This window comes from Streptomyces sp. NWU339 (assembly GCF_003143855.1).
GTDB lineage: Bacteria > Actinomycetota > Actinomycetes > Streptomycetales > Streptomycetaceae > Streptomyces.
Genome location: NZ_QFRK01000006.1, coordinates 112,427 through 169,438, shown reverse-complemented (window position 1 = coordinate 169,438; position 57,012 = coordinate 112,427). Strand labels below are relative to the sequence as shown.

General features: G+C 71.0%; 50 protein-coding genes and 2 pseudogenes (2 of these 52 only partly in view). 23 read left to right on the top strand and 29 right to left on the bottom strand.

Going from position 1 to position 57,012, the window contains the following annotated elements; all coding sequences use genetic code 11:
- A protein-coding gene (gene nucS / locus DIZ27_RS10135) for an endonuclease NucS (protein WP_109378005.1) crosses the window boundary here: on the bottom strand, positions 1-76 show its start. The gene continues 596 nt to the left of window position 1, outside the view; only the first 76 of its 672 coding nucleotides appear in the window; the start codon lies at positions 74-76; its stop codon lies off the left edge, out of view.
- Positions 77-390: 314 nt separating this feature from the next.
- Here nucS and DIZ27_RS10130 point away from each other — a divergent pair, with 314 nt between their 5' ends.
- Positions 391-783, top strand: a complete 393-nt coding sequence (locus tag DIZ27_RS10130; RefSeq protein ID WP_042167610.1) for an SCO5389 family protein — start codon at positions 391-393, stop codon at positions 781-783.
- 82 nt (positions 784-865) lie between these two features.
- Here the strand turns inward: DIZ27_RS10130 and DIZ27_RS10125 are convergent, their stop codons facing one another.
- Positions 866-1,894, bottom strand: a complete 1,029-nt coding sequence (locus tag DIZ27_RS10125; protein ID WP_109378004.1) for an LLM class flavin-dependent oxidoreductase — start codon at positions 1,892-1,894, stop codon at positions 866-868.
- 241 nt (positions 1,895-2,135) lie between these two features.
- Between DIZ27_RS10125 and DIZ27_RS10120 the strand changes: the two genes are divergently transcribed.
- Positions 2,136-2,468: an ATP/GTP-binding protein gene (locus tag DIZ27_RS10120; protein WP_109378003.1), complete on the top strand. Its 333-nt coding sequence runs from the start codon at positions 2,136-2,138 to the stop codon at positions 2,466-2,468.
- 31 nt (positions 2,469-2,499) lie between these two features.
- Here the strand turns inward: DIZ27_RS10120 and DIZ27_RS10115 are convergent, their stop codons facing one another.
- The 7 genes from DIZ27_RS10115 to mce form a co-directional block, all read right to left on the bottom strand.
- Positions 2,500-3,357 (bottom strand): ABC transporter permease subunit, encoded by an 858-nt coding sequence (locus tag DIZ27_RS10115; protein ID WP_109378002.1) that lies wholly within the window; start codon positions 3,355-3,357, stop codon positions 2,500-2,502.
- Positions 3,354-4,637, bottom strand: a complete 1,284-nt coding sequence (locus tag DIZ27_RS10110) for an ABC transporter ATP-binding protein (RefSeq protein WP_109378102.1) — start codon at positions 4,635-4,637, stop codon at positions 3,354-3,356. The genes DIZ27_RS10115 and DIZ27_RS10110 overlap by 4 nt, the downstream gene beginning before the upstream one ends.
- A 181-nt stretch (positions 4,638-4,818) precedes the next feature.
- Entirely contained in the window at positions 4,819-5,595 is a 777-nt protein-coding gene (locus tag DIZ27_RS10105; protein ID WP_109378101.1) for an ABC transporter permease, read from the bottom strand.
- Positions 5,592-6,545, bottom strand: coding sequence for an ABC transporter ATP-binding protein (locus tag DIZ27_RS10100; protein WP_109378001.1), 954 nt, complete (start codon positions 6,543-6,545; stop codon positions 5,592-5,594). The genes DIZ27_RS10105 and DIZ27_RS10100 overlap by 4 nt, the downstream gene beginning before the upstream one ends.
- Positions 6,546-6,646: 101 nt before the next feature.
- Positions 6,647-7,582 (bottom strand): cellulose-binding protein, encoded by a 936-nt coding sequence (locus DIZ27_RS10095; protein WP_109378000.1) that lies wholly within the window; start codon positions 7,580-7,582, stop codon positions 6,647-6,649.
- A gap of 234 nt (positions 7,583-7,816) precedes the next feature.
- Positions 7,817-11,665, bottom strand: a complete 3,849-nt coding sequence (gene scy / locus DIZ27_RS10090) for a polarized growth protein Scy (RefSeq protein ID WP_109377999.1) — start codon at positions 11,663-11,665, stop codon at positions 7,817-7,819.
- Positions 11,666-11,938: 273 nt separating this feature from the next.
- Positions 11,939-12,379 carry a methylmalonyl-CoA epimerase gene (gene mce, locus DIZ27_RS10085; RefSeq protein ID WP_055593439.1) on the bottom strand — a complete coding sequence of 147 codons (441 nt, stop codon included), beginning with the start codon at positions 12,377-12,379 and terminating at the stop codon, positions 11,939-11,941.
- A gap of 147 nt (positions 12,380-12,526) precedes the next feature.
- On the opposite strand from mce, the gene DIZ27_RS10080 reads away from it, so the two are divergent.
- Together DIZ27_RS10080 and meaB are read left to right on the top strand one after the other, a co-directional pair.
- Positions 12,527-13,768, top strand: a complete 1,242-nt coding sequence (locus tag DIZ27_RS10080; protein WP_109377998.1) for an acetyl-CoA C-acetyltransferase — start codon at positions 12,527-12,529, stop codon at positions 13,766-13,768.
- A gap of 47 nt (positions 13,769-13,815) precedes the next feature.
- Complete coding sequence (meaB, locus tag DIZ27_RS10075; protein WP_109377997.1) at positions 13,816-14,772, top strand: methylmalonyl Co-A mutase-associated GTPase MeaB; 957 nt, start codon at positions 13,816-13,818, stop codon at positions 14,770-14,772.
- 57 nt (positions 14,773-14,829) lie between these two features.
- Here meaB and DIZ27_RS10070 read toward each other — a convergent pair whose 3' ends face one another.
- The gene (locus DIZ27_RS10070; RefSeq protein ID WP_109377996.1) at positions 14,830-15,573 is read right to left on the bottom strand and encodes a PepSY domain-containing protein; all 744 of its coding nucleotides are present in this window, start codon (positions 15,571-15,573) and stop codon (positions 14,830-14,832) included.
- Between the two features lie 116 nt (positions 15,574-15,689).
- On the opposite strand from DIZ27_RS10070, the gene DIZ27_RS10065 reads away from it, so the two are divergent.
- Entirely contained in the window at positions 15,690-16,358 is a 669-nt protein-coding gene (locus DIZ27_RS10065) for a response regulator transcription factor (protein WP_109377995.1), read from the top strand.
- Positions 16,355-17,887, top strand: a complete 1,533-nt coding sequence (locus DIZ27_RS10060) for a cell wall metabolism sensor histidine kinase WalK (RefSeq protein ID WP_109377994.1) — start codon at positions 16,355-16,357, stop codon at positions 17,885-17,887. Before DIZ27_RS10065 ends, DIZ27_RS10060 begins: the two co-directional genes overlap by 4 nt.
- Positions 17,888-17,900: 13 nt before the next feature.
- Here DIZ27_RS10060 and DIZ27_RS10055 read toward each other — a convergent pair whose 3' ends face one another.
- The 4 genes from DIZ27_RS10055 to DIZ27_RS10040 form a co-directional block, all read right to left on the bottom strand.
- Positions 17,901-18,377 carry a MarR family winged helix-turn-helix transcriptional regulator gene (locus DIZ27_RS10055; protein WP_109377993.1) on the bottom strand — a complete coding sequence of 159 codons (477 nt, stop codon included), beginning with the start codon at positions 18,375-18,377 and terminating at the stop codon, positions 17,901-17,903.
- 99 nt (positions 18,378-18,476) lie between these two features.
- Entirely contained in the window at positions 18,477-19,289 is an 813-nt protein-coding gene (locus DIZ27_RS10050; protein ID WP_109377992.1) for an AIM24 family protein, read from the bottom strand.
- Entirely contained in the window at positions 19,286-19,936 is a 651-nt protein-coding gene (locus DIZ27_RS10045; RefSeq protein WP_109377991.1) for an AIM24 family protein, read from the bottom strand. Before DIZ27_RS10045 ends, DIZ27_RS10050 begins: the two co-directional genes overlap by 4 nt.
- Position 19,937: 1 nt before the next feature.
- On the bottom strand, positions 19,938-20,570 hold the full coding sequence (locus DIZ27_RS10040; RefSeq protein ID WP_109377990.1) for an AIM24 family protein: 633 nt from the start codon (positions 20,568-20,570) through the stop codon (positions 19,938-19,940).
- Between the two features lie 178 nt (positions 20,571-20,748).
- Between DIZ27_RS10040 and DIZ27_RS10035 the strand changes: the two genes are divergently transcribed.
- The 4 genes from DIZ27_RS10035 to DIZ27_RS10020 all read left to right on the top strand — a co-directional run bounded on the left by DIZ27_RS10035 (position 20,749) and on the right by DIZ27_RS10020 (position 22,642).
- Entirely contained in the window at positions 20,749-21,093 is a 345-nt protein-coding gene (locus DIZ27_RS10035) for a DUF3817 domain-containing protein (RefSeq protein WP_109377989.1), read from the top strand.
- Complete coding sequence (locus DIZ27_RS10030) at positions 21,090-21,392, top strand: MTH1187 family thiamine-binding protein (protein ID WP_109377988.1); 303 nt, start codon at positions 21,090-21,092, stop codon at positions 21,390-21,392. The genes DIZ27_RS10035 and DIZ27_RS10030 overlap by 4 nt, the downstream gene beginning before the upstream one ends.
- Before the next feature lie 109 nt (positions 21,393-21,501).
- Positions 21,502-22,011, top strand: a complete 510-nt coding sequence (locus DIZ27_RS10025) for a MarR family winged helix-turn-helix transcriptional regulator (RefSeq protein ID WP_109377987.1) — start codon at positions 21,502-21,504, stop codon at positions 22,009-22,011.
- A gap of 154 nt (positions 22,012-22,165) precedes the next feature.
- Entirely contained in the window at positions 22,166-22,642 is a 477-nt protein-coding gene (locus DIZ27_RS10020; RefSeq protein WP_258308318.1) for a hypothetical protein, read from the top strand.
- 21 nt (positions 22,643-22,663) lie between these two features.
- Here the strand turns inward: DIZ27_RS10020 and DIZ27_RS10015 are convergent, their stop codons facing one another.
- Positions 22,664-23,005, bottom strand: a complete 342-nt coding sequence (locus DIZ27_RS10015) for a DUF3817 domain-containing protein (protein WP_109377986.1) — start codon at positions 23,003-23,005, stop codon at positions 22,664-22,666.
- Between the two features lie 94 nt (positions 23,006-23,099).
- Here DIZ27_RS10015 and DIZ27_RS10010 point away from each other — a divergent pair, with 94 nt between their 5' ends.
- The gene (locus DIZ27_RS10010) at positions 23,100-24,800 is read left to right on the top strand and encodes a methylmalonyl-CoA mutase (protein WP_109377985.1); all 1,701 of its coding nucleotides are present in this window, start codon (positions 23,100-23,102) and stop codon (positions 24,798-24,800) included.
- A gap of 36 nt (positions 24,801-24,836) precedes the next feature.
- Here DIZ27_RS10010 and DIZ27_RS10005 read toward each other — a convergent pair whose 3' ends face one another.
- Positions 24,837-25,472, bottom strand: a complete 636-nt coding sequence (locus tag DIZ27_RS10005; protein ID WP_109377984.1) for a TetR/AcrR family transcriptional regulator — start codon at positions 25,470-25,472, stop codon at positions 24,837-24,839.
- A gap of 257 nt (positions 25,473-25,729) precedes the next feature.
- Here DIZ27_RS10005 and DIZ27_RS10000 point away from each other — a divergent pair, with 257 nt between their 5' ends.
- The 4 genes from DIZ27_RS10000 to DIZ27_RS09980 all read left to right on the top strand — a co-directional run bounded on the left by DIZ27_RS10000 (position 25,730) and on the right by DIZ27_RS09980 (position 30,154).
- Positions 25,730-26,710 carry a tetratricopeptide repeat protein gene (locus DIZ27_RS10000; RefSeq protein ID WP_109377983.1) on the top strand — a complete coding sequence of 327 codons (981 nt, stop codon included), beginning with the start codon at positions 25,730-25,732 and terminating at the stop codon, positions 26,708-26,710.
- 645 nt (positions 26,711-27,355) lie between these two features.
- The gene (locus DIZ27_RS09990; protein ID WP_109377982.1) at positions 27,356-28,000 is read left to right on the top strand and encodes a DUF6230 family protein; all 645 of its coding nucleotides are present in this window, start codon (positions 27,356-27,358) and stop codon (positions 27,998-28,000) included.
- 191 nt (positions 28,001-28,191) lie between these two features.
- A complete protein-coding gene (locus tag DIZ27_RS09985; protein ID WP_109377981.1) occupies positions 28,192-28,776 on the top strand; it encodes a DUF6114 domain-containing protein in 585 nt (194 codons plus the stop codon).
- Between the two features lie 97 nt (positions 28,777-28,873).
- Positions 28,874-30,154 carry a hypothetical protein gene (locus DIZ27_RS09980; RefSeq protein WP_258308317.1) on the top strand — a complete coding sequence of 427 codons (1,281 nt, stop codon included), beginning with the start codon at positions 28,874-28,876 and terminating at the stop codon, positions 30,152-30,154.
- Between the two features lie 96 nt (positions 30,155-30,250).
- Here the strand turns inward: DIZ27_RS09980 and pyk are convergent, their stop codons facing one another.
- From pyk to pta, 3 genes are all read right to left on the bottom strand, one after another.
- Positions 30,251-31,678 (bottom strand): pyruvate kinase, encoded by a 1,428-nt coding sequence (pyk, locus tag DIZ27_RS09975; RefSeq protein WP_109377979.1) that lies wholly within the window; start codon positions 31,676-31,678, stop codon positions 30,251-30,253.
- A 73-nt stretch (positions 31,679-31,751) separates the two neighbouring features.
- Positions 31,752-33,035, bottom strand: coding sequence for an acetate kinase (locus tag DIZ27_RS09970; protein ID WP_109378099.1), 1,284 nt, complete (start codon positions 33,033-33,035; stop codon positions 31,752-31,754).
- 26 nt (positions 33,036-33,061) lie between these two features.
- Positions 33,062-35,170: a phosphate acetyltransferase gene (gene pta / locus DIZ27_RS09965; protein WP_109377978.1), complete on the bottom strand. Its 2,109-nt coding sequence runs from the start codon at positions 35,168-35,170 to the stop codon at positions 33,062-33,064.
- A gap of 254 nt (positions 35,171-35,424) precedes the next feature.
- Here pta and DIZ27_RS09960 point away from each other — a divergent pair, with 254 nt between their 5' ends.
- Positions 35,425-36,450: an ATP-dependent 6-phosphofructokinase gene (locus DIZ27_RS09960; RefSeq protein WP_109377977.1), complete on the top strand. Its 1,026-nt coding sequence runs from the start codon at positions 35,425-35,427 to the stop codon at positions 36,448-36,450.
- Between the two features lie 95 nt (positions 36,451-36,545).
- Here the strand turns inward: DIZ27_RS09960 and DIZ27_RS46935 are convergent.
- The 3 genes and pseudogenes from DIZ27_RS46935 to DIZ27_RS09945 all read right to left on the bottom strand — a co-directional run.
- Positions 36,546-36,655: pseudogene (locus tag DIZ27_RS46935) on the bottom strand (carbohydrate ABC transporter permease); the annotation flags it as partial.
- 97 nt (positions 36,656-36,752) lie between these two features.
- The gene (locus DIZ27_RS09950; RefSeq protein WP_109377976.1) at positions 36,753-37,436 is read right to left on the bottom strand and encodes a response regulator; all 684 of its coding nucleotides are present in this window, start codon (positions 37,434-37,436) and stop codon (positions 36,753-36,755) included.
- Positions 37,433-39,103 (bottom strand): sensor histidine kinase, encoded by a 1,671-nt coding sequence (locus DIZ27_RS09945; protein WP_109377975.1) that lies wholly within the window; start codon positions 39,101-39,103, stop codon positions 37,433-37,435. Before DIZ27_RS09945 ends, DIZ27_RS09950 begins: the two co-directional genes overlap by 4 nt.
- A gap of 156 nt (positions 39,104-39,259) precedes the next feature.
- Between DIZ27_RS09945 and DIZ27_RS09940 the strand changes: the two genes are divergently transcribed.
- The 4 genes from DIZ27_RS09940 to DIZ27_RS09925 all read left to right on the top strand — a co-directional run bounded on the left by DIZ27_RS09940 (position 39,260) and on the right by DIZ27_RS09925 (position 43,959).
- Positions 39,260-40,651, top strand: coding sequence for a cation:dicarboxylate symporter family transporter (locus DIZ27_RS09940; RefSeq protein ID WP_109378098.1), 1,392 nt, complete (start codon positions 39,260-39,262; stop codon positions 40,649-40,651).
- A gap of 134 nt (positions 40,652-40,785) precedes the next feature.
- Complete coding sequence (locus tag DIZ27_RS09935) at positions 40,786-41,214, top strand: MerR family transcriptional regulator (protein ID WP_109377974.1); 429 nt, start codon at positions 40,786-40,788, stop codon at positions 41,212-41,214.
- A 14-nt stretch (positions 41,215-41,228) separates the two neighbouring features.
- Complete coding sequence (locus tag DIZ27_RS09930; protein WP_109377973.1) at positions 41,229-41,543, top strand: co-chaperone YbbN; 315 nt, start codon at positions 41,229-41,231, stop codon at positions 41,541-41,543.
- A 133-nt stretch (positions 41,544-41,676) separates the two neighbouring features.
- Positions 41,677-43,959, top strand: a complete 2,283-nt coding sequence (locus tag DIZ27_RS09925) for an AAA family ATPase (protein WP_109377972.1) — start codon at positions 41,677-41,679, stop codon at positions 43,957-43,959.
- A gap of 15 nt (positions 43,960-43,974) precedes the next feature.
- On the opposite strand, the gene glgB is transcribed toward DIZ27_RS09925, so the two are convergent.
- From glgB to DIZ27_RS09900, 5 genes and pseudogenes are all read right to left on the bottom strand, one after another.
- On the bottom strand, positions 43,975-46,524 hold the full coding sequence (gene glgB, locus DIZ27_RS09920) for a 1,4-alpha-glucan branching enzyme (RefSeq protein WP_109377971.1): 2,550 nt from the start codon (positions 46,522-46,524) through the stop codon (positions 43,975-43,977).
- Between the two features lie 60 nt (positions 46,525-46,584).
- Positions 46,585-48,027, bottom strand: coding sequence for a maltokinase (locus DIZ27_RS09915; RefSeq protein WP_109377970.1), 1,443 nt, complete (start codon positions 48,025-48,027; stop codon positions 46,585-46,587).
- 93 nt (positions 48,028-48,120) lie between these two features.
- On the bottom strand, positions 48,121-49,839 hold the full coding sequence (treS, locus tag DIZ27_RS09910) for a maltose alpha-D-glucosyltransferase (RefSeq protein ID WP_109377969.1): 1,719 nt from the start codon (positions 49,837-49,839) through the stop codon (positions 48,121-48,123).
- Positions 49,836-51,895 (bottom strand): annotated as a pseudogene (locus tag DIZ27_RS09905) (alpha-1,4-glucan--maltose-1-phosphate maltosyltransferase). Before DIZ27_RS09905 ends, treS begins: the two are co-directional and overlap by 4 nt.
- Before the next feature lie 75 nt (positions 51,896-51,970).
- Positions 51,971-52,318, bottom strand: a complete 348-nt coding sequence (locus DIZ27_RS09900; RefSeq protein ID WP_109378097.1) for a DUF5133 domain-containing protein — start codon at positions 52,316-52,318, stop codon at positions 51,971-51,973.
- Positions 52,319-52,713: 395 nt separating this feature from the next.
- On the opposite strand from DIZ27_RS09900, the gene DIZ27_RS09895 reads away from it, so the two are divergent.
- Together DIZ27_RS09895 and glgX are read left to right on the top strand one after the other, a co-directional pair.
- Positions 52,714-53,226: a pep a2 gene (locus DIZ27_RS09895; RefSeq protein WP_109377968.1), complete on the top strand. Its 513-nt coding sequence runs from the start codon at positions 52,714-52,716 to the stop codon at positions 53,224-53,226.
- Complete coding sequence (gene glgX, locus DIZ27_RS09890) at positions 53,223-55,367, top strand: glycogen debranching protein GlgX (RefSeq protein ID WP_109377967.1); 2,145 nt, start codon at positions 53,223-53,225, stop codon at positions 55,365-55,367. The genes DIZ27_RS09895 and glgX overlap by 4 nt, the downstream gene beginning before the upstream one ends.
- A gap of 43 nt (positions 55,368-55,410) precedes the next feature.
- Here the strand turns inward: glgX and DIZ27_RS09885 are convergent, their stop codons facing one another.
- Complete coding sequence (locus DIZ27_RS09885) at positions 55,411-56,214, bottom strand: VOC family protein (protein WP_109377966.1); 804 nt, start codon at positions 56,212-56,214, stop codon at positions 55,411-55,413.
- A 248-nt stretch (positions 56,215-56,462) separates the two neighbouring features.
- Here DIZ27_RS09885 and DIZ27_RS09880 point away from each other — a divergent pair, with 248 nt between their 5' ends.
- A complete protein-coding gene (locus DIZ27_RS09880; protein WP_181383463.1) occupies positions 56,463-56,801 on the top strand; it encodes an ANTAR domain-containing protein in 339 nt (112 codons plus the stop codon).
- Here the strand turns inward: DIZ27_RS09880 and DIZ27_RS09875 are convergent.
- Positions 56,749-57,012, bottom strand: partial view of an RNA polymerase sigma factor SigF gene (locus DIZ27_RS09875; protein ID WP_109377964.1) — the final stretch only. The gene runs 531 nt beyond the window's last position; only the last 264 of its 795 coding nucleotides appear in the window; its start codon lies off the right edge, out of view; it ends in the stop codon at positions 56,749-56,751. The two genes, DIZ27_RS09880 and DIZ27_RS09875, sit on opposite strands and share 53 nt — an antisense overlap.

Genomic DNA, 57,012 nt, shown 5'->3' with positions numbered 1-57,012 from the left:
GACGGGGTGCCGAGGGCAGGTGCGCGGTGAGCCGCCCGGCGTAGTCCACGGAGCAGCGGGCAATGACGAGACGCATGGTCGGCAACGCTACTCGACAGGCCGCCGTCGATGCGATTCGCCCGGTCCCGCGAACGACTCGGAACCGAGTCACAGGAGCCACTCCAGACCCTCGCGACGTGTCCTGTATCTCCTGGAAAACGCGTGTTCGGCGATGGCCGATTCCCGGCCCACAGCAAGTCCCGCATCCGGGGATTCTCCTGGTGCGGCCCCGGCCAGTTGCTTACGGTATTGAACGGGAGGTCGCGGCGTGTGCACGCAGCGTGTCGGATTCTGCGAACTCCCGTATCTGTCAGGCAACCCCCGCCCGGCGGGGGTGCGAGAGGAGAACCCATGTCGCTCGACGTCTCACCGGCCCTACTCGAACAGGCCGAGCGAGGCGAGGTCGACGAAGCAGACTTCGTCGACTGCGTCCGGACCTCCCTGCCCTACGCGTGGGAGATGATCAGCTCCCTGGTGGCCCAGTTGAAGGTGGACGGCGGAGAGTTCGCCGACAACCAGACGCCTCCGCCGGACGAGCAGGCTCGCGGTCAGCTGCTGCGTGCGCTCGCGAGTGACGCGATACGCGGCGCGCTGCAGCGGCACTTCGGTGTCCGGCTGGCCTTCCAGAACTGCCACCGGGTGGCCGTGTTCCCGCTCGACTCCTCGGTCGACGAGAGGCTGGCCAAGTTCACCTCGGTCCGCGGGCAGCTGCTGAACCAGTCGCCGGAACTGCGCGACTGCTGACGCGACCCGTCGCTTGCCGCTCCGTACGCGGGAGGTGCGCTCTGTACCGGGGCGGCAAGTCTCACCGGAATCCCCCGCTCGTTCAGACGAGTTGGGGGATCACCTCGGCGCCGAGCCGCCGTACGTTCTCCTCGGTCGCCGCGAGGTCGCCGGACCCCTCGACGAGCAGGGCGAACCGGGAGATGCCGGTCCGCTCGCTGGTCGCGGCGAGCCGGTCCGCACACAACCGCGGGGGGCCCACCGGGTGCAGCCCGCAGAGGAGTTCGGTGTAGGCCAGCGGGTCGCGCATCCGCCGCTCCCGGTGGTCCACCGTGACATGGGCCTCGAGCCCCTGCCGCAGCCAGCCCGGCATCGCCTTGAGCAGCGTCTCCGCCGCGTCGGCGCGCCGGTCGGCGATCTGCACGACACCGGCCGACACATGGGCCACGCGGTGGATCTCCGCCGCCGGCCGCCCGCACGCGTGCGCGTGCCGCTGCCACAGGGTGACCATCTCGGCCTTCTCCTCGTCTCCCACGTGCATGCCGAGCAGCATCGGCAGCCCGCGCTCGGCCGCGAGCCGCACGCTCGCCGGGGAGGTGCAGGCGACCACGACCTCGGGGCCCTCCGTCTCGGTGAGGCACTCCGACGGGCGCGGGACGACGGGCACTTCACGGAACCGGAAGCGTTCCCCGGCGGCCGCGACGGAGGGTTCGCGCAGCCAGCGCATCAGGAGATCGAGTGATTCGGGGAACCCCTTCTCGTACGCCTCGAGGCCGGACCCGAAGACCTCCAGGTCGACCCACGGCCCGCCGCGCCCGACGCCCAGCGAGAACCGCCCGCCGCTGGTGACGTGCAGCAGCGCGGCCTGCTCGCCGAGCGCCACCGGATGGACGGTGGGCAGCACACTGACCGCCGTACCGACCCGGATGCGGCGGGTGCGGCCCAGCAGTAACGCCGCCAGGGTGACCGCCGACGGACAGGTGCCGTACGGCACGAAGTGGTGCTCGCCCAGCCAGACCGCGTCCAGCCCCGCCTCCTCGGCGACCTCGGCCGAACGGACCGCTCGGTGCAGTGCCTCCCCTTCGCCCTGCCCGGGGAACCGGGCGGCCAACACGAAACTTCCAACGCGCATTGCTTTCCTGCTTCCTTGGCTCCGACACGGAGCTCCCCCGCAGGGCATAACCGTCTGACACGTGCCGAGGACACGGCTCGGAGGGGAATTTACGGATTGTCTGCAGAATGGGCGGTTCTGGGGCGAGTGTTGCGCCCTTGTGGAGGGAAGCTTGTGATGTTTGGTTCCGTACGCGTACCCCGACCGGCGCCGCGTAGGCTGGAAGCGGTCCCGCATCCTGTATAGCCCCGTGAGGTGTTCTGTGTCCCCGCGTCGTAACCGACCCAAGGGAGCCGGTTCGTCCGGCCGGAGCGCCGCGGACGACCGTTCCGGACGGTACGGCGGCTGGCAGTCCACCGAGAGCTGGCAGGGCGAGGAGTGGAGCGTGCGGCACGTGGCGGGTTCCAGTGCCCAGGGCAAGGCGTACCGCTGCCCCGGTTGCGACCAGCTGATCCCGGACGGGGTGCCGCACGTGGTGGCCTGGCCGGAGCACGCGGGGGTCGACGACCGCCGGCACTGGCACAAGGCCTGCTGGAACGCGAAGGACCGCCGCACCATGCGGGTGCAGCGGTCCCGTAACGCGCCGAGGTTCTGAGCCCGGCGCTCTCCCGTTCCGGCCGGGGCTCCTACACGTCCCGCTTCCCCAGCAGGGCGAAGGCGCCGCCGAGCGCCGCGGCCGTGACCCCGAGCATGATCCACAGCGGGTCCCAGCCGGACGGACCGGACGTGCTCAGGGAGTTGGCGTAGAAGATGCTCATCTGGTTCGGGATGGAGTACTCGAACAGGGCCATGCGCACGTCCTCCAGCGAGGTGGAGAACATGAACATCGCGATCACCAGCGGGGCGAGCACGGCGCCGATCATGATGGTGATGGCGCCCGCCGAGTGCCGGATGATCGAGCCGACGGCCAGCGAGAGCGTGCCGAGCAGCGCGATGTAGAGCGAGATGCCGACGGTGGCCTTCAGCCACTCGCCGCCGGTGGGATCCCCCGCGTTGTTGCCTTCCATCATCACCGTGTGCAGGAACGCGACGGCCGTCGCGGACAGCAGCGTCACCACGAAGGCGACCAGGAAGAACACCAGGGCCTTCGCCGCGAGCACCCGCCCGCGCGAGGGGCAGGCCACCATGGTGGTGCGGATCATGCCGGTGCCGTACTCCGTGGCCGTGGTCAGCACGCCCAGCGTGATGACGCACATGCCGCCCAGGAGCAGTCCGAAGAAGCCCATGGACAGCGCGCTCTCGCCGTTCAGGTCCGTGTCGGTGCTCGCCACCACCGCACCGGTCAGCAGGCCGATGCCGACGACGAGCAGCACGAACACGCCCAGCGTCCACATCGTGGAGCGCACCGACCGGATCTTCGTCCACTCGGAGGCGATCGCGTGCCCCAGGTGCGTGCGCACCACCGGGATCGGCGAGTGGTAACCGGGATCCGTCGCCTGCCATACGGGCGCGGCCTGCGGGGTCGGGGGCTGGGGCGTGCTCATCGGGCGTCCTCGGGCTTGGTCACGTCGGAGCTGGACGGGCTGGGCGGGCTGGGCGGGGCGGCCGGTGGAGCGGCCGACGGGGCGGCCGGAGCCGTGCCCCGGGCCGGCTGAGCGGCGGCGGGCGGCTGCGGGACGGGCTGGGCGTACGGGTTGGCCATCGGGGCCCCCGGAGCGGCTCCAGGGGCGCCCGGAGCGCCGTACGGGCCCGTGGGAGCCTGCGGTGCGCCCGAGGCCGCCGCGAACTGCGGGCCGCCCTGCTGGGGCGGCGGCGGGGCGTACCAGCCGGGCTGGCCCTGGCCCGGTACCGGCACCGGAGGCTGCACGCCCGGCGGCAGCGGCTGCTGGAGCCCTGCCTTCTGGTCGTCGGTCGAGCGGTAGTCGACCGCTCCCTGCGTCATCCGCATGTACGCCTCCTCCAGCGAGGCCTGATGCGGTGACAGCTCCCACAGCCGTACGCCGGTGTCGTGCGCGATGTCACTGACGCGCGGCAGCGGCAGTCCCATCACCCGCAGCGCGCCGTCCTGCTCGGGCAGCACCTGGCCGCCGGCCTCGCTGAGCGCGGCGGACAGCTTCTCGCGCTGCTGCGGCTCGGTGTCGGGCGTGCGCACCCGCGCGAAGTCGGCGGAGTTGGCCGAGATGAAGTCCTTCACACTCATGTCGGACAGGAGCTGTCCCCGGCCGATCACGATGAGGTGGTCGGCGGTCAGCGCCATCTCGCTCATCAGGTGGGAGGAGACGAAGACCGTACGGCCCTCCGCGGCGAGCGACTTCATCAGGGTGCGCACCCAGAGGATCCCCTCGGGGTCGAGGCCGTTGACCGGCTCGTCGAACAGCAGCACCTGGGGGTCGCCGAGCAGCGCGGCGGCGATGCCGAGCCGCTGGCCCATGCCCAGGGAGAAGCCCTTGGAGCGCCGCCCGGCCACCTCGTGCAGCCCGACCACACCGAGCACCTCGTCCACCCGCCGGGCCGGGATGCCGGACAGCTGGGCCAGGCTCAGCAGGTGGTTGCGGGCGGACCGGCCGCCGTGCACGGCCTTGGCGTCCAGCAGCGCGCCGACCTGCCGGGCGGCGTTGGGCAGCCTGCGGTAGGGATAGCCGCCGATCGTGACGTGGCCCGCGGTGGGGTTGTCCAGACCGAGGATCATCCGCATCGTCGTGGACTTGCCCGAACCGTTGGGGCCGAGGAAGCCGGTGACGGCGCCGGGACGCACCTGGAAGGAAAGGTTGTACACAGCGGTCTTGTCGCCATACCGCTTGGTCAGGCCGACTGCCTCGATCATGCTCCGCCCCATCGAGAGGTTCAGGACAACGAGGGCACACGCCCCCCGTAAGAGTTAGGAGGATATCGAGACGCTGACGGTTCCACCCAAGGGGAGGTAAAGCCGGTGGAAACCCAGCCCCGCCCCGCCCCGCCTCCGGACCGGCCGGGGCACCTCCTCGCCCGGCCCGTGCCCTGCTGCCCTACGCGTCGCGTCCCCTCAGCACCAGATATCCGCCGACGAGTGCCGCGACCACCCACAGCGCCATGATGCCGAGGCCGCCCCAGGGCCCGTACGGGGTGTCGTCGCCGATCGGCGTGACCACCTGCATGATCCTGCTGCCCGCCTGGTCGGGCAGGAACCGGCCGACCTTCTTCGTCGCGTCGACGTTGGCCAGGATGTTGGAGATCAGGAAGAAGAACGGCATCAGGATGCCCAGCGACAGCATCGGGGAGCGCAGCATGGTGGCGACGCCCATCGAGAACACCGCGATCAGGGTCATGTAGAGACCGCCGCCGATGACGGCCCGCAGCACTCCCTCGTCCCCGATGGACGCCTTGTGCTCGCCGAGCATCGCCTGCCCGAGGAAGAAGGCGGCGAAGCTGGTGACCATGGAGACGACGAGCGCGAGCGCGGTGGCCACGCCGAGCTTGCCGGCCAGGAAGGCGCCGCGCTGCGGTACCGCGGCCAGCGAGGTGCGGATCATGCCGGTGCTGTACTCGTTCGACACCACCAGCACCCCGAACACGATCATCGCGAGCTGACCGAGACTCGTCCCGGCGAAGCTGATGAACGTCGGGTCGAAGGAGAGCCGGCTCTGCGGGCTCATGTTGTCGAACTCGTTCGCCGACAGCGCCGAGATCAGCATGCCGAGCGCGATGGTGACGACCACCGCCAGGGAGAGCGTCCACACCGTGGACGCCACCGACCGGATCTTGGTCCACTCGGACCGGACGACCTGTGCCGCCGACATGCTCAGCCCCTCTTCCAGCCGTCGCCCCACTGCTGCGGGGGCGCGGACGTGCCGGAGTGCGCGTGGTACTCCACCGACTCCGCGGTCAGCCGCATGAACGCCTCCTCCAGGGAGGCCTGCTGCGGGCTCAGTTCGTGCAGTACCAGTTGGTGGGCGGCCGCCAGCTCCCCGACCTGCTCGGCCTTGGCGCCGTCCACCTCCAGCACCCCGCCGCCGCTCTCGACGACCGTGACCCCGGCCTCGTGCAGCACGTCCAGCAGCCGTTCCCGCTGCGGGCAGCGGATCCGGACGTACGAACGGGAGTTGTGCTCGATGAAGTCGGCCATGGAGGTGTCGGCGAGCAGCCGGCCCTGCCCGATGACGATGAGGTGGTCGGCGGTCAGCGCCATCTCGCTCATCAGGTGGGAGGAGACGAAGACCGTACGGCCCTGCGCGGCGAGCGACTTCATCAGGGTGCGGATCCAGTGGATGCCCTCGGGGTCGAGGCCGTTGACCGGCTCGTCGAACATCAGGATGCGCGGATCGCCGAGCAGGGCGCCGGCGATGCCGAGCCGCTGGCCCATGCCGAGCGAGAACCCCTTGGTCTTCTTCCTCGCGACGGACGTCAGCCCCACCGTCTCCAGTACCTCGTGCACCCGCTGCCGGGGGATGCCGTTGCTCTGGGCGAGGCACAGCAGATGGTTGAAGGCGCTGCGGCCGCCGTGCAGGGCCTTGGCGTCGAGCAGCGCGCCGATGTACTTCAGAGGGTCCTTGAGCCGGTCGTAGTGCCGGCCGTCGATGCGGACGTCGCCGGCCGTGGGCCGGTCCAGGCCCAGCATCATCCGCATGGTGGTGGACTTGCCCGCGCCGTTGGGACCGAGGAACCCCGTGACGATGCCCGGTCTGACGGTGAACGTCAGGTTGTTGACCGCCACCTTCTCTCCGTACCGCTTGGTCAGCCCCTCAATCTCGATCATGCCGCCACGCTAGAACGGGACGAAGCCCTCTGCCAACTCCGTGGCAGAGGGCTTCACCTATGTTCGGCCGCTGTATCCCAGCCGGTTACCGGAACCGCCGGTTACCGGGTCTGCTGGGCCGGAACCCCGCGGGAGGCGGTCTCGTCCTCGGCCGGCGTGCCGGCCGCGGCCACCGCGGCGCCCGTGAGCGTCGCCAGCATCTCGCGGACGTTGGTCAGCTGGGCGTTGATGGAGTCGCGGCGGTTGGTCAGCGCGGCCAGCTCCCGCTCGGATTCCGAACGGATCCGGTCAGCCTTGGCGTTGGCGTCGGCCACGATGTCCTCGGCCTGGCGCTGGGCGGTCTCCACCGTCTGGCGGGCCCGGCGCTCGGCGTCGGTGCGCAGCTTCTCCGCCTCCAGGCGCAGCTGCTCCGCGCGGTGCTCGATCTCGGCGAGCCGCTTCTCGGCCTTGGCCTGACGCGACGCCAGGTCGCGCTCGGACTGCTCGCGGCGCTTGGCGAGGTTCGTCTCGAAGTCGGCGGCGGCCTGCGCGGCCTTCGCGCGGGTCTCCTCGAAGAGGGCGTCCGCCTCCTCACGCTTGGACTGCGCGTCCTTCTGCGCGTCCGACCGCAGCTGGGCGGCCTCGCCCTGGGCCTTCTCGACGATCCGGACGCCCTCGTCCTCGGCCTTCGCCTTGCGCTCGGCGGAGTACGACTCCGCGTCGTTGCGCACCTGCTGGGCGGCCGACTCGGCGAGCTCGCGGTGCTGCTCGGCCGCGCGCCGGGCCTCCTCGCGGAGGTCCTTCGCCTCCTCCTCGGCCAGGCGCAGGATCTTCTCCACGCGCGCGCCGAGACCCGCGTACGACGGCTCGGCGTCGGTGACCTGGGTCTGGGCGTTCTGCGTCTCGAGGTGGAGCTCCTCGATGCGCTTTTCCAGAGCGGTGATGCGGGCGAGAGCGCTGTCACGGTCGGAGACGAGCTTGGAGATGCGTTCGTCCACCTGAGCGCGGTCGTATCCACGCCGCACAAGCTCGAAGCCGTAGGGGGAAGTGTCGCTCATGGGGTTCCTGTCGAATGAGACCGGTGAGGTGATAGGGGGAATCCTAGGCGCCGAAGCGCTGTGTCATCGAGTGGATGCACGTTTGATACGGAGAATGACACCCCTTTTGAGTGGCCGGCACCCGGAGCGCTTGCCAAGTGCATGCTCAAACCCCCTTGTCGGCACGGGAGTTGGCATGCCGGCAGGGGGGTTCCCGCATCGTCGAAGAGCTTGACCGGTTCGTTATACGGCGCCCTAACTGTCCGAAGACTTGCTCCGTTGGCCCGGCGGACCGGCCGCCGCGGCGGCCTTCACCCCGTTGTCCTTGCCACCGCCCGGAACCTCGAACGACTCCAGCGCCTCCAGGACGTCCTGCACGCGGGAGATCTCGGCGTTGATGTCCTCGCGCCGCCGCACCAGGACCTCCAGCTCGCGCTTGCCCTCCTCGACCGTGGCCCGTGCCTCGCGGATCGCCTCGGCCTTGAGCTCCTCGGCCTCCTTGATGAGCGCGGCCTTCTTCTGCTCGGCCTCCTTCAGCAGCCCCTCGGCCTTCTTCACCGCGGCGATACGCACCTTGCCCGCCTCGGAGTTGGCCTCGGACACGAGCTCCTTGGCCTTCGCCTGGGCCTTGGCGAGCTGCTCCTCGGCCGCCTTGACGAGCGCGTCGCAGCGGTCACCGGTGGACTTCATCGTCTCGGCCGCCTCACGGCGGGCCCGCTCGTGCAGCTCCTCGATCTCGCCGGTGATGCGGTCCCGCAGCTCCTCGGCGCGCTCCCGGATCCGGGTCGCGTCCTGGCGGGCCCCGACCAGCAACTCGTCCGCGTCCGTACGGGACTTCTCCACCCGCGAGTTGCCCTCGACGGTCGCCTCGGAGACGATCCGGTCGGCCTCGGTGCGGGCCGCGCCCACCATCGAGTCGGCCTGGGCCTCCGCGTCCGCGGTGGTCTTCTGCGCCTGCTGCTGCGCCTCGGTGAGCAGCTTGTCCGCCTCGGCGGTGGTCTCCGTGATGAGCGTGTCCACCTGCTCGGCCGCCTCGGAACGCCGCTTGTTGGCGTCCTTGCGAGCCTCGTCCAGCGTGCGCTCGGCCTCCTCGCGCGCCGAGGTCACCAGACGCTCGGCCTCCTGCTCCGCGTCGGTCTTGAGCCGCTCCGTCTCGCCCCGGACCTGCTCCGCGTGCTGCTGCGCCGAGTTGACCGTCCGGGACGCCTCGGCCCGCAGCCGCTCCGCGTCGCCCGTCGCGTCCGAGATCAGCTTCCCGGCCTTGGCGACCGACTCCGCGCGCTGCCGGTCGGTCTCCGCGATCGTCTCCGCGGTGAGCCGCTCCGCCTCGCTCCGCGCCTCGGTGATGAGGGTGTCCGCCTGCGTCGCCGCCTCCGAACGGATCCGGTTGGCGTCCTGGCGGGCCTCGGCCCGGGTGCGCGCGGCGCTCTGCTCGGCCTCGGCGGCCGTGTCCGACGCCTCCGTACGCATCCGCTGGGCCTGCTCGGAGACCTCCGAACGGACCCGCTCCGCCTCGGTGATCGCCTCGGACACCGTGCGCTCGGCGAGCGACTTGGCGGCCTCCGTCTCCTCCTGCGCCTCGCGCCGCAGCCGGCTCGCGTCCTCGCTCGCCCGCTCCCGCTCCGCGTAGGCGTCGGCCCGGACCCGGTCCGCCTCCTCCTCGGCCTCGCGCCGGGTACGGTCCGCCGCGTGCTCGGCGGCGCTGCGCAGCCCGGTGATCTCCTCGTGCGCCTGTTCGTGCAGTTCCGCGACCGAGTCCCGGACCTGCTGCGCGTGCTGCTCGGCCGCCGACACCATCTCGGTGGCACGACGGTCGGCCTCCTCGACCAGCCGTACGGCTTCGGCCTGCGCCTCCTCCACGCGAGTGCGCGCCGCGGCCAGCAGTTCCTCGCTCTGCTCCCGGGCCCGCTCGCGCTCCTGGTCGGCCTCCTGCCTGGCCGCGCCCAGCAGTTCCTCGGCCTCGCGGCGGCGCCGGGCGGCCTCCTCCTGCGCGCCGGCCAGCGCCTGGGACGCCTCCGTGCCGAGCCGCTCGGCGGCGGCCAGCGCCTCGGCCCGCATCCGGTCGGCGCTGTCCTGCGCCTCCGACTTGAGCCGCTCCGCCTCCGCCGCGGCCTCCGAACGCAGCCGCACGGCGACCGACTCGCCCTCCGCGCGGGACGCCGACGCGTCCGCCGCGGCCTCGGTACGCAGCCGCTCGGCCTCCGCCTCCGCCTGCTCACGGAGCGTGCGACCCCGCTCCGCCGCCTCGGCGCGCAGCCGCTCGGCCTCGTCCGAGGCCTCCCGGCGGATGCGGCCCGCCTCCTCACGGGCCTCGCTCAGCGCCTGTTCGGCCGAGGCCAGCCGCTCCTCGGCCTCCGTGTGCAGCCGGGTCAGCTCCTCGGCGGCCTCCGCGCGGCGTGCCGTGACGGCCTGCTCGGCCTCCTCGTGCAGCTCGCGCGCGGCCCGCTCGGCGTCCTCCTTGAGCGCGTCGGCCTGCTCGGTGGCCTCCGCGCGGTGCTGCTCCGCCTCCTTGCGGGTGCGCTCCAGCGTCTCCTCGGCCTGCCGGCGCAGCGTCGTGGCGCGCTCGATGGCCTCGGTGCGGACCTTCTCGCTGTCCGTCTGCGCGGTGGAACGCAGCTCGTCCGCGTCCGCCTTCGCCTTGGCCAGCAGCTCCTCGGCGGACCGGGCCGCCTCCTCGATCTGCGCCACGGCCTCCTTGCGGGCCTCCGCGCGGATCTTCTCGCCCTCGGCGACCGCGTCGGCACGCAGGTGCTCGGCCTCGCCGCGCAGCCGACGGGCCTCCTCCTGCAGCTCGACCGTCTTGGCGCGGTACTCCTTGGTGTCGTCCTTCGCCGCGCCCTTGAGCTGGGTGGCGATGTCGTGCGCCTCGGCCCGCAGCCGGTCCGCCTCGGCCTCGGCCTCCCCACGGATCCGCTCGGCCTCCTCGGCCGCCGCCCTGGTGGTCCGCTTGGCGTCCTCCGACGCCTTGTTGAGCACGTCCTCGGCGGTCTTGGCCGCCTTGGACAGCTGGGTGGCGCTCTCCTCGGCGGTGATCGTGCGGGCCTTCTCGGAGGCCTCCGCGACGATCTTCTCGGCTTCCGCACGGGCGTCCGCGACGATCTGCTCGGCGTCCGCCTTGGTGGACTCGGCCTCCTTGGTGGCCTCGCCGACCAGCCGGGCGACCTGCTCCTTGGCCGTACGGGTACGGGTCTCGTTGGCGGCCTCGGCGGAGGCGAGCGCCTTCGACGCGGCCTCCTTCGCCTCGGCGAGCACCTTGTCCGCCTCGGCACGGGCCTCGCGCAGCGCCGCCTCGGCGTCCGCCATGCGCTGTTCGGCCGCCCTGGCGAGCTCCTGGGCCTCGCGGCGGGCGGACTCCGACTCGCTGGCCGTCGACGCCCGCAGCTGCTCGGCGTGGTCGGTGGCCTCCTGCGCCTGCGCGGAGGCGGCGTTCAGCAGCCGCTCGGCGTCCGCGCGGGCCCGGCGCAGGGTCTGGTCGGCCTCCGTGCGCGCCGCTTCGGCCTCGCCGCGCAGCCGCTGGCGGGCCTCGGCGGTCACCCGTTCGGCCTCCGCGCGGGCGGCGGCCAGGGCCTGTTCGGCCTCCGCGCGGGACTCGTCGAGCAGCCGGCGGGCCTGCTGCTCGGAGCGGGCCCGCACCTGCTCCGCCCACGCCACGTTCTCGTTGACGTGCGACTCGACGGTCTGTCGGCGCTCCGCCAGCTCCTGGTCGAGCTGCTGGCGCCGGGTCACGGCCTCCTGGTGCAGCTCCGACTGGAGCCGGGCCGCCTGCTCGGCGTGCTCCTGGAGGATCCGCTGGGTCTGCGCCCGCACCTGGCTCAGCTCACGCTCGGCGTCCGCGCGGAGCTGGTCGGCCTGCACCTGCGCGTTACGCAGCAACTGCTCGGCCTGATAGCCGATGTCGCCGCCCTCGTAGGCGGGCCGGGACATGATGGTGCGCCGCGCCTCGTGCAGCTTGGCGCGCAGCACCTCGACCTGGTAGCCGAGGTCATCGGCGTGCTGGATCGCCTTTTCCCGCTCGGTCTTCAGCCGCTTCATCTCGGCTTCGAACCGAGAGAGGTGGTCGACGTCAGCCGCCGGCTCTCGCTCCTGGCTCTCGTAGCCCCGCACTGCGCGGTCCCATCCGTCCCCTGGTCGCAACTCTGGCCGAGCCCCGCCCATCCGCCGAACGGGGCCCCCGGGGAATGGTGTCAGATCGGCGGAAGAGCATGCGCTGCTGCCCCCGCGCTCGCCCCCCGAAACCCGGACCCCGGTGAATCCTGCTGTCAAGAAGGACGACGTTCACCCGAATGGAGGCAGTCGTCACCTTTTTGACGGCAGGACCTGATCGCCCTGGATCGAGCGGCGACCGCACCCAACCCTACCGGCCCTTATGTACGTGGGTCAGTGCTCAGGTGACTCAACAGGCGCCGAAGTGACCAGTTCGGTCAGTACGCCGTGGCAGTCCTTGGGGTGCAGGAAGGTGATCCGTGACCCCATGGAGCCGCGCCGGGGCTCTTCGTACAACACGCGTACGCCCTTGTCCTTGATGGCGGCGGCCTCGGCGTCGACGTCCGCCGTGCCGAAGGCGATGTGGTGGACCCCCTCCCCGTTCTTCGCGAGCCACTTCGCGACGGTGGAGTCCTCCCGGGTCGGCTCGAGCAGTTGGAGGTAGGACGCGCCTCCGTCCGAGGTCTCGTTGATCTTGAGCATGGCCTCCCGCACGCCCTGCTCCTCGTTGACCTCGGAGTGGAACACCTCGAAGCCGTACGTGGCCCGGTAGAACTCCACGGTCGCGTCGAGGTCGTGGCAGGCGATCCCGATGTGGTCGATTCGCGTCAGCATGGAATCAGTGGAGCGCTACCGGGGCGGTTACGCAACGTGCGCGCGATCACACCGTAAGCCGGATGACGGGGCGGACCGCAGCTCAGTACATTCGAAGTAAACCCTCGTTCACTCCTCGGCTGTGCAGCCGGAAGGGGATCGCAGCTCATGACTTCTGCAGCTTCTGAATCCACCGCATCATCAGCGCCTTCCGTCACGAACGGCACGACGTCCGTCATCGTCGCGGGCGCCCGGACCCCGATGGGCCGGCTGCTCGGCTCGCTGAAGTCCTTCTCCGCGGCCGACCTCGGCGGCTTCGCGATCAAGGCCGCCCTCGACCGTGCGGGGATCGGCGGCGACCAGGTCCAGTATGTGATCATGGGGCAGGTGCTCCAGGCCGGGGCGGGGCAGATCCCGGCACGTCAGGCCGCCGTCAAGGCCGGCATCCCGATGAACGTCCCGGCGCTCACCGTCAACAAGGTGTGCCTGTCCGGTCTCGACGCGATCGCGCTGGCCGACCAGTTGATCCGGGCGGGTGAGTTCGACGTGGTCGTCGCCGGCGGCCAGGAGTCCATGACCAACGCCCCGCACCTGCTGCCGAAGTCCCGTGAGGGCTTCAAGTACGGCGCGGTCCAGATGATCGACGCCATGGCGTACGACGGTCTGACCGACACCTTCGAGGGCATCGCCATGGGCGAGTCCACGGAGAAGCACAACACGCGCCTCGGCATCGGCCGGGCCGAGCAGGACGAGATCGCCGCCCTGTCCCACCAGCGGGCCGCGGCCGCGCAGAAGAACGGCGTCTTCGAGGCGGAGATCACCCCCGTCGAGATCCCCCAGCGCAAGGGCGACCCGGTCCTCTTCAACCAGGACGAGGGCATCCGCGGCGACACCACCGCCGAGTCGCTCGGCAAGCTGCGCCCCGCCTTCACCAAGGACGGCACGATCACCGCCGGCACCTCCTCGCAGATCTCGGACGGTGCGGCGGCCGTGGTCGTGATGAGCAAGGCCAAGGCGCAGGAGCTCGGCCTGGAGTGGATCGCCGAGATCGGCGCCCACGGCAATGTGGCCGGTCCCGACAACTCCCTCCAGTCGCAGCCGTCCAACGCGATCGCCCACGCCCTCAAGAAGGAGGGCCTGGAGGTCTCCGACCTCGACCTGATCGAGATCAACGAGGCCTTCGCCGCGGTGGCCGTGCAGTCGATGAAGGACCTCGGGGTGTCCACGGAAAAGGTGAACGTCAACGGCGGTGCCATCGCCCTCGGTCACCCGATCGGGATGTCCGGCGCCCGGCTGGTGCTGCACCTGGCGCTGGAGCTGAAGCGGCGCGGCGGCGGCGTCGGCGCGGCGGCGCTGTGCGGCGGCGGCGGCCAGGGCGACGCCCTGATCGTGCGGGTGGCCAAGGCCTGATCCGGCTCGGACGGTCGGCCGGTTCTTCTCTCGTGAACGGAGCTGTGATGCAGGACGTCTCCACTCTGGTGGCCCAGGCCAGGGACGGCAGACCGCGGGCCGTGGCCCGGCTGATCTCCCTGGTGGAGGGGGCGTCCCCGCAGTTGCGGGAGGTCATGGCGGCCCTGGCGCCGCTGACCGGCAACGCGTACGTGGTCGGGCTGACGGGATCGCCGGGCGTCGGCAAGTCGACGTCCACCTCGGCGCTGGTGACCGCGTACCGCAAGCGGGGCAAGAGGGTCGGCGTCCTGGCCGTCGACCCGTCCTCGCCCTTCTCCGGCGGCGCGCTGCTCGGTGACCGGGTCCGGATGTCGGAGCACGCCTCCGATCCCGGCGTCTACATCCGCTCCATGGCGACCCGCGGCCACCTGGGCGGCCTCGCCTGGGCCGCGCCGCAGGCCATCCGGGTCCTGGACGCGGCGGGCTGCGAGGTGGTCCTGGTGGAAACGGTCGGCGTCGGCCAGTCGGAGGTGGAGATCGCCTCCCAGGCCGACACCTCGGTGGTGCTGCTGGCGCCCGGCATGGGCGACGGGATCCAGGCGGCCAAGGCCGGAATCCTGGAGATCGGCGACGTCTACGTCGTCAACAAGGCCGACCGCGACGGTGCGGACGCCACCGCCCGCGAACTGAACCACATGCTGGGCCTCGGCGAGGCCCGAGCCCCCGGCGACTGGCGCCCGCCGATCGTCAAGACGGTCGCCTCGCGCGCGGAGGGCGTCGACGAGGTCGTCGAGGCCCTGGAGAAGCACCGCGCGTGGATGGAGGAGCACGGGGTCCTGGCGGAGCGCCGACTGGCCCGCGCCGCCCGCGAGGTCGAGACGATCGCCGTCACGGCCCTGCGGCAACGCATCGGCGACCTGCACGGCGACCGCCGGCTGGGCGCGCTGGCGGACCGGATCGTCGGCGGCGAGCTGGACCCGTACCGCGCGGCGGACGAACTGGTGGCGGGGCTGACGGGGGACTGACGGGAAGGGGCGGTGCAGGCGAATTCGCCCGCACCGCCCCTTTGCTCACCGGTTCGTTCAGCGGTCGTCGCGGTCGTCGTCACCGCGGTCGTCCCGGTCGTCACCGCGGTCGTCGTCATCGTCCGCCGTGACCTTGCCGCTGTTCAGGTCGACCAGCCATTCCCGGTCGTTGTCGCCGGAGGTGACCGTCTCGACCTCCCAGCCCCGGTCGTCGCGGTCGTCGTCCAGGTCCACCGAGGTCACCGTGCCCTTGGCGGCGGCCGCCTTCGCGGCCTGCTCGGCCGTCACCGAGGTGCCCTTCAGCGCCGCCCGCACCTCGTCGGCGTCGTCGGCGTCGTTATCGTCGTGGTCGACCTCCGACCCCAGCACCTTGCCGGTGTTCGGGTCGATCCACACGCTGTACCAGGTGTCGCCCTTGCCGAGGATGTCGACCTCCCAGGCCGCCTTGCCGCGGTGGTTCCGGTCGTCGTTGTCGTCATCGCCGTCGTCATCGTCCATCTCGACGGAGACCGCGGTGCCCGACCGGTGCTCCAGGGCTGCGGCGACGGCGTCGGCCGCGTTCACCTTCGCGGAGAGGGCCAGAGCGTCGTCGTCATCGAGGTCGTCGCGGTCGTCCCGGTCGTCGAGGTCGTCACCGTCGTCGTCCCGCCGGTCGTCGCGGTCGTCGTCCGATCCCAGCGTCTCCACCGGGTGCGTCGTCGTCGGCGTTTCGTCGTCCCCCGAGATCGCGATCGCCGTCGCGGTGCCTCCCCCGATCAGTGCCGCGGCGGTGACGACGGCGATCACGATGTTGCGCTTCATGGTGGTTCCTCCCCAGTCGCTTCGTTTTCGACGTCCTCAATCTCGCCGATCGATCCTGAGGGGAACCTGAAACCACCTGAAGTGATCTTCAGGTTCGCTCTGCGACCCTTGTGCGCATGCGCCTGTTGATCGTGGAGGACGAAAAGCGCCTCGCCCTGTCCCTGGCCAAAGGCCTGACCGCCGAGGGATACGCCGTGGACGTCGTCCACGACGGCCGGGAGGGCCTGCACCGGGCCACCGAGGGCACCTACGACCTCGTGATCCTCGACATCATGCTGCCGGGCCTCAACGGCTACCGCGTCTGCGCCGCCCTGCGCGCCGCCGGCCACGAGGTGCCGATCCTGATGCTCACCGCCAAGGACGGTGAGTACGACGAGGCCGAGGGGCTGGACACCGGCGCCGACGACTACCTCACCAAGCCGTTCTCCTACGTCGTCCTCGTCGCCCGCGTGAAGGCGCTGCTGCGCCGCCGGGGTCAGGGCGCCGGGGCCTCCCCGGTGCATGTGCACGGGGACCTCAAGGTGGACACCGCGGCTCGCCGGGTCTTCCTCGGCGAGGCCGAAGTGGCGCTCACGGCCAAGGAGTTCTCCGTGCTGGAGCAGCTGGTGCTGCGGGCCGGCGAGGTGGTCTCCAAGGCGGAGATCCTGGAGCACGTCTGGGACTTCGCCTACGAGGGCGACCCGAACATCGTCGAGGTCTACATCAGTGCCCTGCGCCGCAAGCTCCGCGCCAAGCTGATCCGGACGGTGCGTGGCGCCGGTTACCGGCTGGAGACGGCGCGATGAGACGGCTGTTCGGCTCGGTCCGCTCCCGGGCGACGCTCGGTGCCACGCTCGTGGTCGTGGTCGCGCTGGTCGTGACCGGCACCGCGGTCCTGCAGGCGTTGCGCTCCAACCTGACCGCCGAGGCGGGCACCCAGGCGGAGCGCAGGGCACGGTCGGTCGCCTCCGAGCTCGCCGGGCGGACCCCGTACGACGAGCTGTCGGGGCTGGACGGCGAGGCCGGGCCGGTGCAGATCGTCGACGAGGACGGGAACCTGGTCGCGGCTGCCGACGGTCTGGAGCGGATCAGCGGCACGGTCACCGACCAGGTGAAACCCCGGCCGTCGTCGTCGCCTTCGCCTTCCGTCTCCGTCACGCCGTCGCCTTCGGCCCGCGACGACGGCGACGACGGCGACGGCGACGGCGACGACGATGACGACGGCGACGACGATGACGACGGCGACGACTCGGACGAGAAGTCGGAGGAGGCCACCGACGACGCCGCTGACGACGACTCCAGCCTCGCCGCCGGTGAGACCAGCGGGCAGCCCACCTTCAGCAGCGGTGCCGCGACGATCGACGGCGACACCGCCGACTACCGTTTCGCGGCCGTCGACGTGCGGACCCACGAGCGGGGCCTGCTCACCGTCTACGCCGGTGCTCCGCTGGCCGCCGAGCACAGCGCCGTACGGACCGCGCTGACCGTGATGCTGATCGGTTTCCCGCTGCTGGCGGCGCTCGTCGCCGGCATGACCTGGGTGCTCACCGGGCGTGCCCTGCGTCCGGTCGCCGCGATCCGCGAGGAGATGGCCGCGATCACCGCGTCCGAGGACCTCACGCGCCGGGTCCCGGAACCGGCGACCCACGACGAGATCGCGCGGCTCGCCCGCACCACCAACGAGACCCTCGCAGCCCTGGAGACGTCCGTGGAGCGGCAGCGGAGCTTCGTCGCCGACGCATCGCACGAGCTGCGCAGTCCGATCGCGTCCCTGCGCACCCAGCTGGAGGTGGCCGCCGCCCATCCCGAACTCCTGGATCTGAACGGCGCCGTCGAGGACACCGTGCGGCTCCAGCACCTCGCCGCCGACCTGCTGCTGCTCGCCCGGCTGGACGCGGGGGAGCGGCCCGTCGAGGGCAGGGTGGACCTGGCAGCGCTGGCCCGCGAGGAGGCGGCGGGGCGGACGGGTGTGACGGTGGACGCGGAGACGGCGGAGGTGGCCGGGTCGCGGGGGCAGCTGGGCCGGGTGCTCGGCAACCTGCTCGACAACGGCCGTCGGCACGCCCGCGAGACGGTCTCGGTGACCGTGCGGCGTGAGGGCGACTGGGCGGTGCTCGGCGTGGCCGACGACGGCGACGGGGTGGCCGAGGCCGACCGGGAGCGGATCTTCCAGCGGTTCGTGCGGCTGGACGACGCCCGAAGCCGCGACGACGGCGGGGCCGGCCTGGGCCTCGCCATCGCGAGGGACGTCGCCGTACGGCACGGCGGGACGCTCACGGCCGGTGCGGCGCCGACAGGCGGAGCCCTGTTCGAACTCCGCCTGCCGCTCGCCTGAGGAGAACCGGTGGTCAGAGGCGCCCGCGCTGGCCGCGCAGGTGCTCCGCGATGGGCTTGAGGGCCTTGTCCAGCTCACCGAGGGCCTCGGGGGAGAGCAGGTCGATGAAGTGCCGGCGCACCGACGCCACGTGGTGGGGCGAGACCTTCTGCATGGTCTCCATGCCGTGGTCGGTGAGGACGGCGAAGAGGCCGCGCCGGTCGGACTCGCAGTGCTGCCGCCGGACCAGGCCCGCGTTCTCCATCCGGGTGACCTGGTGCGAGAGTCGGCTCTTGGACTGCATGGTGGCGGAGGCGAGGTCGCTCATCCGCATCCGGCGGTCGTCCGACTCGGACAGGTTCACCAGGATCTCGTAGTCGTTCATTGTCAGGCCGAAGGGCTGCAGGTCCTTCTCGAGCTGGTACGTCAACAGCCTGTTGACCTCCAGGTGGGTGCGCCAGGCGCACTGCTCCGCATTGGTCAGCCAGCGTGTGGCCGTCTCGGTCTCCATGAATGAAGTCTACCTAAAAAGTTGAAAGGCGAACTAGTGACGGTTTCCGTGACAGTGGCAGCGTGCACGCGTTCGACGTCACACTCCGCAGACTACCGCTCACAGCCCGAAGCGACGCTGGAGGTCTCCCAGCTGTCCGGGAAGACGCGGTGCCCCCGTGTTCTGTCCGGGCGCTCCGGAAACCCCGCTGCCGGGCACCCCCGACACCTGCGGAACGGCCCCCGTGGACTGCTCCGCCATCAGGGTCTCGGAGGACTGCAGCAGCACGGTGCCCGCCCCCACGAACTCGAACTGATGCTCCTCGCCGGAAGCCCCGCCGAGGCCCGTCATCGCACGTAGACCGCCCAGGACACCGGTCATGTAGCCATGGTCGTAGTGGTGGCACGGGGAGGGGCAGTCGGCCCATCCCACCAGCGCCTGCGGGTCCACCCGGAGCGGGGGTTCCATGAACACCACCGGACCGTTCGACACGGCCACGAACTTTCCGGTTCCGATGAGGGTCAGGAAACCTGGCACGATCGACTGCTTCAGCGACAGACTTGGCTGAAAAGCGAGCAAGTTGCCCGAGCGAATGGTCAGATTGCCGTCCTCGAGGTCGTACGAATTCACATCGAAGGCCCGGTCGGCGAGGAGCATCTTGCCCGAGCCCTCCGCCACGACCCAGTCGCTCGCGTGCAGTGGTGAATGGAACGACGTACGGACAAGTCGGTCGAGTCGGCCGTGCCCGATGCCGTTGAACTCGATCGTGCCGTAGTAGGCGATCATCTTCCCCTTCTGCAGGAACCACTTGCTCCCCCGGAGCTCCACGCAGAAGGTGTAGGCGTCGACGTTGTCGTCGGACGGCAGCGTCGTCGGGTCGAAGACCGTGAGGGCGGGCCCGGGGCCGCCGCCCGGGAATCCGTAGGGGCTCAAAGCTTCTCCTCCGATGCCTGGACGTACACCGCACCGCTGCCGCTGAGCTCCAACTGGAACGCCTCACCGGAGCCGCGCCCCACCATGTCCCGCCAGCCGAGCGCGGTGGACAGCCTGTTGCGGACGTCGCCGTGGTGGGCGACGTAGGCCTGGGGGTCGACGTGCACCGGGCGCTGCGGGGTGATCGGGATCTCGATCACGCCCCCGTGCGCCATGACGGCCACGGAACCGTGCCCCCTGAGCGTGGTGGTGAACAGGCCCTGCCCGGAGACCTGCCCCCGGACCATGCCCATCACCCCGCCCTGCGAACCCAGGAACACCGTGCCCTGCTCCAGCGTGCCCTCGAACGCCAGCAGGCGGTCCGCCTCGACGTACAGGGTGTCCCCGGAGAGGTCGATCACCTGGATGTGGTGGCCGCCGTGCCCGAACAGGACCGTGCCCTCGCCCTCGACGCTCATCAGGGGCGTGGCCTCCCCGGCCACCCGCCGGCCGATCATCGACCGCAGCCCGCCCTGACCGCCCGCGATGTTGGGCGTGAAGCCGACCTCTCCCCGGTACGCGAGCATCGCACCGCGCTGGCTGAACAGCCGCCGGCCGGGTGCCACGGTCGCCTCGACCACCTTCGAGTTGATCTCCCGGAAGCCCACGTCAGACATCCCCCGCGATCGTGTTCCGCTCACTGGGCTGCACATAGACCAGCCCGTCGCCCTCGAACCTCATCTGGAACGCCTCGCCGCCGCCCTCCCCGAGCAGTGTGCGGAACGTCACCCCGGACTGGAGGGACTGCCGCAGATTCCCCTGGTGGGCGACGTAGGCACCGGGGTCGACGGTCAGCGGGTACTGCGGACCGACCCGGAGCACCACGGCCGGCCCGTCCGACATGATCGCCGCCTGGCCGTGCCCCTCGACGGTGGTCGTGAACAGCCCGTTGCCCTGCGACGCCCCGCGCAGGCCCGTGAAGCCGGTCCCGGTGCGCAGGCCGCCGTCGGTCGCCAGCAGGTTGCTCGACTCCACGTGGAGCTTGTCCCCCTGGAGGCTGATGAGGTTGATGTCGGCGGCGCGATCGGCGAACCAGCAGGTTCCGCGTCCCTTCACCTCCATCACCGTCATCTGCTCACCGGTCAGCCGCCGGGTCACCATCCCCCGGATGCCCTCCCCGCCGCCCGTGAGCTTCTTGAACGCCATCTCGCCGTCGTACGCGACCATCGAGCCGTTCTTCGCCTTCACGGCATCCCCGGTCATGTCGATGACGAGCACCTTGCTGCTCTGAAGTCGGAACATCGCCACATCTGCGACGTTAACCGCCGCCCCGCTCCGCCGACAGGTCCTGTGGGGTGAGTCGCACCCGGAAGATTCCCCTAGGGACCGCCCCCGCTCCGGTGATCGCGGACGGGGTTTGTCACAATGGACAAACGCTTGTGCGTGCATTCACAAACGTCTCTCCCATCGAAGGTGACCCGTGGACATCAAGACCGCCAGTGCCCTCCGCCGTCTCCGCCTGGTATCGGGCCCCGAGGCGATCTCGTTCCTGCTGCTGCTCGTCGCCTCGGTCCTGAAGCGGACCACGGAGTTCAACGCCGTCCCGGCGCTGGGCGCGATCCACGGGTTCCTCTTCGTCGTGTACGTGCTCTTCTGGGCCGACGCCTGGAACCGCGCCAAGTGGTCGCTGAAGACCGCCGCCTTCTACTTCCTGATGTCGGTGCTGCCCACCGGCGGCTTCTTCGCCGACCGCCGGCTGAAGGCCGAGGTCGAGGACGCGGTCATCGCCTCCCGTGCCCGCGCCGAGAAAGTGGTGGGCGCGTGATCGTCGCCTTCTCCGTGACACCGCTGGGCGTCGGCGAGGACGTGGGGGAGTACGTCGCCGACGCCGTGCGGGTGGTCCGCGAGTCCGGGCTGCCGAACCGCACCGACGCCATGTTCACCTCGATCGAGGGGGACTGGGACGAGGTGATGGACGTCGTGAAGCGCGCCGTGGCCGCGGTCGAGGCACGCGCCCCGCGGGTCTCACTCGTCCTCAAGGCGGACCTCCGCCCCGGGGTCGAGGACGGCCTCACCGCCAAGGTCGACACCGTCGAGCGGCACCTGGCCCGGAGCGCGGAGTAGCCGGACCGCCGGACGGCACTGCCGTCCGGCGCAGGTGACGACGCACCGGCGCGGACCGAAAGGCGAGACGGGGCTGACCGGCATATGACCGGCCGGTAGGGTCTGCTGCGTGCCGAAGCCGCTCAGTCTCTCGTTCGATCCCATCGCCCGCGCCGACGAACTCTGGAAGCAGCGCTGGGGAAGCGTGCCGTCCATGGCCGCGATCACCTCGGTCATGCGTGCCCACCAGATCCTGCTGGCCGAGGTCGACGCGGTGGTCAAGCCGTACGGGCTCACCTTCGCCCGGTACGAGGCGCTGGTGCTGCTCACCTTCTCGAAGTCCGGCGAGCTGCCGATGTCCAAGATCGGCGAGCGGCTCATGGTGCACCCCACATCGGTGACGAACACCGTGGACCGGCTGATGCGGTCGGGTCTGGTCGCCAAGCGCCCCAACCCCAACGACGGCCGCGGCACCCTTGCGAGCATCACCGACAAGGGGCGCGAGGTCGTCGAGGCGGCCACCCGCGACCTGATGGCCATGGACTTCGGCCTCAGCGCCTACGACGCCGAGGAATGCGCCGAACTCTTCGCCGTCCTCCGCCCGCTGCGACTCGCGGCGGGGGACTTCGCAGAGGAGTGACGCCGTCAGCACCAGGCCGAGGGTTACCACTTGACGGTGGTTTCCTCTCCGTCGGCTCGCGGAAACGCTCAAGCACTCATCTCCGGCTGAGATCCTGCCGATCGGCTCTCATGCGGAGGGCTGACGTCCGTTTCCTTCGGGTGGGAGCTCGCGCGTGAGTCTTCGTCGTTTTGTCCGTGGTGCGCTGGCCGCCACCGCTGTGCTGGGTTTCGCCGCAGTCGGCCCCCTGGGCGCGGCGGGACCGGCGCACGCCGGTGCCTTGGGGTCCACCGCCATCGGTACTTTCACCTACGAGGTGCGGGGTGCCGCGGTGAAGGTCCCCGTCGGTTGCTTCCTGAGCCACAGGATCGACGGCTCCGGGAAGCGGGTCTCCGGCCAACTCGCGGGCGTCGACTGCGTCGGTGCCGCCGCGGCCTTCTCGCGGTTCTGCAACTGGCGGATCGACTTCGCCTACGCCGACACGAACGGCAGGGCGTACCGGACCGCGCGGGGTGCTGCACACGCCGAGTGCGATGGCGCCCCGCTGCGCCGGGTCGGCGCCCGGACGCTGCCGACCTACGGCAAGGCCTGCGCGAAGCTGTTCGTCAACGGCAAGCTGCGTGCCACGCAGTGCCACTACATCACGAAGTGAGGCAGTGCCCCGCGTCAGCGGTCAGGCTGTCGCGGGCGTGGTGTCGGTGTCCTTCGCGATGAGCGGTTCCGCCTCGCGGGTCACCCGGCGTTCGACGAAGAAGGCCGCCGTCGGGACGGTTCCGGCGAGCAGCACCCACAGTTGCCGTCCCACGGGCATCTTCATCTTGCTGCCGAGGTCGAACGCGAAGATCAGGTACAGCACATAGAGCCAGCCGTGAGCGATGCCGACCACCGAGACGAAGCCGTCGAAGCCGTCCAGGCCCAGTACGCGCTTGCCGATCACGCCGACGGTCAGCAGAACCAGAAGGACTGCGGTGACGTATGCCAACACCCGGTACCGGGTCAAGACGCTCTTCTTCATGCCGTCGAGGGTATCCGGTCCGCTGTGATGTCCCGTCCCCCGTCCTGGCCTGCGCCACTATCGTTTACTAGGGCGTCCTAGTAAATTCGAGGGTATGGACGCTGACGCCATCGAGGAAGGCCGCCGTCGCTGGCAGGCTCGGTACGATGCCGCGCGCAAGCGCGACGCGGACTTCACCACGCTCTCCGGCGATCCCGTGGAGCCGGTGTACGGGCCGCGGCCCGGGGACGCCTACGAGGGGTTCGAGCGGATCGGCTGGCCAGGTGAGTACCCCTTCACCCGCGGTCTGTATTCGACCGGCTACCGGGGGCGCACCTGGACGATCCGGCAGTTCGCCGGGTTCGGCAACGCCGAGCAGACCAACGAGCGCTACAAGATGATCCTGGGCAACGGCGGCGGCGGGCTCTCTGTCGCCTTCGACATGCCGACGCTCATGGGCCGCGACTCCGACGACCCGCGCTCCCTGGGCGAGGTCGGGCACTGCGGGGTGGCCATCGACTCGGCCGCCGACATGGAGGTCCTGTTCGACGACATCCCCCTCGGGGACGTGACGACCTCCATGACGATCAGCGGGCCCGCCGTGCCCGTCTTCTGCATGTACATCGTCGCCGCCGAGCGTCAGGGCGTGGACCCCGCCGTGCTCAACGGCACGCTGCAGACGGACATCTTCAAGGAGTACATCGCCCAGAAGGAGTGGCTTTTCCAGCCCGAGCCGCATCTGCGCCTCATCGGCGACCTGATGGAGCACTGCGCGGCCGGCATCCCCGCCTACAAGCCGCTCTCCGTCTCCGGCTACCACATCCGTGAGGCCGGGTCGACGGCCGCCCAGGAGCTGGCGTACACGCTGGCGGACGGCTTCGGGTACGTGGAGCTGGGGCTCAGCCGCGGGCTCGACGTGGACGTGTTCGCGCCCGGCCTGTCCTTCTTTTTCGACGCGCACCTCGACTTCTTCGAGGAGATCGCCAAGTTCCGCGCCGCGCGCCGCATCTGGGCCCGCTGGATGCGGGACGTGTACGGCGCGAAGAGCGAGAAGGCGCAGTGGCTGCGGTTCCACACGCAGACCGCGGGCGTCTCGCTGACCGCGCAGCAGCCGTACAACAACGTCGTACGGACGGCCGTGGAGGCGCTCGCCGCCGTACTCGGCGGGACCAACTCCCTGCACACCAACGCCCTGGACGAGACGCTGGCCCTGCCCAGCGAGCAGGCCGCCGAGATCGCCCTGCGCACCCAGCAGGTGCTCATGGAGGAGACCGGTGTCGCTAATGTGGCCGATCCGCTGGGCGGTTCCTGGTTCGTGGAGCAGCTGACGGACCGGATCGAGGCGGACGCGGAGAAGATCTTCGAGCAGATCAAGGAACGGGGGCTGCGCGCGCACCCCGACGGGCAGCACCCCATCGGGCCGATCACCTCCGGCATCCTGCGCGGTATCGAGGACGGCTGGTTCACCGGCGAGATCGCCGAGTCGGCGTTCCGCTACCAGCAGGCGCTGGAGAAGGGCGACAAGAAGGTCGTCGGCGTGAACGTCCACACCGGCTCGGTCACCGGTGACCTGGAGATCCTCCGGGTCAGCCACGAGGTGGAACGCGAGCAGGTGCGGATCCTGGGCGAGCGCAAGGCCGCCCGCGACGACGCGGCGGTACGGGCCGCCCTGGCCGCCCTGCTCGACGCGGCCCGCTCCGGCGCCAACATGATCGAGCCGATGCTGGACGCCGTACGCGCCGAGGCGACCCTCGGCGAGATCTGCGACGCGCTGCGGGACGAGTGGGGGGTGTACACGGAGCCCGCGGGCTTCTGACCGCAGTCCCTGCCCCGACCCCGACCCCGAACCCGGCTACGGGACGGGGTCGGGGGTGGTGAGGCCGGTGAGGAGGACGTGGGTGAGGTCGTGGACCCACTCCTCGTCCGCCGGGCGCCCGCTGACCAGCGTGCGGTGCACCACCGCGCCGGCGACCATGTCGAAGATCAGGTCCACGGTGCGGGCCGCCTCGGCCGGGTCGGGGTCGGGCGGCAGTTCGCCGCGTGTCTGGGCGCGGGCGCGGCCGGTGTGGACCAGGCGTTTCTGCCGTTGGACGATCGAGGTGCGGATGCGTTCGCGCAGGGCCTCGTCGAGGGTGGACTCCGCGACCGCCGCCATCAGTCCGCACCTGGCCTCCGGGCGGGACAGCAGCGCCGCGAGCTGGAGGACCACGCCCTCGATGTCCGCGGCGAGGCTGCCGCGGTCGGGGAGTTCGAGTTCGTCGAAGAGTTCGGCGACCGCGTCCACGACCAGCTCGTTCTTGCCCGCCCAGCGCCGGTAGAGGGTGGTCTTGGCGACTCCCGCGCGGCTCGCGACGTCCCCCAGGGTGAGTTTGGACCATCCCAGTTCGACCAGGGCCTCCCGCGTCGCGGCCAGGATCGCGGTGTCCGCCGCGGCGCTGCGCGGGCGTCCGGTGCGCGTGGCGGGGGACCGACTGGCGCTGCTCTGCATGGGCACGACCCTATCCGCCGGTTCCCGTGTCGCCGTGAGGGGAGCGTGAGGGAGATCACCGGGGTGGCCCGGCCCGTGCGCCGCGCCGGGCGTTACGCTACGACCCGTAGCGAAAGTGTGGGCGGCCCGGACGGAACGGCCGGCCCGCTCGAGCGACGACCACTGGCGCGGGTGGGGACCCGGTGCCGAAGAGGACGCGGGCGCCCGGGTTTCCCGGCGTTTTCACAGACACGCGGGGTACGGGGGAGGATAGACGTATGCAGCCACGGAACATGTCCATGAGCGGAGTCGTCGACCTCGCCGCGGTGAAGGCGGCCCAGGAGGCCAAGACGAAGGCGGAGCAGGCCCGCGCGGAGGCGGCCCGGCAGGGCGGCGGGGGCGCGGTCTCCCCGGCCGACCTCGTCATCGACGTCGACGAGGCCGGCTTCGAGAGCGACGTCCTGCAGCGGTCCACCGAGGTCCCGGTCGTCATCGACTTCTGGGCCGAATGGTGTGAGCCCTGCAAGCAGCTGAGCCCCGTCCTGGAGCGGCTCGCCGTCGAGTACAACGGGCGCTTCCTGCTCGCCAAGATCGACGTCGACGCCAACCAGATGCTGATGCAGCAGTTCGGGATCCAGGGCATTCCCGCGGTGTTCGCGGTGGTGGCCGGGCAGGCGCTGCCGCTCTTCCAGGGGGCCGCGGGCGAGACGCAGATCCGCCAGACCCTGGACCAGCTGGTGCAGGTCGCCGAGGAGCGCTTCGGTCTGACCGGGCTCACCGTCGACCCCGACGCCGTGCCGGGCGGCGGCGGTGCCGCGTCGGGCGCCGAGGCGCCCGTCGGTCCGTACGACGCCTTGCTGGAGGCCGCTGTGCGGGCGCTGGACGCTGGCGACCTGGGCGGCGCGATCCAGGCGTACAAGAACGTGCTCACCGACGACCCGGGCAACCCGGAGGCTCAACTGGGGCTCGCCCAGGCCGAGTTGCTCCAGCGGGTGGAGGGCCTGGACCCGCAGCGGGTGCGCGCGGACGCCGCCGGGAAGCCGCAGGACGTCGAGGCGCAGATCACCGCCGCCGACCTGGACCTGGTGGGCGGTCATGTCGAGGACGCCTTCGGCCGGCTCATCGAGACGGTGGGGCGCACGGCCGGCGACGACCGCGAGGCCGTACGGGTGCGCCTGCTCGAGCTGTTCGAGGTGGTCGGGGCCGAGGATCCGCGCGTGATCGCCGCGCGCAGAGCGCTGGCGCGTGCCCTGTTCTGAGTGGATCGGTGCCCCTTGCCCGGCCGTCCGAGGCGGTTTCCGGGCCGGTGGTGCCCGAGTGAAAGATTGGCCGACTGGAGACCCCTGCGGCCGCGCTTTGCCAAAACTTGGCAATCGCGGCCGCTGTTACTGCGAGTAAGTCGCGCACGTTGATCTGTCGGACTCTGTCCAGGCGTCAACTGTTTTGTCCGCCCCCCGCGGGACACCGAGGGTCGCCGTCCGGCGCCGGTGGGTCGCCCTCCGGTTGTTCAGCCGTTACCAGCGAGTAATGAACCCCCTTGTGCGGGCGGCGAGAATGCACCACGATCGGCGACGCTCGGTCCATTGCCCGTACTCCGACAGCCGGTCGGGACGCGGGCGCTCCTGGGTCCCCACCGAGCAGAGCCGGCGGCAGTGGAGCCGGTTCTTGGACAGGGGGGTCTTCGCTCACCCGGCGAAGCCTGTCCGGCAGGTTGTGCGTGATGCGTGTCAGGCGCGACCAGTGGTTGTCGCTCGGGGGTGATCGCCGGTGATTCGGGCGCTTCGTGCGTTGCCGAGCGCGGCGCTCTCCTTCCCGAGGACGTAGCACTTCTCCCATCCCTGCCCGGCTGCCCGTCTGTTGACGGTGCGTCAGAGCAGGAGATGTACGTCCGAGAAGGAGGAAATATGGAGTCCCAGGTGCGTGGCGGGACCAGATGGAAGCGGTTCGCCGTGGTGATGGTGCCCAGCGTGGCCGCCACGGCGGCGGTGGGTATCAGCCTGGCGCAGGGCGCCCTTGCGGCGTCGTTCAGTGTCTCCGGCCAGGAGTTCAAGGTGACGGCCAGCCATCTCGAGGGATGGGGCTTCGCCCAGTACGGCGGTATCGACACCGGTTACACGTCGACCGACGGCAAGACCAAGATCCAGCGTCCGGTGGCGATCTCGTCGTTCGACCGTGCCGAGATCACCAAGATGTGCCAGTCCGTCAAGACGGAGATTCCCCTCATAGGGAAGACGATCTACCTCCGTCTCGAGGCGGGTCCGAACGCGCAGCAGAAGGTCGAGGCCAAGAACCTCTACATCGACGTCGCCCAGCTCGACGCCGATGCGACCTTCAAGAACATCGACATCGGTGTTGCGGTCCAGGACAAGACCCGTGGTCCCGCGGTGAAGGACGGTGAGAACGCGCTGCCGGGCGGCTTCGCCCAGCAGGCGGAGAAGGCCGACCTCAGAAACGTCAAGCAGACGGCGTGGGCGACCACGGCCGGTACGTTCAAGCTCAGCGGCCTGAAGATGCGTCTGGGCGGGGACCCCAAGATGGAGTGCTACTGACGGACTCCGCTGCGGAGACGTCCTTGGCCGGCTGAGCGGCCGAGATGGGGCGGGGAAGCGGTCGCTTCCCCGCCCCGCACACCCAGCCCGGTGCTTCGTGCCCGGGTGTACGCACAGACTCAGACCTTCCGGCTTCTCCACCCCCAGGCCGAGCCGGTATGTAACTCCACCGGATCAGGGAGCTGTTTTCCATGAGTGCCGAGACTCCGGTCCAGAGCGCCGAGACTTTCACCCGGCTGCGTCTGCGATTCCGTGACTGGCGGGGCCACCGGCCGTTCTGGGCGGGCCTGTTCACCCTGCTCGGCGGGGTGCCCATCGCTTACTTCCCCTATGCCACGCTGAAGCTGGGCCATATGTCGATCGCCATGGCGACGACCGCCGGCGCGGGCTCTCTGATCATCGGTGTCCTGCTGGTCACGCTGGGTCTGACCATGTGGTTCCAGCAGGCCACCAGGATCTTCGCCGGTGTGGCGTCGATCCTTCTGGCCCTGGTGTCCCTGGTGGTCTCCAACATAGGTGGGTTCCTGGTCGGCTTCCTGCTCGCCCTGATCGGCGGTGCGCTGGCCCTCTCCTGGGTACCGGACAAGCCGCAGGCCGAGGCGCACGGGCACCGGGAGTCCTCCGGCGGGCCCGCCGGAGACGACGCCCGGAAGGGCGCCGCTGAGGGCACCGGTGGTGAGGCGGGACAGCCGCACCCTCCGTACGAGGACGGCGACCTCGGGGAGACGGACGGAACCCGGATCGAGGACCGCGACAGGGGGCACCGTGTCGGCTGAGGAGACGCGAGACCAGAGTGCTGCCGTGGCCCTGAATCCGGAGAGAAGGGGACCACGCCACGCGGCCCCCAGGAAGCCGCTGCTCACCAAGTTCCACATGCCTGCGGGGAAGGCGATCGCCTTCGCGGCGATGCCGACCGCGCTCCTCATGGGAATGGGGTTCACGCCGACCCTGGCCCAGGCCGACGAGCGGCCGCACTCCAGGAGCCTGACCGCCGACGAGTACAAGGACTGCGTGGCGGCCCTGGAGGAAACAGAGGGCGACGCGTCCTCCTCGCCCAGTCCGTCCGCCTCGGCGAGCGACACGGTGACTCCGTCCCCCGACGCCGACGCCGGCACGGGGCCGAGCCCCTCGGCCTCCGCCGGGGAGCGCGGGACCGCGAACCCGGGCGAGGGCAAGGGCACGGCCAACGGCTCGTCCTCTTCAGCTCCTTCGTCGGATTCGGGTTCCGGCAACTCCGACGACAAGGACGGCAAGGACGACGAGGAGGAGCCCGCGCCCGCCCCGTCCGCGACATCGGGCGAGCAGGACTCCGGCGACCGGGCCGAACCCGCGCCCACGCCCTCGGAGACCGAGCGCAACGTCCTGGAGGACATCGGGGACGCCGTCAAAGACGTCTTCACCCCCAAGGACAAGAAAGCCGAGGAGAGCCCGAGCCCCACCCCATCGGCCTCCGCCACCGAAGCCGTCGAGGACGCGGCGGAGACCGCCGAGAAGGCCGTCGGGAAGACCACCGAAGCCGCGAAGGACACCGCCGAGGAAGCCGCCGACACGGCGGTCGAGACCCCGGCGGCCCCGGAGACTCCGGAAACCCCGGCGGCCCCGGAGTCGGCGGATCCCGTCACCGCCTCGCCGAGCCCGTCCGACCCGTCCGACCCGGCCGGGAGTGCCACGACCGACCCCGACGACTGCCCGGTGGCCACCGACGCCGAGGGCGGGGTCGACAACAGGGTCCCGCTGCCCGACGAACCCTGGTTCCTGAACGCCAGTTCGCTGCTGCTGAAGGGTGCCGACTACCAGGGCATCGTCGAGGTCCGGACCGCGAGCGGCAAAGTCAAGAAGGTCCTGAAGTACGTCGTCTCCGACGGCACCGACATCGGCGACCTGCACCAGACGGTCGAGGACAAGTCGATCGGCAGGACCCACCACGTGCAGGCGGCCAAGGGGTCGATGTCCACCATCCGCGACGGCGACACCGTGATGTACACGGAGCGCATCTCCGGCAAGCTGCTCGGGCTGATCCCGGTCACCTTCGACCCCGAGAACCCGCCGCCGCTCAACATCCCCCTGATCTACTTCACCGACGTGACGGTCCAGCAGGCCGGCCAGTTCGGCGGAACCCTGCACGTGCCGGGCCTGCAGCAGTACGTCACCTGAGGAACCGTCGGGTCCGCCGGACCACTCCGGGAGCCGCACGACGCCGAGGGCGCCCCCTCTCCAGGGGGCGCCCTCGGCGTCGTGCACGCGGGTGGGTCAGCTGGTGGGGCCGCCCATGTGGTGGACGCGGACCATGTTGGTGGTGCCGGGGACGCCGGGCGGCGAGCCGGCGGTGATCACCACGATGTCGCCCTCGTCGAAGCGCTGGAGCCGGACCAGCTCCTGCTGGACCAGGTCGACCATCTCGTCGGTGCTGTTCACGAACGGCACGACGTGCGGCTCCACACCCCAGCTGAGCGCGAGCTGGTTACGGGTGGACTCGTCCGTGGTGAACGCCAGGAGCGGCTGGCCGGCGCGGTAGCGGGACAGCCGCCGGGCCGTGTCGCCGGACTGGGTGAAGGCCACCAGGCCCTTGGCGCCGAGGAAGTCGGCGATCTCGGCGGCGGCCCGGGCCACCGAACCGCCCTGGGTGCGGGGCTTCTTGCCGGGCACCAGCGGCTGCAGGCCCTTGGAGAGCAGCTCCTGCTCGGCCGCCTGGACGATCCTCGACATCGTCCGCACGGTCTCGATCGGGTACGCGCCCACGCTCGACTCGGCCGACAGCATGACCGCGTCGGCGCCGTCCAGGATCGCGTTGGCCACGTCGGAGGCCTCGGCGCGGGTCGGACGGGAGTTGGTGATCATCGACTCCATCATCTGGGTCGCCACGATCACCGGCTTGGCGTTACGACGGCACAGCTCGATCAGGCGCTTCTGCACCATGGGGACCTTCTCGAGCGGGTACTCGACGGCCAGGTCGCCGCGGGCGACCATCACACCGTCGAACGCCATCACGACGTCCTCCATGTTCTCCACCGCCTGCGGCTTCTCCACCTTGGCGATGACGGGCACCCGGCGGCCCTCCTCGTCCATCACGCGGTGGACGTCGGCCACGTCCTTGGCGTCCCGGACGAAGGACAGCGCGACCAGGTCGCAGCCCATGCGCAGCGCGAACCGCAGGTCCTCGATGTCCTTCTCGGACAGCGCGGGCACGTTCACGGCCGCGCCGGGCAGGTTGATGCCCTTGTGGTCGGAGATGACACCGCCCTCGATGACGATCGTCCGCACCCGGGTGCCCTCGACGTCCAGCACCTTCAGCTCGACGTTGCCGTCGTTGATCAGCACCTGGTCGCCGCGGGAGACGTCGCCCGGCAGGCCCTTGTAGGTCGTTCCGCAGATGGTCCGGTCGCCGGGGACGTCCTCGGTGGTGATGGTGAACTCGTCACCGCGCACCAGCTCGACGGGGCCCTCGGCGAAGGTCTCCAGGCGGATTTTCGGGCCCTGGAGGTCGGCGAGGACACCGATGGCCCTGCCGGTCTCCTTGGCGGCGGCACGGACCCTGTCGTACCTGCCCTGGTGCTCGGCGTGCGAGCCGTGGCTGAAGTTGAAGCGGGCCACGTTCATGCCGGCTTCGATCAGGGCGACGAGTTGTTCGTGGGAGTCGACCGCGGGGCCGAGAGTACAGACGATTTTGGAACGGCGCATGGGGCGATCCTATCGGTTTGTTTCGCTCCGGAATATTCCGTCTGGCGGAAGATACAAGTGAGAAAGCCGCTGCTCAATTGCGCTTTCCGGCCAGTGCGTAGGTCTGTGTGGCGATCTCCATTTCCTCATCCGTCGGTACCACGGCGACCGCGACCCGCGCACCCGCGGGCGAGATCAGCCGCGACCCGTCACCGCGCGCGCCGTTGCGCTCGGCGTCGACCGCCAGACCCAGTTCCGTCAGGCCCGCCACGGCCGCCTCCCGCACCGGAGCGGCGTTCTCGCCGACCCCGGCGGTGAACGCCACCGCGTCCACCCGTCCGAGAACGGCGTAATAGGCGCCGATGTACTTCTTCAGCCGGTGAATGTAGATGTCGAACGCGAGCTTCGCCTGTTCGTCGCCCGCCTCGACCCGGCGGCGGATCTCCCGCATGTCGTTGTCACCGCACAGACCGACCAGTCCGCTCTTCTTGTTGAGAAGAGTGTCGATCTCGTCGGCGGACATTTCGCCAACACGCATCAAATGGAAGATGACGGCCGGGTCCATGTCTCCGGACCGGGTACCCATCACCAGTCCTTCCAAGGGCGTCAGCCCCATGGAGGTGTCCACGCATCTCCCGCCCCGCACCGCCGAGGCGGACGCCCCGTTGCCCAGGTGCAGCACGATGACGTTCACGTCCTCGGGCGCCTTCCCGAGCAGCCGGGCCGTCTCCCGGGACACATACGCGTGCGAGGTGCCGTGGAAGCCGTAGCGGCGGACGTGGTGCTCGTCGGCGGTCTGCACGTCGATCGCGTAGCGGGCGGCCGACTCCGGCATCGTGGTGTGGAAGGCGGTGTCGAAGACGGCGATCTGCGGCAGGTCCGGGCGCAGCGCCATGGCGGTACGGATGCCCGTCAGGTTGGCCGGATTGTGCAGCGGGGCGACCGGGATGAGCCGCTCGATCGTGTCGAGCACCGCGTCGTCGATGACGGTCGGCTCGGTGAAGTGCATCCCGCCGTGCACCACCCGGTGCCCGATCGCGGCGAGTTCGGGGGAGTCGAGCCCCAGCCCGTCGAGGGCCAGTTCCTCGGCCATCGCCTTCAGGGCGGCGTCGTGGTCGGCGACCGGACCGGTCCGCTCGCGTGTCCTCCCGCCCGCCCCGTCCCTGGGTCCCCCGCCCGACGCCAGCGGTGTGTGCCGGACCAGCGAGGTCTGCTCGCCGATCCGCTCGACCAGGCCGGACGCGAGCCGGCTGCGGTCCCTCATGTCCAGCAACTGGTACTTCACCGACGAGGAGCCGGAGTTGAGGACGAGGACCCGAGAAGGATGAGAAGGATGTGAAGGACGAGAAGGAGCAGCCGAGCTCGGCTCGTCGGGCAGGGCGGTGGTGGGGGACGGGTGGGCGCTCACTGGGCGGTTGCCTTCTCGTTCGGGGCCGGGGACCCGGCGGCGGACTGGGCCTGGATCGCCGTGATGGCGACGGTGTTGACGATGTCCTGGACGAGGGCGCCCCGGGACAGGTCGTTGACCGGCTTGCGCAGACCCTGCAGCACCGGGCCGACCGCGATCGCGCCGGCCGAGCGCTGCACGGCCTTGTAGGTGTTGTTGCCGGTGTTCAGGTCGGGGAAGATCAGCACGGTCGCCTGCCCGGCGACCTCGGAGTCCGGCAGCTTGGTCGCCGCGACCGACGGCTCCACGGCCGCGTCGTACTGGATCGGCCCCTCGATCCTGAGGTCGGGGCGGCGGGCGCGCACCAGCTCGGTCGCCTCGCGCACCTTGTCGACGTCGGCGCCGGAGCCGGACGTACCCGTCGAGTACGACAGCATCGCGATCCGCGGCTCCACCCCGAACCGCGCGGCCGTGGCCGCCGACTGCACGGCGATGTCGGCGAGCTGCTCGGCGTCCGGGTCGGGGTTGACCGCGCAGTCGCCGTAGACCAGGACCCGGTCGGCCAGGCACATGAAGAAGACGGAGGACACGATCGAGGTCTCCTGCCGGGTCTTGATGATCTCGAAGGCCGGTCGGATGGTCGCGGCCGTGGAGTGCACCGAGCCGGACACCATGCCGTCGGCGAAACCTTCCTCCACCATCAACGTGCCGAAGTAGTTCGGGTCCGAGACGACGTCGTAGGCCAGCTCGACGCTGACCCCGCGGTGGGCGCGCAGGGCGGCGTACTTCTCGGCGAAGGCGTCGCGCAGCTCGGAGGTGGCCGGGTCGATCAGCTGGGTGTCGCCGAGGGCGATGCCGAGGTCGGCGGCCTTCTTGCGGATGTGGTCGACCGGTCCCAGCAGGGTGAGCTCGCACACGCCCCGGCGCAGCAGCACCTCGGCCGCGTGCAGCACCCGCTCCTCGCCGCCCTCGGGCAGGACGACCCGCCTGAGGTCGGAGCGGGCCTGTTCGAGCAGCTTGTGCTCGAACATCATCGGCGTGACGCGGTCGCTGCTGGGCGCGGAGACCCGCCGGGTGAGGTCGGCGGTGTCGGCGTACCGCTCGAAGAGGCCGAGCGCGGTCTCCGCCTTGCGCGGGGTGGCCGCGTTCAGCTTCCCCTCCAGGGAGAACAGCTGCTCGGCGGTGGGGAAGCTGTTGCCGGGCACCGACAGGACCGGGGTGCCGGGGGCGAGACGGGCGGCGAGGGTGAGGATGCGGTCGTCGGGCACCTCGTCCAGGGTCAGCAGCACCCCGGCTATCGGCGGGGTGTTGGTGCTGTGCGCGGCCAGCGTGCCGACGACCAGGTCGGCGCGGTCACCCGGGGCGATGACCAGGCAGCCCGGGGTCAGGGCGGCGAGGAGGTTGGGCAGCATGGCGCCGCCGAAGACGAAGTCCAGGGCGTCGCGGGCCAGCCCGGAGTCGTCGCCGAGCACCACCTTCGCGCCCAGGGTGTGGGCGATCTGGGCCACGGTGGGCGCGGCCAGCGCGAGTTCGTCGGGCAGGACGTAGCAGGGCACCGGCAGCCGGGAGGCGAGCCGCTCGGCGATCTCGTCCCGGTCCTCGACGGCCACCCGGTTGACCACCATGGCGAGCACGTCGCAGCCCAGTGTCTGGTAGGCGCGGAAGGCGTTGCGGGTCTCGTCGCGCACCGACTCGGAGGTCTGCCTGCGGCCGCCCACGACCGGGATCACCGAGGCGCCGAACTCGTTGGCGAGGCGGGCGTTGAGGAACAGCTCGTCCGGGAACTGGGTGTCGGCGTAGTCGGTGCCGAGGACGAGGACGACGTCGTAGTCGCGGGCGACGGCGTGGAACCGGTCGACCAGCGCCGACACCAGTGCGTCGGAGCCGCGTTCGGCCTGGAGGGCGGACGCCTCCTGGTAGTCCATGCCGTAGACGGTCGCCGGGTCCTGGGTGAGCCGGTAGCGGGCGCGCAGCAGCTCGAAGAGGCGGTCGGGGCCTTCGTGCACCAGGGGACGGAAGACACCCACCCGGTCGACCTGCCGGGTCAGGAGTTCCATGACCCCCAGTTCGACGACCTGGCGGCCGTCGCCTCGGTCGATGCTGGTCACGTACACACTGCGGGTCACGCGTGCTCCGTTTCGTCGGGGGTCTCGCGGTGCTTGTCGGCCCTGCGGGATCCGGCCCGGATGCCGCGCTCGCCGGAGCGGGCTGGTCCCCCTCGACAGTACCTCCGGCGCTGGTGGGGGGCGCCCGCCCGTGGGGCCCGGGGCCGGGGCGGGAAATCGATGGGCGGCCGGGACGGGGGACCGGAGTGCCGGGCGGCATGGAACAATCGAAGGTGGCTCACCGGGATACAAAGCGACCAGGAGACGACAACACGATGCGTATCGGAGTTCTCACCGCAGGCGGCGACTGCCCCGGCCTGAACGCCGTGATCCGGTCGGTTGTGCACCGAGCGGTCGACAACTACGGCGACGAGGTCATCGGCTTCGAGGACGGCTACGCGGGCCTGCTCGACGGCCACTACCGGACCCTCGACCTCAACGCGGTCAGCGGCATCCTGGCCCGCGGCGGCACCATCCTCGGTTCCTCCCGGCTGGAGCGCGACCGGCTCCGCGAGGCCTGCGAGAACGCCTCCGACATGATCCGCGACTTCGGCATCGACGCGCTCATCCCGATCGGCGGCGAGGGCACGCTCACCGCCGCCCGCATGCTGTCGGACGCGGGACTGCCGGTGGTCGGCGTCCCGAAGACGATCGACAACGACATCTCCTCCACCGACCGCACCTTCGGCTTCGACACCGCCGTCGGCGTCGCCACCGAGGCGATGGACCGGCTGAAGACCACCGCCGAGTCCCACCAGCGGGTGATGGTCGTCGAGGTCATGGGCCGGCACGCGGGCTGGATCGCCCTGGAGTCCGGCATGGCCGCCGGCGCCCACGGCATCTGCCTGCCCGAGCGGGCCTTCGACCCGGCCCAGCTGGTCAAGATGGTCGAGGCGCGCTTCGCCCGCGGCAAGAAGTTCGCGGTGATCTGCGTCGCCGAGGGCGCCCACCCCGCCGACGGCACCATGGACTACGGCAAGGGCGAGATCGACAAGTTCGGCCACGAGCGCTTCCAGGGCATCGGCACGGCACTGGCCGGTGAACTGGAGCGGCGCCTCGGCAAGGAGGCCAGGCCGGTCATCCTCGGCCACATCCAGCGCGGTGGCACGCCGACCGCGTACGACAGGGTGCTCGCCACCCGCTTCGGCTGGCACGCGGTGGAGGCCGCGCACCAGGGGCGGTTCGGCCGGATGACCGCGCTGCGCGGCACCGACATCGTGATGGTCCCGCTCGCGGAGGCCGTCACCGAACTGAAGACGGTCCCGCAGGACCGCATGGACGAGGCCGAGTCGGTCTTCTGACCGGCCCCGGCGGTCGGGGAGAAGACGTGCGCGGGCCCACCCGCGCCGGCCCCGGCCGCCTCGCCCTCACCCCTCGACCACCCCGCCCGGCGCGAAACCGGGACCATCAACGCGGTGGTCGGCGGACTCGGCGCGAAGAGGATCGTCAGCGGGAACGGCCGGTTGAGCCGGAGCGGAAACGGGAGAGCGGACAGGCCGCGAGCGCCCGCACCGCCCGGGCCGGCGGGAGGCACGGCTGGACGCGCGGTGCGAGGCGCGGGGCAGGCGCCGTACTCGGTGAAGGCTTTGTGTGCCTCAGCACCTCACCGCCCCGTCACCCACCGGTACTGCAACTCCGGTCGTCCCACGGTCCCGTACTGCGGGCGCCGGGCCGCGCGGCCCGCGTCCACCAGGTGTTCCAGGTAGCGGCGGGCGGTGATGCGGGAGATGCCCACCGCCTCCGCCACCCCGCTCGCGGTCAGGCCCTCACCGGCGTCACGCAGGGCCACCGTCACCCGCTCCAGGGTCGGTGCGCTCAGCCCCTTGGGCAGGGCGGCCGGCCCGGGGGCGCGCAGGGTGGCCAGCGCGCGGTCCACCTCGGCCTGGCCGCTGGCCTCGCCCACGGCCGCGCGGAACTCGGCGTACCGCACCAGGCGGTCCCGCAGCGTCGCGAAGGTGAACGGTTTCAGCACGTACTGGACGACGCCCAGCGACACCCCCTCGCGCACCACCGCGAGGTCCCGTGCCGACGTCACCGCGACGACGTCCGCGTGGTGTCCGGCCGTCCGCAGCGAGCGGGCCAGCTGCAGTCCGTGCACATCGGGCAGATGCAGGTCGAGGAGGAGCAGGTCGACGGAGGTGCGTTCCAGCGCCCGGCGGGCCTCGGCGCCCGTCGTCGCCTTGCCCACCGCGACGAATCCCGGCACCCGGCCGACGTACATCACATGGGCGTCGGCGGCGACCGGGTCGTCCTCCACCACCAGGACACGGATGGGTCTGTCGGTCATGCCCCGCCTCCCGTGCCGGAGCCGACGCCCTCCGCGTCCGCACCGCTACCGGCCGTGACCCCGTCGGCGGCCCGCAGCGGGAGCAGTACCTCGAAGCAGGCGCCGCCTTCCTCCGCCGAGGTCACCGACAGCGTGCCGCCGTGCCGGTGCACCACCTGCCGTACCAGCGCCAGCCCCAGCCCACGGCCGTCCGGCCCCGACGGCTTGGTCGTGAAGCCCCGCTGGAAGACCGCCTCGGTGTGGTCCGGGGCCACGCCCGGGCCGGTGTCGGACACCCGCAGGATCAGCTCCGCGCCCGCGTCGGTGAGGGCCGTGACCGTCACCCGGGCACTGAGGCCGCCCTGAGCCGCGTCCACCGCGTTGTCGATCAGGTTGCCCAGGACGGTGACCAGGTCGCGGGCGGGCAGGCTGTCCGGCAGCAGCCCGTCGTCCAGCCGGCTGGCCGGCGATACCACCAGCTCCACGCCCCGCTCGTGGGCCTGGGCCGTCTTGCCCAGCAGCAGTGCGGCCAGCACCGGCTCGCCCACCGCCGCCACCACCTGGTCGGTGAGCGCCTGGGCGAGTTCCAGCTCGGCGGTCGCGAAGTCCACCGCCTCCTCGGCCCGGTCCAGCTCGATCAGCGAGACGACGGTGTGCAGCCGGTTCGCCGCCTCGTGCGCCTGCGAGCGCAGTGCCTGCGTGAAGCCCCGCTCCGAGTCCAGCTCGCCCATCAGCGACTGGAGCTCGGTCACATCGCGCAGGGTCACCACCGAACCGCGCCGTTCACCGCCCGACACCGGTGAGGTGTTCACGACCAGCACCCGGTCCGCGGTGAGATGCACCTCGTCCACCCGGGGCTCCGAGGCGAGCAGCGCGCCCGTCAGCGGTGTCGGGAGGCTGAGCTCCGCGACCGACCTGCCCACCACGTCCTCCTCAGGAGCCACACCCAGCAGCTCCCTGCCACCGTCGTTGATCAGCGCCACCCTGTACTGCCCGTCCAGCATCAGCAGCCCCTCGCGCACGGCGTGCAGCGCGGCCTGATGGTAGTCGTGCATGTGGCTGAGCTCCCTCGCGTTCATCCCGTGGGTGTGCCGGCGCAGGCGGGCGTTGATGACGTACGTGCCGATCGCGCCCAGTCCGAGCGCACCGGTCGCGACGGTGAGCAGGGCCGTCAGCTGGGCCTGCGCGCGCTGGCTGATCTCGTCGACCCGGATGCCCGCGCTGACCAGGCCGACGATCCGGTCGCCGTCCCGGACCGGGGTGACCGCGCGGACGGACGGACCGAGGGTGCCGGTGTAGGTCTCGGTGAACGTCCGGCCCTCCAGGGCGGGCGCGGTGTGGCCGCGGAAGGGCAGGCCGAGCTGGTCCGGGTCGGGGTGGGTCCAGCGGATGCCCTGCGGATTCATGATCGTGACGAAGTCGACGTCGGTGTCGCGCACCACCGCCAGCGCGTACGGCTGGAGCGTGGCCGAGGGATCGGAGGTACGGATCGACTCGCGCACCGACGGGGAGTCGGCCACCGAGAGGGCCACGGCCCGTGCCTGGTGGCTCGCCGCCTCCTCGGCCTGGCCGCGGTCGCTGAAGTAGCTGAACAGCGCGTATCCCACCACGAGGACCGCTATCAGCACCGCCTGCATGGCGAAGAGCTGGCCCGCGAGGCTGCGGGGTCGGGGGAGGGCGATGCGCATTCCGACAGTCTGCCTGCCGTGTAGGCATGAACTAAATGAACGGAAGGGTGACCGCGCTCACAAGACGGGACATAGTCACGGCGTTCCCCGAAATCTCATCCCCCGGACGTGAGCCGCACGCCGGTCGATGCCGACGACGTCATCAAGGAGGCCGCCGTGACCAGCACCACCGATACGGCACCTGCCGCTCCCAAAGTGAAGCGGGACCGCACGCACTATCTCTACATCGCGGTGATCATCGCGGTCGCCCTCGGTATCGCCGTCGGTCTGACAGTCCCCGACTTCGCGGTCGAGCTGAAGCCGATCGGCACCGGCTTCGTGAGCCTGATCAAGATGATGATCTCGCCGATCATCTTCTGCACCATCGTGCTGGGCATCGGCTCCGTGCGGAAGGCCGCCAAGGTCGGCGCCGTCGGCGGTATCGCCATGGTCTACTTCCTGATCATGTCGCTGGTCGCGCTCGGCATCGGCCTGGTCGTCGGCAACATCCTGGACCCCGGCACGGGTCTCGCGGTCACCGACGCGGTCAAGGAGACCGGTCAGGCCCAGGTCGACACGGAGGCCAAGGACACCACCGAGTTCCTGCTCGGCATCATCCCGACCACGATCGTGTCCGCCTTCACCCAGGGCGAGGTCCTGCAGACCCTGCTGGTCGCCCTGCTGTGCGGCTTCGCGCTGCAGGCCATGGGCAACGCCGGCCAGCCGGTCCTGCGCGGCATCGAGCACATCCAGCGGCTGGTCTTCCGGGTCCTCGCCATGATCATGTGGGCCGCCCCGGTCGGTGCGTTCGGCGCCATGGCCGCGGTCACCGGCTCGGCGGGCCTGGACGCGCTGAAGAGCCTCGCGGTGCTGATGCTCGGCTTCTACATCACCTGTGCGCTGTTCATCTTCGTGGTGCTCGGCGCGCTGCTGCGGATCGTCGCGGGCCTGAACGTCCTGAGCCTGTTCAAGTACCTGGGCCGTGAGTTCCTGCTGATCCTGTCCACCTCCTCGTCCGAGTCGGCGCTGCCGCGGCTCATCGCGAAGATGGAGCACGTGGGCGTCAGCAAGCCGGTGGTCGGCATCACCGTCCCGACCGGTTACTCCTTCAACCTCGACGGCACCATGATCTACATGACCATGGCCTCGCTGTTCATCGCCGACGCCCTGGGCACGCCGATGTCGATGGGCGAGCAGGTCACGCTGCTGCTCTTCCTGCTGGTCGCCTCCAAGGGCGCCGCCGGTGTCTCCGGTGCCGGCCTGGCGACGCTGGCCGGTGGTCTGCAGTCGCACAAGCCGGCCCTGGTGGACGGCATCGGCCTGATCGTCGGCATCGACCGCCTGATGAGCGAGGCCCGCGCCCTGACCAACTTCGCGGGCAACGCGGTCGCCACGGTGCTGATCGGCACCTGGACCAAGGAGATCGACAAGGAGCGGGTGAACCAGGTCCTCTCCGGGGCCATCCCCTTCGACGAGACCACCCTGCTGGACGACCACGACGGCACCGGCCCCGCCGACCGTGCCGAGGCCCCCGCAGCGGGCGGCGAGAAGGAACTCGCCAAGGCCTGACGCGCACAGCCCTCCCGGGCTTCCCCCGCCGCCGAGCGGCCGGACTCCTTCCCCCGTGAGCCCGGCCGCTCGGCCCTTTCGCCGCCCCGCCCGGTCTTGCCCTGACGCCGACGTCAAGGCGTACGTTCACCGGTATGCGAATCGGCGAGCTGGCCGCACGCGCCGGAACCACCACACGGACGCTGCGGTACTACGAGTCGCGGGGACTGCTGCCCGCGCGGCGTACGGACAACAACCACCGGACGTACGACGAGAACGACCTCAAGCTGCTGCGGCAGATCCGGACGCTCCAGGACTTCGGGTTCGAGCTGGAGGAGACCCGGCCGTTCGTGGAGTGTCTGCGGGCCGGGCACCCCGAGGGCGACTCGTGCCCCGCGTCGCTCGCGGTCTACCGGCGCAAGCTGGACGAACTCGACGCGCTCATCGGCGAGCTGCAGACCGTACGGGCGAGCGTCGGGGAGCAACTGGCCCGGGCGGAGAGGGCGCGCGACGAGCTGGCGGCCGACGCTGCGGTTCCGGGGGGTCCGGAACCGGTGTGCGAACTCGGAGGGCGGCACGGATGAGCAGGGCGAAAGGCGTGAGGGAAGTGACTGACGCGGACTTCGCGACGGAGGTGATCGGAGCCGAGCTGCCGGTGCTGGTGGAGTTCACCGCCGACTGGTGTCCGCCGTGCCGGCAGATGGTGCCGGTGCTGAGCGCGCTCGCCGCCGAGCAGGGCGAGCGGCTGAAGGTCGTGCAGCTGAACGTGGACGCCAACCCGGCGACCACCAACGCGTACAAGGTGCTGTCGATGCCGACGTTCATGGTGTTCCGGGGCGGGGAGCCGCTGCGGTCGATGGTGGGCGCCAGGCCCAAGCGGCGGCTGCTGGAGGAACTGGCCGAGGTGATCTGAGCCGCCGTCCCGCGCCGGTACCGGACACGGGAAAACCCCCGGGTAATTGCGCCCGGGGGTTTTCGTTGCGTATATTCATTGACTTGCGACTTCAATTGCGGCAAGTCACAGTGAAGTTCAGTAGGCACAGTGTATCCGGGCGGGAGCGGAATTGTCAAACAGCGAATTTCCGGACCATGAATTCCGACAGGAACAGGAATTCATCGACGGACTGTACGCACGGGTGGACGCCCTGCGCGGCGACACCGAGGTGTCCGTCACGGACGCGCTCGGCCAGGGCGACACGCCCATGCAGGCCAGGCTGGAGCGGGACATCCTCGTCGCCGAGCGGTCCGGGCTGCTCGCCGCGCTGAACGCGGTGGACGGCTCCCTCTGCTTCGGCCGGATCGACCTCTCCAGTGGCGACACCCACCACATCGGCCGTATCGGTCTGCGCGCCGACGACGAGGAGCGCACCCCCGTCCTGATCGACTGGCGCGCCGACGTCGCCCGCCCCTTCTACCTGGCCACCGGCCACACCCCGATGGGCCTCAGGCGCCGCCGGCACATCACCAGCGAGGGACGCCGGGTCACCGCCCTGCACGACGAGATCCTCGACCTCGGCGACGAGACCCGCACCGGCCACGAGGACCCGACCGGCGACGCCGTGCTGCTCGCCGCGCTCAACTCCGCGCGCACCGGCCGCATGGGCGACATCGTGCGCACCATCCAGGCCGACCAGGACCGCATCATCCGGGCCCCGCACCGGGGCGTGCTGGTGGTCGAGGGCGGCCCCGGCACCGGCAAGACCGCGGTCGCCCTGCACCGCGCCGCCTACCTCCTCTACGAGTACCGCGAACTGCTGGCCCGCCGCGCCGTCCTGATCGTCGGACCCAACCCGGCGTTCCTCGGCTACATCGGAGAGGTGCTGCCCAGCCTCGGCGAGACCGGGGTGCTCCTCTCGACCGTCGGCGAGCTGTTCCCCGGCGTGCGGGCCACCAGGGCGGACACCCCCGAGGCCGCCGCCGTGAAGGGCCGGGCGGACATGGCGGACGTCCTCGCCGAGGTCGTCCGCGGTCGGCAGGCGCTGCCCGACCCGGTGATCACCATCGAGCACGACCGCGAGATCCTGATGCTCGACGACGGTCTGGTGCGGGTCGCCCGGGAACGCACCCGCGCCGCCAAGCTGCCGCACAACGCGTCCCGCGAGTACTTCGAGGGCCACATCCTCAACACGCTCACCGACATGGTCGCCGAACGCATCGGCACCGACCCCTACGACGGCTCCAATCTGCTCGACCCCAGCGACATCACCCAGATCCGCGACGAACTCGCCGAGAACCCCGAGGTGTGGTCCGCCGTCGACCGGTTGTGGCCCCTGCTCACCCCGCAGCGGCTGGTCGCCGACTTCCTCGCCGAGCCCGAGGACTTCCTGCCCGCCGAGGACGCCGCCGCGATCCGCCGCCCGGTGACCAGGCACTGGACCGTCGCCGACGTGCCGCTGCTCGACGAGGCCGCCGAACTCCTCGGCGAGGACGACCGGCCGGCGCGGGAACGGGCCGACCGCGAGCGGCGCACGCAGATCGCCTACGCGCAGGGCGTACTGGACGTGTCGTACGCCTCCCGGACCTTCGAGTTCGAGGACAAGGAGGAGGACGACCCCGAGTCCTCCGAGGTGCTGTCCGCGCACGACATCATCGACGCCGAGCGCTTCGCCGAGCGGCACGAGGAGGACGACCACCGCAGCGCCGCCGAACGGGCCGCCGCGGACCGCACCTGGGCGTTCGGGCACATCATCGTCGACGAGGCGCAGGAGCTGTCGCCGATGGCCTGGCGGCTGCTGATGCGGCGCAGCCCGACCCGCTCGATGACCCTGGTCGGAGACCCCGCGCAGACGTCGGAGGCGGGCGGTGTCGGCTCCTGGGAGGACATCCTCGCCCCGTACGTCGAGGACCGCTGGGAGCACACCCGGCTCGGCGTCAACTACCGCACCCCGGCCGAGATCATGGACGTCGCGGCGGCCGTGGTCCGCGCCGAGCACCCCGGCTTCGAGCCGCCCGGTTCGGTCCGCTCCACCGGCGTACGCCCCTGGGCCCGCGCCACCGACGACCTGCCCGGCGCCGTCGCCGAGGCCGTCGCGGAACTCGGCGGACCACAGGAAGGCCGGCTCGCCGTCGTCGCCCCGCGAGAGCTGCACCGCGCGCTGGCCGCCCGGCTGGACGGGGTCACGGCCGGCGCCGAGCCCGATCTGACGCACGGCGTGGTCCTGCTCGACCCGCGGCAGGCCAAGGGGCTGGAGTTCGACTCCGTCCTCGTGGTCGAGCCAGGGCGCTACGGCACCAGCGACCTGTACGTGGCACTGACCCGCGCCACCCAGCGGCTCGGCGTCCTGCACACCGAGCCGCTGCCGAAGCCGCTGGCCGACGCCCTGGTGTAGCGCACCCGTCAGGGCTCAGGCCGGGCGCAGCCACACCGTCGCCAGGGGCGGCAGGGTCAGCCGGATGCTCGCCGGGAAGCCGTGCCGTCCCTGCGGCTCCGGCTTGACCGGGTCCGGCCGGCCCACGTCGCTGCCGCCGTAGCGGGCCGCGTCGGTGTTCAGGACCTCGTGCCAGGCGGGCACGTCGTCGGGGACACCGATGCGGTACTCGTGCCGGACGACGGGGGCGAAGTGGGACACCGCGAGCAGCGGGGAGCCGTCGGAGTCGTACCGCAGGAACGCCAGCACGTTGTCCTCGGCGTCCTCGTCCGTGTGCCCGGCCACCCACCGGAAACCGGAGGGCTCGGTGTCGCACCGCCACAGCGCGGGGGTGCGCCCGTACTCGGTGTTGAGGTCGCGCACCAGATCGCGCACCCCGCGGTGGTCGGCCTCCGCGCCGTAGGCCGGATCCAGCAGCCACCAGTCCGGGCCGTGTGCCTCCGACCACTCGGCGCCCTGTGCGAACTCCTGCCCCATGAAAAGCAGTTGCTTGCCCGGGTGGGCCCACATGAAGCCGAGGTAGGCGCGCAGGTCGGCGCGCTGCTGCCACCAGTCGCCGGGCATCTTCGACACCAGGGACCGCTTGCCGTGCACGACCTCGTCGTGCGAGATCGGCAGCACGTAGTTCTCGCTGTAGGCGTACACCATCGAGAACGTCATCTCGCCGTGGTGGTACCGGCGGTGGACCGGTTCGTGGCTCATGTACCGGAGCGAGTCGTGCATCCAGCCCATGTTCCACTTCAGCCCGAAACCGAGCCCGCCGAAACCGCTCGGGCCCCCGTGGTGGGTGGCCCGGGTGACCCCGTCCCAGGCCGTGGACTCCTCCGCGATCGTCACCACCCCCGGCACCCTGCGGTACACCGTCGCGTTCATCTCCTGGAGGAACGCCACCGCGTCCAGGTTCTCCCGGCCGCCGTGCTCGTTCGGCGTCCACTGGCCGGGCTCGCGCGAGTAGTCGAGGTACAGCATCGAGGCGACGGCGTCCACCCGCAGCCCGTCGATGTGGAACTCCTCGCACCAGTACACGGCGTTGGCGACCAGGAAGTTGCGCACCTCGCGCCGCCCGAAGTCGAACTCCAGGGTCCCCCAGTCGGGATGGGCGGCCCGCAGCGGATCCTCGTGCTCGTACAGCGGCCGTCCGTCGAACTCGGCCAGCGCCCACTCGTCGCGCGGGAAGTGCGCCGGCACCCAGTCCATCAGCACCCCGATGCCCGCCCGGTGCAGCGAGTCCACCAGGTACCTGAAGTCGTCCGGGGTGCCGAGCCGGGCCGTGGGCGCGTAGAAACCCGTGACCTGGTAGCCCCAGGACGGACCGTAGGGATGCTCGGCGACCGGCATCAGCTCGACATGGGTGAACCCGAGGTCCTTGACGTACGCGGGGAGCTGCTCGGCGAGTTGACGGTACGTCAAGCCAGGTCGCCACGACGGTAGGTGAACCTCGTACACCGAGAACGGGCCCTGGTGCGTGGGTACTTCGGCACGGCGCTCCAGCCACCGCGCGTCACCCCACTCGTACCGCGAGGACGTGACGATGGACGAGGTGGCCGGCGGGACCTCCGTGCGGCGCGCCATCGGGTCGGCGCGCAGGGTCCGCGAACCGTCGGGGCGGGTGATCTCGAACTTGTACAGCTCGCCCTCGCCGACCTCCGGCACGAACAGCTCCCACACCCCGGACGAGCCCAGCGACCGCATCGGGTGCCCGGTGCCGTCCCAGAAGTTGAACCCGCCCGTCACCCGCACCCCGCGCGCGTTCGGCGCCCACACGGTGAAGCGGGTGCCGCTCACGCCCTGATGGGTCATGGGGTGTGCGCCGAGCGCCGTCCACAGCTCCTCGTGCCGCCCCTCGCCGATCAGGTGCAGGTCGAACTCGCCGAGCGCGGGCAGCAGACGGTACGCGTCCTCGATCTCCCGCACCGTCCCCTCGTACGTCACGAGCAGCCGGTACGCCGGGATCTCTTGGAACGGGAGCAGTGTCGAGAAGAACCCGTCCCCGTCGTCGTGCAGGTCGACGGTGAGGCCCCCGGACACCACGGACACGGCCCGGGCGTACGGCTTGAACGTCCGGAACACGACCCCGCCGGGCACCGGGTGCGCGCCGAGCACGGAGTGCGGGGCGTGATGCGTGCCGTTCAGCAGCCGCTCCCGGTCGTCGGCGCCCACGGCGGGGGAGACCGCGATCTCCGGCTCGGGCGGCGCGGACCGCCCGACGGCCGGGGGACTGCCGACGGCCTGCCGCGCCTTGGTCTTCCGCGCCCCGGCCTTCTTCGTTCCCGCCCTCTTCGTTCCGGCGTTCCTCGTCCCGGGTTTCTTCTCGGCGGCCTTCGCCGCCCCGGCTTTCTCGGCCCCGGCCTTCTTCGCGACGGCCTTCTTCGCAGAGGTCTTCTTGACCCCGGTCTTCTTCGCGGCGGCGGCCCGCTTCACCGTGGTGTCTTTCTGCACGGTGGCCTTCTTCACCGTGGTCTTCCGGGGCATCTGCTCGGCCGGCTGCTCCGGATGCGAACCGCTGGAATCGGGACGGGGGGTCACGGACGGAGCCTCCTGGTCGACGTGCGGGGCGGACGGAAGTGAATCGTGTGGATCACCGGATCACCCTGGTCCGGGTTCGGCGAGCCGGCGTACGGCGGCCATCGGGACCCGCAGCCACTCCGGGCGGTGCCGGGCCTCGTACAGCACCTCGTAGACGGCCTTGTCCGTCTCGTACGCGCGCAGCAGCACCGGATCGGTGCGCGGGTCCCGGCCCGCGGTCTCCGCGTAGCCGGAGCAGTACGCCGCACGGCACCGCACGGCCCAGTCCGGCTGCGGCGGGTCCGCGGAACGTGCCGCGTAGTCGAAGGACCGCAGCATCCCGGCCACGTCCCGTACCACGGGCTGCGGCATCCGCCGCTCGGCCAGCGGCCGTGCCGGTTCGCCCTCGAAGTCGATCAGCGACCACTCCCCGGCCGGGGACCGCAGGCACTGGCCGAGGTGCAGATCGCCGTGCACACGCTGGGCGGTCCAGGTCTGCCCCTCGGCGGCCAGGTCGTCCAGCGCCGTGTACGCGGTGCCCAGTCCGTCCGCGTACGGCCGCAGCGCGGGCACCGCCTGCACCGCCGCCCCCAGCCGCTCGGCCATACCGGCGACCATGCGCCGCAGCCGGCTCCGGCCCAGGGTGACCGTCGGCAGCGCGCGGGCCAGCGCGGTGTGCACCTCGGCGGTGGCCCGCCCCAGCGCCCGTGCCTCGGCGACGAATTCCTCGCCCTTGGCCAGCTCCCGCAGCGCCAGCTCCCAGCCGTCCGTCGCGCCCCGCACGAAGGGCTGGAGCACACCCAGCACATACGGCTCGGGTGCGGCCGGCGCCCCGGCGGCACCACGACCGCCGGTGGCGCCGGGGCCGTCAGGATCTGCCACCAGCCAGGCCGTGGGCGGGGGCACCCGGGGGCAGCCCTCGCGGGCCAGCGCCAGCGGCAGCTCCAGGTCGGGGTTGCTCCCGGGCACGATCCGGCGCAACAGCTTCAGAATGAACGTATCTCCATAGACGACGGACGAGTTCGACTGCTCGACGGTCATCAGTCGCGGCACCAGACCGGACGCGATCTCCTGCCCCGGGTCCCGCTCGAAGCGCAGCCCGCCGATCCGGGCCCGGGAGCGCAGGGCCTCCAGGAGCAGTTCGGCGGGCCGGGTGTCGTACAGGGCCTCGTACACCGTCCGCCCGGCCAGCGGGCCCTGACTCAGGTGCCCGATCAACGCGGGTGCGAGCCTGGGCGGCAGTGCCTCGCGCACGCCCAGCAGCAGCTGGTAGCAGTCGCCGGGGCGGTCGGCCCCGCCCGGGGCGGACAGGGCGGGCTGGTGGGCGCGGACGAGCAGGTGGTACAGGCCCAGCCTGGCGCTGGGCGGAAGTAACTCGGTGGCCGCGACCAGGGTGAACCCGGTGACCGGGCGCCCCTTGCCCGCGAACCAGCGTTGCCGCGGCAGCCACTGCCTCAGCAGTGGATCCAGTGACGCAAGGAGGCCGGGCGGGGGTGCGACCGTACGTATGACGGCTTCCGACATTTCAGTCGCGTCCTTTCCCCGGATCGTCGGGGTGTTACTGATGCGTGCCCCGGGCGGCGCGGGGGAAACCGCCCCGCCCGGGGTCGGCGGATGCTACGCGGCGTCCCCGCGCAGGCGGAACCAGTAGAAGCCGTGGCCCCCCAGGGTCAGCAGATACGGCAGTTCGCCGATGGCCGGGAAGCGCACCCCGCCGAACAGCTCGACCGGATGACGGCCCCCGAAGGCGCGCAGGTCGAGCTCGGTGGGCTGCGCGAAGCGGGAGAAGTTGTTCACGCACAGCACCAGGTCGTCCCCGCCGCTCCCGTCCGGGGGGGCCTGGCGCAAGAAGGCCAGCACGGCCGGGTTGGAGGACGGCAGCTCGGTGTAGGAGCCCAGGCCGAAGGCGGGGTTCTGCTTGCGGATCTCGATCATGCGGCGGGTCCAGTGCAGCAGCGAGGACGGCGAGGCCATGGCCGCCTCGACGTTGCTGACCTGGTAGCCGTAGACCGGGTCCATGATGGTGGGCAAGAACAGCCGGCCCGGGTCCGCCGAGGAGAAGCCGGCGTTGCGGTCGGGGGTCCACTGCATCGGGGTGCGCACCGCGTCGCGGTCGCCGAGCCAGATGTTGTCGCCCATGCCGATCTCGTCGCCGTAGTAGAGGATCGGCGAGCCGGGCAGGGACAGCAGCAGGGCGGTGAACAGCTCGATCTGGTTGCGGTCGTTGTCCAGCAGCGGGGCCAGCCGGCGGCGGATGCCGATGTTGGCGCGCATCCGGGGGTCCTTGGCGTACTCGGCCCACATGTAGTCGCGTTCCTCGTCGGTGACCATCTCCAGGGTGAGCTCGTCGTGGTTGCGCAGGAAGATGCCCCACTGGCAGCCGGCGGGGATGGCGGGGGTCTTGGCCAGGATCTCGGAGACCGGGTGGCGTGACTCGCGGCGTACCGCCATGAAGATGCGGGGCATGACCGGGAAGTGGAAGGCCATGTGGCATTCGTCGCCGCCGGCGGTGTAGTCGCCGAAGTAGTCGACGACGTCCTCCGGCCACTGGTTGGCCTCGGCGAGCAGGACGGTGTCCGGGTACTGGGCGTCGATCTCCTTGCGGACCCGTTTGAGGAAGGCGTGGGTGGCGGGCAGGTTTTCGCAGTTGGTGCCCTCGGCGGCGTACAGGTAGGGCACCGCGTCCAGCCGGAAGCCGTCGATGCCCAGGTCCAGCCAGAAGCGCAGGGCGGCCAGGATCTCTTCCTGGACGCGCGGGTTCTGGTAGTTGAGGTCGGGCTGGTGGGAGAAGAAGCGGTGGAAGTAGTACTGGCCGCGGATGGGGTCGTGGGTCCAGTTGGAGGCCTCGGTGTCGACGAAGATGATCCGGGCGTCCGGGTACTGTTTGTYGTCGTCGGCCCACATGTAGTAGTCGCCGTAGGGGCCGTCGGGGTCCTTGCGGGAGGCCTGGAACCAGGGGTGCTGGTCGCTGGTGTGGTTCATGACGAAGTCGATGATCACGCGCATGCCGCGCTGGTGGGCGGCGTCGGTGAACTCGACGAAGTCGGCGAGGTCGCCGAAGTCGGGCAGCACGGCGGTGTAGTCGGCGACGTCGTAGCCGCCGTCGCGCAGGGGGGAGGTGAAGAAGGGGGGCAGCCACAGGCAGTCGACGCCGAGCCATTGCAGGTAGTCGAGTTTGGCGGTCAGGCCCTTCAGGTCGCCGATGCCGTCGCCGTTGCTGTCCTGGAAGGAGCGGACGAGGACCTCGTAGAAGACGGCCCGTTTGAACCAGTCCGGGTCGCGGTCCCTGGCCGGGGTGTCCTCGAAGGTGTCCGGCACGGGCTCGTTGACGGTCATGATGCGGGTGACCCTCCGATCTGCGGGGTGGACGGTCGCGGAGCCGTGCCGTGCTCGTCYGKGGCCGCGGCGGTGGCGGTCGGCGCCGTGCGRCCGTCGGCWCCCCGGMCGAYGACGMGSRCATGCSCGCCGCCCGGTTCCAGCCGCACGTAGTTGGTGCTGCCCCAGTGRTAGGTCTCGCCGGTGAGCTCGTCGCGCACCGGCACCGACGCGTGCCGGTCCAGGCCGAGGTGCGGCATGTCCAACGAGACGGTGGCCTCCTGGGTGTGGTGCGGGTCGAGGTTGGCGACCACCAGSACSGYRTYSGAKCCSYTSCGYTTSSWGTASGCGATGACCGGCGTCSTKGTCSGYSTSGTGGAARYGSAGGTYYCKSAGCTGMGCGCAGSGCSGGGTKSKCCCGTCGGATGGTGTTGAGGCGGGTGATCAGGGGGGCGAGGGACTCCCCCCGGCGTTCGGCGCCCTCCCAGTCCCGCGGGGTGAGCTGGTACTTCTCCGAGTGCAGGTACTCCTCGGAGCCCTCCCGCAGCGGGGTGTTCTCGCACAGCTCGTAGCCGCTGTAGATGCCCCAGGACGGCGAGAGGGTGGCGGCCAGCACGGCCCGCACGGCGAAGGCGGGCCGGCCGCCGTGCTGCAGGTAGGCGTGCAGGATGTCGGGGGTGTTGGCGAACAGGTTGGGCCGCATGTAGCAGGCCGCCTCCCCCGCCAGCTCGGTGAGGTACTCGGTCAGTTCCCGCTTGGTGGTGCGCCAGGTGAAGTAGGTGTAGGACTGCTGGAAGCCGATCTGGGCCAGGGTGTGCATCATCGCCGGGCGGGTGAAGGCCTCCGCCAGAAAGACCACGTCGGGGTCGGTGCGGTTGATGTCGGCCAGGACGCGTTCCCAGAAGGCGACCGGTTTGGTGTGCGGGTTGTCCACCCGGAAGATCCGCACGCCCATGGCCATCCAGTGTCGCAGCAGCCGGCAGGCCTCGGCGGCCAGGCCGCCGGGGTCGGTGTCGAAGGCGAGCGGGTAGATGTCCTGGTACTTCTTGGGCGGGTTCTCCGCGTGGGCGATGGTGCCGTCGGGGCGGTGGTGGAACCACTGGGGGTGTTTGTGCACCCAGGGGTGGTCGGGGGAGCACTGCAGGGCGAAGTCCAGGGCGACCTCCAGGCCCAGCTCGCCGGCGCGGCGGACGAACCAGGTGAAGTCCTTTGCGGTGCCCAGTTGGGGGTGGACGGTGTCGTGGCCGCCCTCGGGGGAGCCGATGGCCCAGGGCACGCCGACGTCGTCGGGGGCGGCGGTGAGGGTGTTGTCGCGGCCCTTGCGGTGGGTGGTGCCGATGGGGTGGATGGGCGGGAGGTAGACGACGTCGAAGCCCATGGCGGCGATCGCGGGCAGCCGGCGGGCGGCGGTGCGGAAGGTGCCGTGCGGCTGGTGGGGGGTGCCCTCGGAGCGGGGGAAGAACTCGTACCAGGAGCCGTACAGGGCGCGTTCGCGTTCCACGAGCAGGGGCATCGAATCGCCGGTGGTGACCAGTTCCCGCAGCGGGTGGCGGGCCAGGACCGCGTCCACCTCCGGCGTCAACGCCGCCGCCAACCGGGTGGCGCAGGGCAGGGAGTCGTCGTGGAGCCGCTTCGCCGCGGCGAGCACGGCGGTGCGGCCGTCGCCCTTGGGCACTCCGGCGGCGGCCCGCTTGTACAGGTCGCCGCCCTCCTCCAGCACCAGACCGGTGTCGATGCCGGCGTGCACCTTGTTCCGCGCGTGGCGGCGCCAGGTCGTGATGGGGTCGCCCCACGCCTCGACGCGGTAGGTCCACTGGCCCACGATGTCCGGGGTGACCTCCGCGCCCCACCGGTCCGTGCCCGGCGCCAGCTCCCGCATCGGGATGAACGGCCGCCGACGGCCCTCGGGGTCCTTCAGGACGACGTTGGCGGCCACCGCCTCGTGCCCCTCACGGAACACGGTGGCCGTCACCTCGAACGTCTCACCGACGACGGCCTTCGCCGGCCGTCTGCCGCATTCGACGGCCGGCCGGACGTCCCGTACGGGGATACGTCCGATGGTCCGCGTCGTCTTCATGGGTCTGCACCTCCGCCGTGCTCGACGCCGGGCCGGCGCCCGGTCGTGGGGACCAAACTGAGGCGGGAAGGTCCATTACCTTCCCGCCGGGGAGCGCCGCTCGATCGACGGTGGGACCCGTCTCGCCGGGGCGGCCGGACGCGGCCTGTCGTTCGCCGCCGGACCGGGCCACGCGTTCGCGGCCGGACGAGTCCACTCGTTCTGTTCCTGCAGGTAGGTGACGGGACTGGTACGCAGATACCGTTCGGCGGCGTCGGCCGCCTCCCGCGCGCAGCGCTTTCCCATCAGCACACAGAGGGTGTATCCCGAGTCCTCGAACGTGGTGCGGACCGTGCGATCCGTCGGGGCGGCGAGCATCACGCGTTCCCAGGCCCGGTAGCGGCGCAACTGCCGGGCGACTTCGGCTCTGGCGGGTAGCAGCATGGCGCCGTTCACCTCTCCGTGGCTCGATGGGGCACGTACTCCCGACGGCAGGGTGACGGTCGTGCGTACGGCGGCACGGACCCGTGACGGCGATCGAGGGTATTCACACATGGTGCATGCGCGGTAACTCCGCGTCTTGTTGGTTTTTCAACCATTAAGAGGCGGTGCGCGGGTCGGGTGCGGACTGGATGCGGCTCGGCGGTGAGGCTCGGGGCGGGTCGCATCATGCCCAACTGCCGCCCCGGGCGCCTCGGCCGTACGCTCGTGTTGCACGGATGGACCAACCGGGTCACTCTGATGGTGACTCAGAAGCGCCAACCGCTCACGTTTCGTGTTCGGGGCTCGCCCCGCAGGGCGAGGTGAATCGGGAGCTTCGCGGTGAGGAGCCAACGACGATGAAGACGACAGTGCCCTGCTACTACCACCTCGACGTGGAGGTGAGTCCGGAGCGGGTGGGGCAGGTCAGCCGCATTCTGGCCGCCCACCTCCGGCACTGGGACCTGGAGAACCTGATGGAGTCCGTCTGCCGCGGCACCGAGATGCTGCTGCACGCCATCGACGAGCACGCCACCGACAAGAACACGTCGATCGAGATGTGGTGGAACGGCCAGCACCTCATCACGGCCATCGGGGACCACGACCGCGCGCTGCGCCCCGACCAGGAGCTGCGGAGCTGTCTGGAGCACATCGCGGCCAGCAGCGACGGCTGGGGCTGCTGTGCCGCCGAGACCGGCAGCAGGGTCATCTGGTTCTCGCGGCGGGCCCGGGCCGGCGAACGCGTCCCGCTGGTGCCGACCGCGCCCGGTCCGAGGCTCAGCGAGGGCCTGGACCTGCCCCGCGTGCTCAGTGTCGCCCAGCTGGCCGGGCTGGTGCGCACCCCGGCCGGCCTTCTGGAGGCGGCCCGGTGACCCGACGGAACAACCGGAAAGGGGCGCCCGTGTGGAGCGGGCGCCCCTACCCGCTGGGTGCGGTCCCTGACGGCGAGGGCACCAACTTCGCGTTGTTCAGCGAGGTCGCCGAACACGTCGAACTCGTCCTGGTGGACGACGCCGGCCGGCACACGGGCGTCCCGCTCACCGAGGTCGACGGATCGGTGTGGCACGGCTACCTGCCCGGTGTCGGCCCCGGCCAGCGCTACGGCTATCGGGTGCACGGGCCGTGGGCACCGGAAGCCGGGCACCGCTGCAACCCGGCGAAGCTGCTGCTCGACCCGTACGCCACGGCCGTCGACGGACAGATCGACAACCACCCCTCGCTCTACGAGCGCCGACCCGACGGCCCCGATCGGGCCGACAGTGCCGGACACACCATGCTGGGTGTGGTGACCGACCCGGCGTTCGACTGGGGCGACGACAGCCGGCCCGGCCGGTCGTACGCCGACACGGTGATCTACGAGGCCCACGTCAAGGGCATGACCCGCGCCCACCCCGACGTCCCCGCCGAACTGCGCGGCACCTACGCCGGGCTGGCGCACCCGGCGGTGGTGGACCACCTGACCTCGCTGGGGGTCACCGCGGTGGAGCTGATGCCGGTGCACCAGTTCGTTCAGGACGGCGTGCTGCAGAGCCGCGGCCTGGCCAACTACTGGGGCTACAACACCATCGGTTTCTTCGCCCCGCACAACGCCTACGCCGCCCACGGCACCCGCGGCCAACAGGTCACCGAGTTCAAGACGATGGTGCGGACCCTGCACGAGGCAGGGCTCGAAGTGATCCTGGACGTCGTCTACAACCACACCGCCGAGGGCAACGAGAAGGGCCCCACCCTCTCGTTCCGCGGCATCGACAACTCCTCGTACTACCGCCTGGTGGACGGTGACTGGTCGCACTACTACGACACCACCGGCACCGGCAACAGCCTGCTGATGCGCCACCCCTACGTACTTCAGCTGATCATGGACTCGCTGCGGTACTGGGTCACCGAGATGCACGTCGACGGCTTCCGCTTCGACCTCGCGGCCACGCTGGCCCGGCAGTTCCACGAGGTGGACCGGCTGTCGGCGTTCTTCGACCTCATCCAGCAGGATCCCGTGATCAGCCGCGTCAAGCTGATCGCCGAACCGTGGGACGTGGGTGAGGGCGGCTACCAGGTGGGCAACTTCCCGCAGCTGTGGTCGGAGTGGAACGGCAAGTACCGGGACGCCGTACGGGACTTCTGGCGCGCCGAGCCGCACACGCTCGGTGAGTTCGCCTCCCGGCTCACCGGTTCCTCCGACCTGTACGCGCACAGCAGGCGGCGGCCCCGCGCCAGCGTCAACTTCGTCACCGCGCACGACGGTTTCACCCTGCGCGACCTCGTCTCGTACAACGACAAGCACAACCTGGCCAACGGCGAGGGCAACCGGGACGGCGAGAGCCACAACCGGTCCTGGAACAGCGGCGCCGAGGGCGACACCGACGACCCGTCCGTGCTCGAACTCCGGGCCCGCCGCCAGCGCAACTTCCTTGCCACCCTGTTCCTTTCGCAGGGCATCCCGATGCTCTCCCACGGCGACGAAGTGGGTCGCAGCCAGCGCGGCAACAACAACGCCTACTGCCAGGACAACGAGATCTCCTGGATAGACTGGCGGCCGACCGACGAGCAGCGCGCCCTGCTGGACTTCACCCGGCGGGTCATCGCCCTGCGGGCCGCCCACCCCGTGCTGCGGCGGCGCCGCTTCTTCCGCGGCGAGAGCGCGCGCCGCGCGGGCCGGCACCTGCCCGACCTGGCGTGGCTGCTGCCGAACGCCGAGGAGATGGCCGACGACGACTGGCAGCGCTCCGACGCCCACAGCGTCGGCGTCTTCCTCAACGGCGACGCCATCGCCGAACCCGATCCGCGCGGCCGGCGCCTGGTCGACGACTCCTTCCTGCTGCTGCTCAACAGCCACTGGGAACCGGTGGGCTTCCGGCTCCCGGCGGCCGTCTACGGCGAACGCTGGACGGCGCTGATCGACACCACCGACCCGGACGGCGTCCCCGACGAGTCGGAGCACAAGGCGGGCACCCGGCTGACTGTCGGACCACGCAGCCTGGTGCTGCTGTCCAGGCCGTCACTCACCGCGAAATGAGACACGGGCGGGCCCGTCGGGAGCACCGCCCGACGGGCCCGGATCAGCGGCCGCGGCGCGAGGTCACCGTGAACTGGGCGCCCTCGTTGTCACGCAGCACGGCCTCGTCGTCCCGCAGGGCCAGCACGCTGCCGCCGTGCCGCTCGGCGGCGCGGACGCACGCGGCCACGTCCGCCACGGTGAAGTGGACCTGCCAGCGCGGCCGGATCGCGGGATCGGGGGCCGACCCCAGCGCCCCCGACTCGATGCAGGCGACCACATGCCCGTCACTGCGCAGCACCACCTCGTCGCCCTCGTAGACGACCTCGGTGCGGCCGGACCCCGCCGCACCCCAGTCGAAGACCTCGCCGTAGAAGATCGCGGCGTCGAAGGCGTCACGGGTGTGCAGCCTGATGAAGGCGGGCTGCGACCGGCGCCAGCTGAGCCAGTGGGTGAACAGCTCGCCCTCCCAGACGCCGAAGGTCGCGCCGTCCCGGTCGGCCAGCAGCGCCGCGCGCCCCGGAGGCAGGGAGAGGGGACCGACCGCCAGGGTGCCGCCACGTTCCTGCACCCGCGACACTGCCTCGTCCGCGCTGCGCGCGGCGAAGTACGGGGTCCAGGCCACGGCCATCCGCCACATGTCGGCCACCCCGGCGAGGCCGGCCACCGGCGCGCCGTCCACCAGGGCGATCCTGAACCGCTCGCCCAGCCGGGCAGGGCGCCACCGCCAGCCCAGCACGGCCGTGTAGAAATCCTCGGTCGTCCCGATGTCGCGACTGGTCAGGCTCACCCAGCAGGGCGTCCCGTACACGGAGTGGGCGGAGAAGACGTCCGTCGTACCGACGGGGGAGGGCATGTCGTGGTTCATGGCAGTCGCGTCCTGATCTCGTCGGCCTGGCAGCCATCTGCAGGACTCCAGTGTCCGGCCTGTACCGCTCCGGGCGCCTGCCGAGTACCCCGGTGAGGGCGCCGAAACGGTGACCGGGACATCTCGCGACGTCCGGGTGGCACCGGGCGGGGCGAGTGACGACGATGGAGGGGCGGGACCCTGGGTGAAGGCACCCGAGCACTGGGTGAAGACACCACGAGAGCGGCACACCGGACCCGGAGGTGACCATGCCCACGGACGGGGACGCGGACGCGGACCGGATCCTCCGGCTGGAGGAAGAGGTGCAGCAGCTGAAGGAGGCGGTCGTCTCGCACGCGGTGGTGGACCAGGCGATCGGTGTGATCGTCGCGATCGGGCGGGTGTCACCCGATCAGGGGTGGACGGTGCTGAAGGAGGTCTCCCAGCACACCAACGTCAAACTCCGCGACATCGCCGGGACGATCGTCGGCTGGGGAAGCACCGGTGTGCTGCCGCCGGGGATAGGGGCTGAGCTGGAGAGGGTCCTGGACCGGATCAGCCGGCCTCCGTCCGCAGCTCCTCGCGTACCTGGGCGAAACAGCTGCTGAGCAGCCGGGACACGTGCATCTGCGAGATGCCGAGCAGCTCGGCGATGCTGCTCTGCGTCATGCCCCGGAAGAACCGCAGATAGAGGATGAGCCGCTCGCGCTCCGGAAGTGCCTCGAGACAGGGCCGGACCGCCACCCGGTCGACGACGGTGTCGTAGGCGGGATCCGGGCCGCCGAGCGAGTCCCCGAGCGCGTAGCCGTCCGTACCGGG

Excerpts from the sequence above, each read along its gene's own strand:
- DIZ27_RS10070 (WP_109377996.1), bottom strand. The coding sequence starts at position 15,573 with ATGAAGCGCAACATCGTGATCGCCGTCGTCACCGCCGCGGCACTGATC.
- DIZ27_RS09980 (WP_258308317.1), top strand. The coding sequence starts at position 28,874 with ATGCCTGCGGGGAAGGCGATCGCCTTCGCGGCGATGCCGACCGCGCTC.
- DIZ27_RS10130 (WP_042167610.1), top strand. The coding sequence starts at position 391 with ATGTCGCTCGACGTCTCACCGGCCCTACTCGAACAGGCCGAGCGAGGC.
- DIZ27_RS10080 (WP_109377998.1), top strand. The coding sequence starts at position 12,527 with ATGACTTCTGCAGCTTCTGAATCCACCGCATCATCAGCGCCTTCCGTC.
- DIZ27_RS10010 (WP_109377985.1), top strand. The coding sequence starts at position 23,100 with ATGGACGCTGACGCCATCGAGGAAGGCCGCCGTCGCTGGCAGGCTCGG.
- DIZ27_RS10100 (WP_109378001.1), bottom strand. The coding sequence starts at position 6,545 with ATGATCGAGATTGAGGGGCTGACCAAGCGGTACGGAGAGAAGGTGGCG.
- DIZ27_RS10040 (WP_109377990.1), bottom strand. The coding sequence starts at position 20,570 with ATGTTCCGACTTCAGAGCAGCAAGGTGCTCGTCATCGACATGACCGGG.
- DIZ27_RS09960 (WP_109377977.1), top strand. The coding sequence starts at position 35,425 with ATGCGTATCGGAGTTCTCACCGCAGGCGGCGACTGCCCCGGCCTGAAC.
- DIZ27_RS10095 (WP_109378000.1), bottom strand. The coding sequence starts at position 7,582 with ATGAGCGACACTTCCCCCTACGGCTTCGAGCTTGTGCGGCGTGGATAC.
- mce (WP_055593439.1), bottom strand. The coding sequence starts at position 12,379 with ATGCTGACGCGAATCGACCACATCGGGATCGCCTGCCACGACCTCGAC.
- DIZ27_RS09880 (WP_181383463.1), top strand. The coding sequence starts at position 56,463 with ATGCCCACGGACGGGGACGCGGACGCGGACCGGATCCTCCGGCTGGAG.
- DIZ27_RS09885 (WP_109377966.1), bottom strand. The coding sequence starts at position 56,214 with ATGAACCACGACATGCCCTCCCCCGTCGGTACGACGGACGTCTTCTCC.
- DIZ27_RS10015 (WP_109377986.1), bottom strand. The coding sequence starts at position 23,005 with ATGAAGAAGAGCGTCTTGACCCGGTACCGGGTGTTGGCATACGTCACC.
- DIZ27_RS10115 (WP_109378002.1), bottom strand. The coding sequence starts at position 3,357 with ATGAGCACGCCCCAGCCCCCGACCCCGCAGGCCGCGCCCGTATGGCAG.
- DIZ27_RS10125 (WP_109378004.1), bottom strand. The coding sequence starts at position 1,894 with ATGCGCGTTGGAAGTTTCGTGTTGGCCGCCCGGTTCCCCGGGCAGGGC.
- DIZ27_RS09985 (WP_109377981.1), top strand. The coding sequence starts at position 28,192 with ATGAGTGCCGAGACTCCGGTCCAGAGCGCCGAGACTTTCACCCGGCTG.
- DIZ27_RS10065 (WP_109377995.1), top strand. The coding sequence starts at position 15,690 with ATGCGCCTGTTGATCGTGGAGGACGAAAAGCGCCTCGCCCTGTCCCTG.
- meaB (WP_109377997.1), top strand. The coding sequence starts at position 13,816 with ATGCAGGACGTCTCCACTCTGGTGGCCCAGGCCAGGGACGGCAGACCG.
- DIZ27_RS10000 (WP_109377983.1), top strand. The coding sequence starts at position 25,730 with ATGCAGCCACGGAACATGTCCATGAGCGGAGTCGTCGACCTCGCCGCG.
- DIZ27_RS09895 (WP_109377968.1), top strand. The coding sequence starts at position 52,714 with ATGAAGACGACAGTGCCCTGCTACTACCACCTCGACGTGGAGGTGAGT.
- DIZ27_RS09915 (WP_109377970.1), bottom strand. The coding sequence starts at position 48,027 with ATGTCGGAAGCCGTCATACGTACGGTCGCACCCCCGCCCGGCCTCCTT.
- DIZ27_RS10060 (WP_109377994.1), top strand. The coding sequence starts at position 16,355 with ATGAGACGGCTGTTCGGCTCGGTCCGCTCCCGGGCGACGCTCGGTGCC.
- DIZ27_RS10005 (WP_109377984.1), bottom strand. The coding sequence starts at position 25,472 with ATGCAGAGCAGCGCCAGTCGGTCCCCCGCCACGCGCACCGGACGCCCG.
- DIZ27_RS09935 (WP_109377974.1), top strand. The coding sequence starts at position 40,786 with ATGCGAATCGGCGAGCTGGCCGCACGCGCCGGAACCACCACACGGACG.
- DIZ27_RS10110 (WP_109378102.1), bottom strand. The coding sequence starts at position 4,637 with ATGATCGAGGCAGTCGGCCTGACCAAGCGGTATGGCGACAAGACCGCT.
- pyk (WP_109377979.1), bottom strand. The coding sequence starts at position 31,678 with ATGCGCCGTTCCAAAATCGTCTGTACTCTCGGCCCCGCGGTCGACTCC.
- DIZ27_RS09990 (WP_109377982.1), top strand. The coding sequence starts at position 27,356 with ATGGAGTCCCAGGTGCGTGGCGGGACCAGATGGAAGCGGTTCGCCGTG.
- DIZ27_RS09945 (WP_109377975.1), bottom strand. The coding sequence starts at position 39,103 with ATGCGCATCGCCCTCCCCCGACCCCGCAGCCTCGCGGGCCAGCTCTTC.
- DIZ27_RS10055 (WP_109377993.1), bottom strand. The coding sequence starts at position 18,377 with ATGGAGACCGAGACGGCCACACGCTGGCTGACCAATGCGGAGCAGTGC.
- DIZ27_RS09950 (WP_109377976.1), bottom strand. The coding sequence starts at position 37,436 with ATGACCGACAGACCCATCCGTGTCCTGGTGGTGGAGGACGACCCGGTC.
- DIZ27_RS09900 (WP_109378097.1), bottom strand. The coding sequence starts at position 52,318 with ATGCTGCTACCCGCCAGAGCCGAAGTCGCCCGGCAGTTGCGCCGCTAC.